Annotated in this window: 55 protein-coding genes and 1 pseudogene (2 of these 56 running past the window's edge); 31 read left to right on the top strand and 25 right to left on the bottom strand. The window is 64.4% G+C overall.

Annotated features, from left to right (window positions below; all coding sequences use genetic code 11):
• From dxr to C2I35_RS01610, 10 genes are all read left to right on the top strand, one after another.
• Positions 1–598, top strand: partial view of a 1-deoxy-D-xylulose-5-phosphate reductoisomerase gene (gene dxr / locus C2I35_RS01650; RefSeq protein ID WP_103761285.1) — the 3' portion only. Its footprint begins 575 nt before the window's first position; only the last 598 of its 1,173 coding nucleotides appear in the window; its start codon lies beyond the left edge, outside the window; its stop codon occupies positions 596–598.
• Between the two features lie 6 nt (positions 599–604).
• Positions 605–1,966, top strand: coding sequence for an RIP metalloprotease RseP (gene rseP / locus C2I35_RS01645; RefSeq protein ID WP_103761284.1), 1,362 nt, complete (start codon positions 605–607; stop codon positions 1,964–1,966).
• A gap of 166 nt (positions 1,967–2,132) precedes the next feature.
• Entirely contained in the window at positions 2,133–2,258 is a 126-nt protein-coding gene (locus C2I35_RS22565) for a hypothetical protein (protein ID WP_261391182.1), read from the top strand.
• 123 nt (positions 2,259–2,381) lie between these two features.
• Positions 2,382–4,700 carry an outer membrane protein assembly factor BamA gene (gene bamA / locus C2I35_RS01640; protein ID WP_103761283.1) on the top strand — a complete coding sequence of 773 codons (2,319 nt, stop codon included), beginning with the start codon at positions 2,382–2,384 and terminating at the stop codon, positions 4,698–4,700.
• A gap of 1 nt (position 4,701) precedes the next feature.
• Complete coding sequence (locus tag C2I35_RS01635; RefSeq protein ID WP_245890362.1) at positions 4,702–5,391, top strand: OmpH/Skp family outer membrane protein; 690 nt, start codon at positions 4,702–4,704, stop codon at positions 5,389–5,391.
• Between the two features lie 105 nt (positions 5,392–5,496).
• The gene (gene fabZ / locus C2I35_RS01630; RefSeq protein ID WP_103761282.1) at positions 5,497–5,961 is read left to right on the top strand and encodes a 3-hydroxyacyl-ACP dehydratase FabZ; all 465 of its coding nucleotides are present in this window, start codon (positions 5,497–5,499) and stop codon (positions 5,959–5,961) included.
• 5 nt (positions 5,962–5,966) lie between these two features.
• A complete protein-coding gene (lpxA, locus tag C2I35_RS01625) occupies positions 5,967–6,761 on the top strand; it encodes an acyl-ACP--UDP-N-acetylglucosamine O-acyltransferase (protein WP_103761281.1) in 795 nt (264 codons plus the stop codon).
• A gap of 7 nt (positions 6,762–6,768) precedes the next feature.
• Positions 6,769–7,689, top strand: coding sequence for an LpxI family protein (locus C2I35_RS01620; protein ID WP_103761280.1), 921 nt, complete (start codon positions 6,769–6,771; stop codon positions 7,687–7,689).
• Positions 7,686–8,837 carry a lipid-A-disaccharide synthase gene (gene lpxB / locus C2I35_RS01615; RefSeq protein ID WP_103761851.1) on the top strand — a complete coding sequence of 384 codons (1,152 nt, stop codon included), beginning with the start codon at positions 7,686–7,688 and terminating at the stop codon, positions 8,835–8,837. Before C2I35_RS01620 ends, lpxB begins: the two co-directional genes overlap by 4 nt.
• A 56-nt stretch (positions 8,838–8,893) precedes the next feature.
• Positions 8,894–9,406 carry an REP-associated tyrosine transposase gene (locus tag C2I35_RS01610; protein ID WP_103761279.1) on the top strand — a complete coding sequence of 171 codons (513 nt, stop codon included), beginning with the start codon at positions 8,894–8,896 and terminating at the stop codon, positions 9,404–9,406.
• A gap of 9 nt (positions 9,407–9,415) precedes the next feature.
• Here the strand turns inward: C2I35_RS01610 and mnmA are convergent, their stop codons facing one another.
• A complete protein-coding gene (gene mnmA / locus C2I35_RS01605; RefSeq protein ID WP_103761278.1) occupies positions 9,416–10,552 on the bottom strand; it encodes a tRNA 2-thiouridine(34) synthase MnmA in 1,137 nt (378 codons plus the stop codon).
• Positions 10,553–10,772: 220 nt separating this feature from the next.
• On the opposite strand from mnmA, the gene sciP reads away from it, so the two are divergent.
• From sciP to recG, 4 genes are all read left to right on the top strand, one after another.
• Positions 10,773–11,036: a CtrA inhibitor SciP gene (gene sciP, locus C2I35_RS01600; protein WP_103761277.1), complete on the top strand. Its 264-nt coding sequence runs from the start codon at positions 10,773–10,775 to the stop codon at positions 11,034–11,036.
• Positions 11,037–11,143: 107 nt separating this feature from the next.
• The gene (gene ctrA / locus C2I35_RS01595; protein ID WP_103761276.1) at positions 11,144–11,866 is read left to right on the top strand and encodes a response regulator transcription factor CtrA; all 723 of its coding nucleotides are present in this window, start codon (positions 11,144–11,146) and stop codon (positions 11,864–11,866) included.
• A 329-nt stretch (positions 11,867–12,195) separates the two neighbouring features.
• Entirely contained in the window at positions 12,196–14,316 is a 2,121-nt protein-coding gene (ligA, locus tag C2I35_RS01590; RefSeq protein WP_103761275.1) for an NAD-dependent DNA ligase LigA, read from the top strand.
• Entirely contained in the window at positions 14,313–16,403 is a 2,091-nt protein-coding gene (recG, locus tag C2I35_RS01585; RefSeq protein WP_103761274.1) for an ATP-dependent DNA helicase RecG, read from the top strand. The genes ligA and recG overlap by 4 nt, the downstream gene beginning before the upstream one ends.
• Positions 16,404–16,418: 15 nt before the next feature.
• On the opposite strand, the gene C2I35_RS01580 is transcribed toward recG, so the two are convergent.
• On the bottom strand, positions 16,419–16,739 hold the full coding sequence (locus C2I35_RS01580; RefSeq protein ID WP_103761273.1) for a hypothetical protein: 321 nt from the start codon (positions 16,737–16,739) through the stop codon (positions 16,419–16,421).
• 203 nt (positions 16,740–16,942) lie between these two features.
• Between C2I35_RS01580 and C2I35_RS22040 the strand changes: the two genes are divergently transcribed.
• Together C2I35_RS22040 and C2I35_RS01575 are read left to right on the top strand one after the other, a co-directional pair.
• Entirely contained in the window at positions 16,943–17,080 is a 138-nt protein-coding gene (locus C2I35_RS22040; RefSeq protein ID WP_170067078.1) for a hypothetical protein, read from the top strand.
• 273 nt (positions 17,081–17,353) lie between these two features.
• Entirely contained in the window at positions 17,354–18,226 is an 873-nt protein-coding gene (locus tag C2I35_RS01575) for a cation diffusion facilitator family transporter (protein ID WP_103761850.1), read from the top strand.
• Between the two features lie 23 nt (positions 18,227–18,249).
• Here C2I35_RS01575 and C2I35_RS01570 read toward each other — a convergent pair whose 3' ends face one another.
• Positions 18,250–18,696, bottom strand: coding sequence for an iron-sulfur cluster assembly scaffold protein (locus C2I35_RS01570; protein WP_103761272.1), 447 nt, complete (start codon positions 18,694–18,696; stop codon positions 18,250–18,252).
• A 67-nt stretch (positions 18,697–18,763) separates the two neighbouring features.
• On the opposite strand from C2I35_RS01570, the gene hisI reads away from it, so the two are divergent.
• A complete protein-coding gene (gene hisI / locus C2I35_RS01565; RefSeq protein WP_103761271.1) occupies positions 18,764–19,126 on the top strand; it encodes a phosphoribosyl-AMP cyclohydrolase in 363 nt (120 codons plus the stop codon).
• 31 nt (positions 19,127–19,157) lie between these two features.
• Here hisI and gluQRS read toward each other — a convergent pair whose 3' ends face one another.
• The 5 genes from gluQRS to C2I35_RS01540 form a co-directional block, all read right to left on the bottom strand.
• Positions 19,158–19,997, bottom strand: coding sequence for a tRNA glutamyl-Q(34) synthetase GluQRS (gluQRS, locus tag C2I35_RS01560; protein ID WP_103761270.1), 840 nt, complete (start codon positions 19,995–19,997; stop codon positions 19,158–19,160).
• Positions 19,994–20,608 (bottom strand): class I SAM-dependent DNA methyltransferase, encoded by a 615-nt coding sequence (locus C2I35_RS01555; RefSeq protein WP_103761269.1) that lies wholly within the window; start codon positions 20,606–20,608, stop codon positions 19,994–19,996. The genes gluQRS and C2I35_RS01555 overlap by 4 nt, the downstream gene beginning before the upstream one ends.
• 12 nt (positions 20,609–20,620) lie before the next feature.
• Entirely contained in the window at positions 20,621–21,985 is a 1,365-nt protein-coding gene (trmFO, locus tag C2I35_RS01550) for a methylenetetrahydrofolate--tRNA-(uracil(54)-C(5))-methyltransferase (FADH(2)-oxidizing) TrmFO (RefSeq protein WP_103761268.1), read from the bottom strand.
• Between the two features lie 39 nt (positions 21,986–22,024).
• On the bottom strand, positions 22,025–23,374 hold the full coding sequence (locus C2I35_RS01545; protein ID WP_103761267.1) for a cytochrome-c peroxidase: 1,350 nt from the start codon (positions 23,372–23,374) through the stop codon (positions 22,025–22,027).
• 459 nt (positions 23,375–23,833) lie between these two features.
• The gene (locus tag C2I35_RS01540) at positions 23,834–24,619 is read right to left on the bottom strand and encodes an enoyl-CoA hydratase (protein WP_103761266.1); all 786 of its coding nucleotides are present in this window, start codon (positions 24,617–24,619) and stop codon (positions 23,834–23,836) included.
• Between the two features lie 56 nt (positions 24,620–24,675).
• Here C2I35_RS01540 and C2I35_RS01535 point away from each other — a divergent pair, with 56 nt between their 5' ends.
• Positions 24,676–25,098, top strand: a complete 423-nt coding sequence (locus C2I35_RS01535) for a PaaI family thioesterase (RefSeq protein ID WP_103761849.1) — start codon at positions 24,676–24,678, stop codon at positions 25,096–25,098.
• A gap of 55 nt (positions 25,099–25,153) precedes the next feature.
• On the opposite strand, the gene C2I35_RS01530 is transcribed toward C2I35_RS01535, so the two are convergent.
• Positions 25,154–25,387: a DUF1127 domain-containing protein gene (locus C2I35_RS01530; protein ID WP_103761265.1), complete on the bottom strand. Its 234-nt coding sequence runs from the start codon at positions 25,385–25,387 to the stop codon at positions 25,154–25,156.
• A gap of 100 nt (positions 25,388–25,487) precedes the next feature.
• On the opposite strand from C2I35_RS01530, the gene C2I35_RS01525 reads away from it, so the two are divergent.
• Positions 25,488–26,897: an aminotransferase-like domain-containing protein gene (locus C2I35_RS01525; protein WP_103761264.1), complete on the top strand. Its 1,410-nt coding sequence runs from the start codon at positions 25,488–25,490 to the stop codon at positions 26,895–26,897.
• Positions 26,898–26,904: 7 nt separating this feature from the next.
• Here the strand turns inward: C2I35_RS01525 and C2I35_RS01520 are convergent, their stop codons facing one another.
• Positions 26,905–27,963: a hypothetical protein gene (locus C2I35_RS01520; RefSeq protein WP_103761263.1), complete on the bottom strand. Its 1,059-nt coding sequence runs from the start codon at positions 27,961–27,963 to the stop codon at positions 26,905–26,907.
• Positions 27,963–28,286: a hypothetical protein gene (locus tag C2I35_RS01515; RefSeq protein ID WP_103761262.1), complete on the bottom strand. Its 324-nt coding sequence runs from the start codon at positions 28,284–28,286 to the stop codon at positions 27,963–27,965. Before C2I35_RS01515 ends, C2I35_RS01520 begins: the two co-directional genes overlap by 1 nt.
• A 138-nt stretch (positions 28,287–28,424) precedes the next feature.
• On the opposite strand from C2I35_RS01515, the gene rplM reads away from it, so the two are divergent.
• From rplM to C2I35_RS01500, 3 genes are all read left to right on the top strand, one after another.
• Complete coding sequence (rplM, locus tag C2I35_RS01510; RefSeq protein WP_103761261.1) at positions 28,425–28,883, top strand: 50S ribosomal protein L13; 459 nt, start codon at positions 28,425–28,427, stop codon at positions 28,881–28,883.
• A gap of 5 nt (positions 28,884–28,888) precedes the next feature.
• Positions 28,889–29,386: a 30S ribosomal protein S9 gene (gene rpsI / locus C2I35_RS01505; protein WP_057789222.1), complete on the top strand. Its 498-nt coding sequence runs from the start codon at positions 28,889–28,891 to the stop codon at positions 29,384–29,386.
• A gap of 94 nt (positions 29,387–29,480) precedes the next feature.
• Positions 29,481–29,720, top strand: a complete 240-nt coding sequence (locus C2I35_RS01500) for a hypothetical protein (RefSeq protein WP_146049944.1) — start codon at positions 29,481–29,483, stop codon at positions 29,718–29,720.
• 141 nt (positions 29,721–29,861) lie between these two features.
• Here the strand turns inward: C2I35_RS01500 and C2I35_RS01495 are convergent.
• A pseudogene (locus C2I35_RS01495) lies at positions 29,862–29,999 on the bottom strand (TetR/AcrR family transcriptional regulator); the annotation flags it as partial.
• Positions 30,000–30,084: 85 nt separating this feature from the next.
• Between C2I35_RS01495 and C2I35_RS01490 the strand changes: the two are divergent.
• Positions 30,085–32,085, top strand: a complete 2,001-nt coding sequence (locus C2I35_RS01490) for an acyltransferase family protein (protein ID WP_170067090.1) — start codon at positions 30,085–30,087, stop codon at positions 32,083–32,085.
• 35 nt (positions 32,086–32,120) lie between these two features.
• On the opposite strand, the gene C2I35_RS01485 is transcribed toward C2I35_RS01490, so the two are convergent.
• From C2I35_RS01485 to guaA, 9 genes are all read right to left on the bottom strand, one after another.
• Positions 32,121–32,735 (bottom strand): TetR/AcrR family transcriptional regulator, encoded by a 615-nt coding sequence (locus C2I35_RS01485; RefSeq protein ID WP_103761258.1) that lies wholly within the window; start codon positions 32,733–32,735, stop codon positions 32,121–32,123.
• On the bottom strand, positions 32,728–33,597 hold the full coding sequence (gene ppk2 / locus C2I35_RS01480) for a polyphosphate kinase 2 (RefSeq protein WP_103761257.1): 870 nt from the start codon (positions 33,595–33,597) through the stop codon (positions 32,728–32,730). Before ppk2 ends, C2I35_RS01485 begins: the two co-directional genes overlap by 8 nt.
• 46 nt (positions 33,598–33,643) lie before the next feature.
• Entirely contained in the window at positions 33,644–34,618 is a 975-nt protein-coding gene (locus C2I35_RS01475; RefSeq protein WP_103761256.1) for an alpha/beta fold hydrolase, read from the bottom strand.
• A 34-nt stretch (positions 34,619–34,652) separates the two neighbouring features.
• Positions 34,653–35,588 (bottom strand): homoserine O-acetyltransferase MetA, encoded by a 936-nt coding sequence (metA, locus tag C2I35_RS01470; RefSeq protein ID WP_103761255.1) that lies wholly within the window; start codon positions 35,586–35,588, stop codon positions 34,653–34,655.
• Positions 35,589–35,626: 38 nt separating this feature from the next.
• The gene (locus C2I35_RS01465) at positions 35,627–36,487 is read right to left on the bottom strand and encodes an ATPase (protein ID WP_103761254.1); all 861 of its coding nucleotides are present in this window, start codon (positions 36,485–36,487) and stop codon (positions 35,627–35,629) included.
• 130 nt (positions 36,488–36,617) lie between these two features.
• Positions 36,618–37,712 (bottom strand): OmpP1/FadL family transporter, encoded by a 1,095-nt coding sequence (locus tag C2I35_RS01460; RefSeq protein ID WP_103761253.1) that lies wholly within the window; start codon positions 37,710–37,712, stop codon positions 36,618–36,620.
• A gap of 141 nt (positions 37,713–37,853) precedes the next feature.
• Positions 37,854–38,750 (bottom strand): DMT family transporter, encoded by an 897-nt coding sequence (locus C2I35_RS01455; RefSeq protein WP_245890361.1) that lies wholly within the window; start codon positions 38,748–38,750, stop codon positions 37,854–37,856.
• 137 nt (positions 38,751–38,887) lie between these two features.
• Positions 38,888–40,906: an acyltransferase family protein gene (locus tag C2I35_RS01450; protein ID WP_103761252.1), complete on the bottom strand. Its 2,019-nt coding sequence runs from the start codon at positions 40,904–40,906 to the stop codon at positions 38,888–38,890.
• A 48-nt stretch (positions 40,907–40,954) separates the two neighbouring features.
• The gene (gene guaA, locus C2I35_RS01445; protein WP_103761251.1) at positions 40,955–42,526 is read right to left on the bottom strand and encodes a glutamine-hydrolyzing GMP synthase; all 1,572 of its coding nucleotides are present in this window, start codon (positions 42,524–42,526) and stop codon (positions 40,955–40,957) included.
• Positions 42,527–42,791: 265 nt separating this feature from the next.
• On the opposite strand from guaA, the gene C2I35_RS01440 reads away from it, so the two are divergent.
• A complete protein-coding gene (locus C2I35_RS01440; RefSeq protein WP_103761250.1) occupies positions 42,792–44,336 on the top strand; it encodes a trimethylamine methyltransferase family protein in 1,545 nt (514 codons plus the stop codon).
• A 4-nt stretch (positions 44,337–44,340) separates the two neighbouring features.
• Here the strand turns inward: C2I35_RS01440 and C2I35_RS01435 are convergent, their stop codons facing one another.
• Positions 44,341–44,676: a DUF6477 family protein gene (locus tag C2I35_RS01435; protein ID WP_103761249.1), complete on the bottom strand. Its 336-nt coding sequence runs from the start codon at positions 44,674–44,676 to the stop codon at positions 44,341–44,343.
• Between the two features lie 249 nt (positions 44,677–44,925).
• On the opposite strand from C2I35_RS01435, the gene C2I35_RS01430 reads away from it, so the two are divergent.
• Entirely contained in the window at positions 44,926–46,047 is a 1,122-nt protein-coding gene (locus C2I35_RS01430) for a DUF6456 domain-containing protein (RefSeq protein WP_245890360.1), read from the top strand.
• 9 nt (positions 46,048–46,056) lie between these two features.
• Here C2I35_RS01430 and C2I35_RS01425 read toward each other — a convergent pair whose 3' ends face one another.
• On the bottom strand, positions 46,057–46,782 hold the full coding sequence (locus tag C2I35_RS01425) for a VIT1/CCC1 transporter family protein (RefSeq protein WP_103761846.1): 726 nt from the start codon (positions 46,780–46,782) through the stop codon (positions 46,057–46,059).
• 230 nt (positions 46,783–47,012) lie between these two features.
• On the opposite strand from C2I35_RS01425, the gene lipA reads away from it, so the two are divergent.
• The gene (lipA, locus tag C2I35_RS01420; RefSeq protein ID WP_103761845.1) at positions 47,013–47,960 is read left to right on the top strand and encodes a lipoyl synthase; all 948 of its coding nucleotides are present in this window, start codon (positions 47,013–47,015) and stop codon (positions 47,958–47,960) included.
• Between the two features lie 192 nt (positions 47,961–48,152).
• Here the strand turns inward: lipA and mepK are convergent, their stop codons facing one another.
• The gene (gene mepK / locus C2I35_RS01415; protein ID WP_103761248.1) at positions 48,153–48,722 is read right to left on the bottom strand and encodes a peptidoglycan L,D-endopeptidase MepK; all 570 of its coding nucleotides are present in this window, start codon (positions 48,720–48,722) and stop codon (positions 48,153–48,155) included.
• Between the two features lie 335 nt (positions 48,723–49,057).
• Here mepK and C2I35_RS01410 point away from each other — a divergent pair, with 335 nt between their 5' ends.
• Genes C2I35_RS01410 through C2I35_RS01395 form a run of 4 tightly spaced genes read left to right on the top strand, consistent with a single transcriptional unit; the run spans position 49,058 to position 53,306 of the window.
• Positions 49,058–50,689: a L,D-transpeptidase family protein gene (locus C2I35_RS01410; RefSeq protein WP_103761247.1), complete on the top strand. Its 1,632-nt coding sequence runs from the start codon at positions 49,058–49,060 to the stop codon at positions 50,687–50,689.
• Positions 50,690–50,716: 27 nt separating this feature from the next.
• Positions 50,717–51,808, top strand: a complete 1,092-nt coding sequence (lpxD, locus tag C2I35_RS01405; protein WP_103761246.1) for a UDP-3-O-(3-hydroxymyristoyl)glucosamine N-acyltransferase — start codon at positions 50,717–50,719, stop codon at positions 51,806–51,808.
• 29 nt (positions 51,809–51,837) lie between these two features.
• Positions 51,838–52,098: an acyl carrier protein gene (locus C2I35_RS01400; protein ID WP_103761245.1), complete on the top strand. Its 261-nt coding sequence runs from the start codon at positions 51,838–51,840 to the stop codon at positions 52,096–52,098.
• On the top strand, positions 52,095–53,306 hold the full coding sequence (locus tag C2I35_RS01395) for a beta-ketoacyl-[acyl-carrier-protein] synthase family protein (RefSeq protein ID WP_103761244.1): 1,212 nt from the start codon (positions 52,095–52,097) through the stop codon (positions 53,304–53,306). Before C2I35_RS01400 ends, C2I35_RS01395 begins: the two co-directional genes overlap by 4 nt.
• Positions 53,307–53,445: 139 nt before the next feature.
• On the opposite strand, the gene C2I35_RS01390 is transcribed toward C2I35_RS01395, so the two are convergent.
• Positions 53,446–54,150: an invasion associated locus B family protein gene (locus C2I35_RS01390; RefSeq protein WP_245890359.1), complete on the bottom strand. Its 705-nt coding sequence runs from the start codon at positions 54,148–54,150 to the stop codon at positions 53,446–53,448.
• A 528-nt stretch (positions 54,151–54,678) separates the two neighbouring features.
• Here C2I35_RS01390 and C2I35_RS01385 point away from each other — a divergent pair.
• Positions 54,679–55,959, top strand: partial view of a helicase HerA-like domain-containing protein gene (locus C2I35_RS01385; RefSeq protein ID WP_103761242.1) — the 5' portion only. 261 nt of this gene lie beyond the right edge of the window; the window shows 1,281 of its 1,542 coding nt (coding positions 1–1,281); the start codon lies at positions 54,679–54,681; its stop codon lies off the right edge, out of view.

Here is a 55,959-nt window from a genome sequence, read left to right as displayed (position 1 = left end):
GGCCGCGACCCATCCCAACTGGGACATGGGCCAGCGGATCACCATCGATAGCGCCTCGATGTTCAACAAAGCGATGGAGATGATCGAAACGCGCGAGTTCTTTGGCGTGCGGCCTGACCAGATCGAGGTGCTGATCCATCCCGAATCCCTGGTGCACGCGATGGTGCATTACGTGGACGGAGGGGTGATGGCCCATATGGGTCCGCACGACATGCGCCACGCCATAGGCTACGCGCTGAACTGGCCCCAGCGGCTCGACCTGCCGGTCGCCGCGCTGGACCTTGCCGGCACCGGCAGGCTGAGTTTCGAGACGCCGGACACCGAGCGGTTTCCGGCGCTGCGCCTGGCGCGCGAGGTGATGGAGGCGCGTGGCCTTATGGGGGCGGTCTTCAACGGTGCCAAGGAACGGGCGCTGGATCACTTCATCGCCGGAAAGATCGGCTTTATGCAGATGAACACGATCGTCGAAGAGGTGTTGGCGCGGCTTGCCGAGCATGACAAGATCGCCCAAAGGCCGATGACCCTTGATACAACAGCGCGCGCGGACCATCTGGCAAGGATGTATGTCGACAGCGTGGCGAAAGAGCAGGACGGATAAAAAACCTTGGACGGAATAAACTTTCTCCCGCAGTTCGGCGGCCTTGCGCTGACGCTTCTGGCCTTTTTCGCCGCCCTGTCGGTGATCGTGGCGATTCATGAATACGGCCATTACATCGTCGGGCGCTGGTGCGGGATCAAGGCGGATGTCTTCTCGTTGGGTTTCGGCCCGGTTCTGTTCAGCCGCGTGGACAAGCACGGCACACGCTGGCAGCTCGCGGCGCTGCCCTTTGGCGGCTACGTCAAGTTCATGGGCGACGCGAATGCCGCCAGCGGCACCAGTGACGGCAGCGTCGCCGAAATGCCGCCCGAGATGAAACGCAAGACCATGCTGGGCGCGCCGCTCTGGGCGCGGACGCTGACCGTGGCGGCGGGGCCGGTCTTCAACTTCATCCTGTCGATCCTTGTCTTCGGCGCCATCATGATGAGCCAGGGCAAGGTGACCGAACCTTACGTGATATCGGATTTGCGCCCGCTGCCGTTCGATGGTGTCACGCTTCAGCAGGGCGACGAATTGCTGGCGATCGAGGGGCGCGAGATCCCCACGATGATCAACATGGACCAAGCCGACGAGGACGCCTTCCGCGCCTTCATCGATGCTCTGCCGCAGGAACCTTTGCTGACCTACGAGGTGCGCCGCGATGGCGAGATCGTCGAGGCGATGGGCCCGCACCCGCAGCCGCCGTTGGTCACACAGCTGTCGCCGCGCTCGGCGGCCTTCGAGTCGGGGCTGAAGCAGGAAGACGTGATCGTCGGCCTCGACGGCGGGAATATCTATGCCTTCGATCAGCTCAAGGACGTGGTCGAGGGCTCGGACGGGGCGACGTTGGCTCTGGACGTGTGGCGCGACGGCGAGGTGATGGATTTCGACCTGACGCCGCGCCGGGTGGACGAGCCGCAGGAAGACGGCGGGTTCGAGACCAACTGGCGGATCGGCATCGTCGGCGGCTTGCCCTACGAGCTTCAGACCGGGCCGCGCGGATTCGGCGAATCCCTGTCGGGCGCCTTGGCTCAGACCTGGGCGGTCATCTCGGGCTCGATCTCGGGCCTGTATCACATGATCACGGGCGCGATCAGCAGCTGCAACATGTCCGGCCCCATCGGCATCGCGGAGGTGTCCGGCGCCATGGCCAGCCAGGGCGTGGACAGCTTCATCTGGTTCATCGCGGTCCTGTCGACGGCCGTTGGCCTGCTGAACCTGTTTCCCATCCCGGTACTGGATGGGGGGCACCTGGTGTTCTACGCCTACGAGGCCGTGGCGGGACGCCCGCCGAGCGACCGGGCGCTGCGGCTCATGATGACGGTGGGCCTGACGTTGGTTCTGGGGGTGATGCTGTTCGCCTTGTTCAACGACATTTTCTGTCCCTGAGCGGATTGTTTTGCGACGCCGCCCCGGGGGGGCGCGTCGCGGGGCAGGGCGCGGCGCGGGCCCGCCGCCATGGAATTACCACAATTCCTGCCCGACTATCGTCACAATGAAATCGAAAAGTTGCGGGTAGCGTCTGACCTAATACGAATCGAAAGCCCGGAATCAAATGCAACATGTTCTGAACGGATATCGCGGGATGACCCTGTTGGTGAACCTCAACTGGGACCGGATTCTCTATCTTGCCACCATCGCCGTCGCCCTTTGGGCTGGCGCCTTCGTCGGTTCGCTCTGAGGCGTGGCGCCCGGCCTGCGGCCAAGAGGACGCAATCTCTAAAAATCTCCCATACTCGTTTTGACAACCCCCAACGGAGACGGTAGTGCTTTTGCCCACTGGGATGGCTGATTGGGATCGCTTATGAAACTGTCGATCGGGTTGGGGACGAAGCGCTTTTCAGGGCTCTTTTCAACACACCGTTTTCTTTCGCTGCTTTTCGCGGTCGGCCTGCTGGCCGCCGCCTTGTCCGTCGCCACCGAGGCGCAGGCGCAAAGCTATCGCTTCACCAACGTGTCCATCGAGGGCAACCAGAGGATCGAGGGCGGTACGATACTCAGCCAGGCGGGCATCGCCCGTGGCGAGACGATCAGCGCCGGTCAGTTGAACGATGCCGCGCAGCGTATTCGCGCCAGCGGTCTTTTCGAGGACGTGCAGGTCATTCCGCAGGGCAACACGCTGGTGATCCGGGTTATCGAGTACCCGACGATCAACCGCATCGCCTTCGAGGGCAACCGGCGCATCAAGGACCCCGACCTGCAAAGCTTTATCGAAAGCGAACCGCGCCAGGTTTTCAGCCCCACCCGCGTTGAGCGCGACGTCGCGATCCTGACCGAAGCCTACGAAGAGAACGGGCGCGTATCGGCCCGCATTCAATCCAAGGTCATCCGGCGGAGCGACAACCGTATCGACCTTGTCTTCGAGATCTTCGAAGGCGGTGCGATCGAGGTGAACCGCGTCAGCTTTGTCGGCAACCGGGCCTATTCCGACCGCCGCCTGCGCCGCGTCGTGGACAGCAAGCAGGCGGGTATCCTGCGCGCCATCGTCGCGCGCGACACGTTCAATGCCGAGCGACTGGAATTCGACAAGCAGGTGCTGCGTGATTTCTACCTGTCCCGTGGCTATGTCGATTTCCGTGTCACCGGCACCAATGCCGAGCTTGCGCAGGAACGTGACGGCTATTTCGTGACCTTCAATGTGCAGGAAGGGCAGCAATTCCGCTTTGGGCAGATCACGACGACCAGCGAGATTCCCGAGGCCAATGCCGCCGATTACCAGAACGTGCTGCGGATCCGCTCGGGCGTGGTCTATTCGCCGACACTGGTCGAGAACTCGATCGCGCGGATGGAACGGCTGGCGATCCGCCGGGGCGTCGATTTCCTGCGGGTCGAGCCGGTCATCACCCGCAATGAACGGGACCTGACGCTGGATATCGAGTTCATGCTGGTGCGTGGTCCACGCGTCTTCGTCGAGCGGATCGACATCGAGGGCAATACGACCACGCTGGATCGGGTGATCCGCCGCCAGTTCACACCCGTCGAGGGCGACCCCTTCAACCCCCGCCAGATCCGCGAAGCCGCCGAGCGCATCCGCGCGCTGCGCTACTTCGAGGACGTGGAAGTCAACGCGCGCGAAGGGTCGGACCCCAGCCAGGTCGTGGTCGACGTGGATGTCGAGGAAACCACCACCGGCACGCTGTCCTTCGGTGGCAGCTATAGTTCGGACGGCGGTTTCGGCCTGACGCTGGGCTTTTCCGAGCGCAACTTCCTGGGCCGCGGCCAGCGGGTGACGGCGCAGATCTCGGCCTCGGCCGACACTGCCAACTACAACCTTGCCTTCGCTGAACCGGCCTTCCTGGGCCGGGACGTCGAATTCGCGATCCAGACCTCGCTGCTGGAAACCGATGGCAACAACGCGCTGTATGACACAGTCCAGGGCGTGCTTCAGCCCAGCCTGACCTTCCCGGTTGCCGAGAACAGCCGTCTGACACTCTACTACAAGGCCGGCTACCAGGAGATGGACGACTATGTCGGCGTCTCACCCACGCTGGCCGCGGAAGTCGCGCAAGGTGATTTTTTCACCAGCGGCGTCGGCGCGCGCGTCGTCTTCGACACGCGGCGCACGGGACTGAACCCCAATGCCGGCGTTCTGCTCGATGCGGGCGTAGAATATAACGGGGTTGGTGGCGACCTCGAGTTCATGAAGTACTCCATGCGCGTGGCCGCGCAAAGACTTGCCTTTAATGAAGAGATCACGCTGCGTGCCTCTCTCGAGGCGGGTGCGCTGGATTTCATGGGCGGTGATCGGTCCCGCGCCATCGACCGTTATACCGGTCAGGTCATGCGCGGCTTCGATTCCAACGGCATGGGCCCGATCCAGAATGGCGAACATCTGGGCGGCAACCTTTTTGCCGTGGCCAAGTTCGACGTGGAGTTTCCGCTGGGCACGCCCGAGGAATTCGGCCTGTCGGGCGGCGCGTTCTACGATGTCGGCGCGATCTGGAATGTCGATACGATCGGCGCGGCGCAATCCACCGGGTTCAATGCGCGCCACGTGGTTGGCCTGTCCCTGTTCTGGGAATCGCCGTTCGGTCCGCTGCGGCTGAACTTCTCCAAGGCGCTTCAGAAAGAGCCGGGCGACATCGAGCGCGAGTTCGATATCACGGTCCGCACGGAATTCTGACATGACACCGCTACGGGCCCTGCTGATGTCGGTGGCCCTGCTGGCGGCCCCGGGGTGGCTCGTCGGCGGCCCCGTGCCCGCGGCGGCGCAAAGCGTCGGCGTGGTGCAAAGCGATATCCTGGTGGTGGACCCCGAACGCCTGTTCGAGGAAACCCGCCTGGGTCAGGCGATCACCGCCCAGCTTCAGCAAGAGCGCGAAGACCTGATCGCCCTCAACCGCAAGCTGGAGGCCGAGCTCGAGGCCGAGGAGCTTGCCCTGACCGAGCAGCGCGACACCACCTCGCCCGAGGAATTCCGAGACCTTGCCGACGCCTTCGACGAACGGGTCCAGACGATTCGCGCCGACAGCCAGCGCCGTGTGCGCGAGCACGAGCGCAACCGCGAACGCGCGCCCCTTGATTTCATGCGCCGGGTCGAGCCGGTTCTGGTCGAACTGATGCGCGAGGCCGGGGCCGCGGTGGTGATGGATCGCCGCACTGTGCTGCTTCAGGCCGACGTGGTCGACATCACCAGCGCCGCGGTCCAGCGCATCGACGCCACGCTGGGCCCCGCCGCGCAGGACGCGGGCGACGCCGGCACGGACGAGGGTGCATCCGACGCCCCGGATGCCACTCCCGACAGGGAACCTGAGCCCGGCAACGACCCAGACAGTGAGCGCGACAGCGACCCTGAAAACGCCCCCGCGGAATAGCCGTCCGGACCGCCGCCGCGCTTGCCCCGCTGACTCCAAGTTGCTAAGCGGGGACACCGCGGGCAGGTTCTGTTCACGGCCAAAGGCAGAAGGAAGAGACCCCTCATGACCACGTCCCTCGACAGCGCCGATATCGGACGCATCCAACGCCTGATCCCGCATCGCTATCCGTTCCTGCTGGTGGACAAGGTCGTGGACATGGACGGCTATCAATCCGCCCGCGGCATCAAGAACGTCACGATGAACGAGCCGCATTTCCAAGGGCATTTTCCCGCCAAGCCGATCATGCCCGGTGTCACGATCGTCGAAGCGATGGCCCAGACCGCCGCCGTCATGGTGGGCGCCGCGCTGGAAATGGAGGACCGCGAGCTGCTGGTCTATTTCATGGCGATCGAGGCCTGCAAGTTCCGCCGCATGGTGGTCCCCGGAGACGTGCTGGAGTTGAAGGTGAACACCACGCGCGGCAAGCCGGGCGGTAAGGTCTGGCGTTTCCACGGCGAGGCGACGGTCGCGGGCGAACTGGCCTGCGAGGCGGATTTCACCGCCATGATGGACATGCCGAAGGAGTAAGCCGCATGCCCGAGACGCGCATTCATCCAAGTGCGGTCATTGACGAGGGCGCCCAGATCGGCGCCGGGGTCGAGATCGGCCCGTTCTGCCATGTCGGCCCCGACGTCCGCCTGAGCGATGGCGTGGTTCTGAAATCCCACGTGGTTGTCACCGGCGACACGCAGGTGGGGGACGAGACGGTGATCTTTTCCTTCGCCTGTATCGGAGAGATCCCGCAGGACCTGAAATTCGCGGGCGAGAAGACGAAACTGGTGATCGGGCAGCGCAACCGCATCCGCGAGCATGTCACGATGAATTCCGGCACCGAGGGCGGCGGCGGCATCACCCGCGTGGGCGATGACGGGCTTTTCATGGCCGGCTGTCACGTCGCCCATGACGTGCAGGTGGGCAACCGGGTGATCATCGTCAACAACGCCGCCCTTGCCGGGCATTGCGTGGTCGAGGATGACGTGATCATCGGCGGCCTCTCTGGCGTGCACCAATGGGTGCGCATCGGGCAGGGCGCGATCATCGGCGCGGTCACCATGGTGACCAACGACGTCATTCCCTACGGCCTGGTCCAGGCGCCGCGCGGACATCTGGACGGTCTGAACCTCGTCGGGCTCAAGCGGCGCGGCGTGGCCCGCAAGGACATCACCGCGCTGCGCGCCGCGTTCCAGATGCTGGCGCAAGGCGAAGGCGCATTCCAGGACCGCGCCCGCCGACTGGGCGAGGAAACCGAGAGCGCATATGTTCGCCAGATCGTGGATTTCGTGCTGGCCGAAAGCGACCGGTCCTTCCTGACCCCGGGCGCGGGTTGAGGCGCCGATGACGCTGGCGCTGATCGCCGGGCAGGGTGGCCTGCCACCGCAGCTGGTGCGGGTTCTGCTGGCCCGTGGCGAGGTGCCGGTCGTCTGCGAGATCGAGCAGTTCCCCTCGGATGTGAAAGGCGAGGTGCCGCGGCTTGGCTTTCGGCTCGAAACGCTGGGAACCTTCATCGCCACCGCCAAGGAGATTGGCGTCACCCGGATCTGCATGGCCGGGGCCATGCGCCGCCCGCCGATCGACCCGTCTCAGATCGACGCCGCGACAATGCCGCTGGTGCCCAAGGTGCAGGCGGCGCTGAGCAATTCCGGCGATGACAGCACGCTGCGTATTTTCACCGAGATTTTCGAAGAGGCCGGCATCGAGGTTATCGGTGCGGCCGATATCGACCCCTCGCTGCTGCCGCCCGAGGGTTTGACCGGGACGTTGCCGGACGGCGTGGAGCAAGATATTGCCGTGGCAGAGGCGGCGCTGGCCGAATTGGCCGCGGCCGATGCCGGGCAGGCCGTGGTGGTGCGCGGTGGCAAGGTGATCGCCCGCGAGGACGCCCGCGGAACCGATGCCATGCTGAGCGATCTTTGTCCCGAAACCCCGGACCACGGCGTCTCGCATGATCCGTTCGAGATGATGGGCGACATGCTCGACAGCGTTGCCGACTGGCTGAGCGGCCCGGTGGCCGAGGCGCGCGCGGCGGAGGACACCAGCGATGGCGGCCTCCTCTACAAGGCGCCGAAGCCGGGGCAGGAATTGCGCGTGGACATGCCGCTCATTGGCCTTGGCACCGTGATGCGTGCCGCCGAGGCCGGGCTGGCGGGCATCGTGATCGAGGCAGGCGGCGTGATGCTGCTCGACCCCGAGGGCGTGGCCGAAGTGCTGCGCGCGCAAGGCATGTTCCTGTGGGTGCGGCCACGGGGCGGGGCATGAAGGTCTTCGTCATCGCCGGCGAGGCATCGGGCGACCGGCTGGGGGCCGCGCTGATGGCGGGCCTGAAATCGCTGAGGCACGTGGAATTCGCAGGGGTGGGCGGCGACCAGATGCAGGCCGAGGGGTTCACGTCGCTCTTTCCCATGGAAGAGTTGAGCGTCATGGGGCTGGTCGAGATCCTGCCCAAGTATTTCCACCTCAAGCGCCGCATCCGTGAAACCGCCCAAGCCGCGATCGACTATGCGCCCGACGTGGTGATCAGCATCGACAGCCCGGATTTCTGCCTGCGCGTGGCGAAGATCATCAAGGACCGCAGCGACCTGCGCACCGTGCATTACGTCGCCCCCTCGGTCTGGGCGTGGCGGCCCAAGCGGGCCGACAAGATGGCAAAGGTCATCGACCAGGTCCTGGCGCTGCTGCCGTTCGAGCCGCCCTACCTGGAGGCCGCGGGCGTGGACTGCGATTTCGTCGGGCATCCGGTGGTAAATGATGAACCCGCGTCCGAAGCGGAAATCGCGGGGTTCCGCGCTGATCACGGCCTGGGCGACGCGCCGGTGCTGCTGGTGCTGCCCGGGTCGCGCGGCAGTGAAGTGGCGCGTCTCGGCCCGATTTTCGGAGAGGCGATCCGGCAGGTTTGCGCGGCGAAACCCGAGTTGCGACTGGTGATCCCGACCGTGGCGGCGCGCACCGAACAGGTCACGGAGCTTGTGGCCGACTGGCCCGGCGCCCCGGTTGTGGTCGTGCCGACAGGGCAAGTTCTGGCCGACAAGCGGCGCAAAGCCGCGGCCTTTGGCTGTGCTCAAGGTGCACTGGCGGCGTCGGGCACCGTGTCGTTGGAACTGGCCGCCGCCGACGCGCCGATGGTCATCGCCTATGACGCGGCGTGGCTGACTCGCGAGATCATCCGCCGGATGCTGATCATCGACACGCTCACGCTGGTCAACCTGGTGTCGGAAACCCGCGCCATCCCCGAGTTCAACGGCGAGCGGTGTCGCGCGGATCTCATCGCACCCGGCGTTCTGGACATGCTCGACAATCCGGGCCCGCAGCGCGACGCGATGCGCCTGACGATGGAACGGCTGGGCCGTGGCGGCGAGGATCCGGGCCTGCGTGCCGCCCGCGCGGTGCTGGACCGGATGCCCGGCTAACGGATCGCGCACCCGCGTCAATCGTCCATTAACGGGAATCGCGCAGGTTCGGGGGCATGGTACAGCTTCTTCCTCTCCGCCGCCGTGGCGAAACGAGTTTCGTGACCTTGACCCTGATCGAGCCCGATGCCACGACACTGGTCGATGAAATCGAGCACTTGCAGGGCGCGGTGCGGATTGTCCGCGACCTTTGGCCATTCGAAGTCGACGCCTGGGTCGTTCTGCCCGACCACTTGCACGCAGTCCTGACTTTGCCTTTCCGAGACGGCGATCTTTCCATCCGGCTTTCCACGATCAAGGCAAGATTCGCGGCGTGCGTTTCGAAAAGAGCGATGACCCCCAGCCAGATCGCGGCGGGCGGCGCGCATCTGTGGTCTCCGCATGACAAGATCGAGCCGATCCGCACCCGCGCCGAGATGGAAACATTCCGACGCCATTGCTGGACCGATCCGGTGCGCCACGGGTTTGTCAGCGATCCGCATGACTGGCCCTGTTCGTCCTATCACCGCAACAGCCGGACCGATCCGCGGAACACTGAACCGCTCGCGACCATACGCGCCTCGGCCTGAGCCGCGCGGTCAGCCTTTCCAGATCCAGCCACCGCCAAGAATGCGGCTGCCCTCGGTTTCGTAGAACACGCAGGCCTGCCCGGGTGAAACACCTTCCTCGGCCACCATCAGCTCGACCTCCGCCGTGTCCGGCCCGGTGGGGCGGATGATCGCCTCGCGCGGGGGGCGGGTGGAGCGGACCTTGACCGACACGTGCCACTCGGGACGGCTCTGGAAATCCTCGTCGCCCAGCCAGTTGATCTCGCGCACCGGCACGGTGCGGGTCGCCAGCATATCTTTGGGTCCGACGATCACGCGCTGCGTATCGACGTCGAGTTTCACCACGTAAAGCGGCTCTTCCAGGCCGCCGATGCCAAGGCCCCGGCGCTGACCGATCGTGTAGTGGATCACGCCGTCATGCCGCCCCAGCAAGCGGCCATCGGCATGGACGATCTCGCCCGGCTCGGCGGCACCCGGACGCAGCTTTTCGATCACCGACGCATAGTTGCCGTTTGGCACGAAGCAGATGTCCTGGCTGTCGGGCTTGTCCGCCACGGGCAGTCCATAGCGCGCCGCCAGTTGCCGTGTCGCGTCCTTGGACGGCAGGTGCCCCAGCGGAAAGCGCAGGAAGTCCAGCTGTTCCGGCGTGGTCGAGAACAGGAAATAGCTCTGATCGCGATTGGCGTCCGCCGCGCAATGCAGCTCCGGCCCACGGTCGCCCAGCTTGCGCTGGATATAATGCCCCGTCGCCATGCAATCGGCATCGAGATCCTTCGCCGTCTCCAGAAGGTCCTTGAACTTCACCCGCTCGTTGCAGCGGATGCAGGGCACGGGCGTCGCACCCGCAAGATAGCTGTCGGCGAACTCGTCGATCACCGCGTCCTTGAAGATGTTCTCGTAATCCAGCACGTAATGAGGGAAGCCCATTTCCTCGGACACGCGGCGGGCATCGTGGATGTCGACCCCGGCACAGCAGGCGCCCTTCTTGGCCAGTGCCGCGCCATGGTCGTAAAGCTGCAGAGTCACACCCACCACGTCATAGCCTTCCTCGGCCAGCTGCGCCGCCACGACGGAACTGTCGACGCCGCCGGACATGGCAACGACGACCCGTGTGTCGGCGGGGGCCTTGGGAAATCCAAGCGAGTTCAGTTCAGGATCGAGCGGCATGGCAGGGCTCCGGTTTCGCCGAATATAGGGGCGATCTGGCGCGTGTGAAGAGGGCGCGGTGTGGCCTGTCGCGACGCCAGTGTCAACCCGCCCGCGCTCCGAGGGCCCTTGCAGGACGCGCTTTTAGAAAAATCCGATGCATTCGGCCCGCGCCGTTTCACCCGGCGTTAAGGACAATTCCGGAATGTTGGCCCGGTGATATCGTAAGGGGTGAACCAGGATGTATCTCAAGAAAGTCGAAGGCCCCCGCGCCGTGACGCTGCCCGATGGCACGGTCATGACGCGCGCGGACCTTCCGCCACCGGACACGCAGCGATGGGTGGCGTCGCGTAAACTTCAGGTTGTCAGGGCCGTGGCCCACAGCCTGATCACACAGGCCGAGGCGCAGGACATGTACCAGATCAGCCCCGAGGAATTCAACGAGTGGCTGGACGCCGTTTCCCGGCACGGGGAACACGGATTGAAGGTCACTGTCGCAAAATGAGTCGACAACCTAAAGTAGTGCGCGCTAATTGTTCTTCTAGAGTAACCACCGGTTAACCAATTTCCCGGAATATCAGGACGGACAAGGATATAAGCGGAGATTAACGAATGCGCGTTCTTTTGATCGAAGATGATCCCAATACTTCGAAGAGCATCGAATTGATGCTGACCCATGCCAACCTGAACGTGTACACCACGGACCTCGGCGAGGAGGGGATCGATCTTGCCAAGCTTTACGATTACGATCTGATCCTGCTCGATCTGGGCCTGCCCGACATGAACGGACACGAGGTGCTGCGGCAACTCAGGCTTGCACGGATCGAAACGCCGATCCTTATCCTGTCCGGCGCGGACGATACCGAGAACAAGATCAAGGGCTTCGGATTCGGCGCCGACGACTACCTGACCAAACCTTTCCACCGCGAGGAACTGGTGGCGCGGATCCATGCGATCATACGCCGCTCCAAGGGACATTCGCAGTCGATGATCCGCACCGGCAAGGTCAACGTGAACCTCGACGCCAAGACGGTCGATGTGGCCGGCAAGACGGTGCACCTGACGGGCAAGGAATACCAGATGCTGGAACTTCTCAGCCTGCGCAAGGGCACGACCCTGACGAAAGAGATGTTCCTTAACCATCTTTACGGCGGCATGGATGAGCCGGAACTCAAGATCATCGACGTTTTCATCTGCAAGCTGCGCAAGAAGCTGGCCGAGGCGACGGGCGGCGACAATTATATCGAAACGGTCTGGGGCCGCGGCTATGTCCTGCGCGACCCGGAGCCGACAGAGGGAAAAGGTGACGGACCACGGCTCGCCGTGGGCGCCTGAGGCCCGAGGCGGCAGACCTGTCAGGCAATCCCGATCCTGCTGGATCGCGCCCTTACGCGGTGGCGATACTGTGTCCGGCCTGACACGGAATGCAGTTACGACACGGCCCTCCAGCTGTCCGGGTCCGGCATCCATGCCGGGCCCGGTTTCGCGTGTGGCGACCGGCAGACCATCAGGACGGGCCTGTCGGGTACGCGCGGCAAGATGCGTTTTCCGCTTCTGACGGGCGCGGTCGGGGCCTTGAATGAAAATCTGCAATTCAGCTTTGGCAAGAAAGGCATTAACACTTCGGGAAAGAAGCCGACCGGCAGCAAGACAGAGAACAGGGCATGACCGCCGAAACACCCGTAGACTCCCTGACCGAAACGCAGGCCCGCGAAGAGCTGGCCCGCCTGGCCGACGTGCTGGCGAAGGCCAATGATGCCTATCATCGGGACGACGCGCCGCAGATCAGCGACGCGGAATACGACGCGCTCAAGGCCCGCAACGCCGCCATCGAGGCGCGATTCCCCGGCCTGAAACGTGACGACAGCCCCAGCGACCAGGTCGGGGCGGCCCCGGCCGACGGCTTTTCCAAGGTCACGCATGCGGTGCGGATGCTCAGCCTGTCAAACGTCTTTGACGACGCCGAGGTCGTGGAATTCGACGACCGCATCCGCCGCTATCTCGGCCTCGCTGCCGATGCACCGCTCAAGTACACCGCCGAACCCAAGATCGATGGGCTGAGCCTGAGCCTGCGCTACGAGGGGGGCAAACTGGTCCAGGCCGCCACGCGCGGCGACGGTGCGGTGGGCGAGAACGTCACCGCCAATGCCCGCACCATCGACGATATTCCGGTGACGCTGAAAGACGCGCCCGACGTGCTGGAGGTGCGCGGCGAGGTCTATATGAGCCACGCCGATTTCGAGGCGCTGAACACGCGGCAGTCCGAGGCGGGGACCAAGACCTTCGCCAACCCGCGCAACGCCGCGGCGGGATCGCTGCGCCAACTCGACAGCAGCATCACCAAGTCCCGCCCGTTGCGTTTCTTTGCCTATGCCTGGGGCGAGGTCAGCGAAGCGCTGGCAGGCACGCAAATGGCCGCGATAGACCAGCTGGCCGAGTTGGGGTTTTCGACCAACCCGCTGACCGCGCTGTGCGACGGCCCGGCAGAGATGCAGGCGCATTACGACCAGATCGAGCAACAGCGCGCCAGCTTGGGCTATGACATTGACGGCGTGGTCTACAAGGTCAACGACCTCGACCTGCAGCGCCGACTGGGCTTTCGCAGCACGACGCCACGCTGGGCCACGGCGCATAAATTTCCCGCCGAGCTGGCCTGGACCACTTTGGAAAACATCGAGATCCAGGTGGGCCGCACCGGTGCGCTGTCCCCCGTGGCCCGGCTGACCCCCGTGACCGTGGGCGGCGTGGTGGTCAGCAATGCAACCCTGCACAACGAGGATTACATCGCCGGGCGCGACAGCAAGGGGCAGGAGATCCGCGGCGGCAAGGACATCCGGATCGGTGACTGGGTACAGGTCTACCGTGCCGGGGACGTGATCCCGAAAGTGGCCGATGTGGACCTGTCGAAGCGGCCTGAAGGCGCGGAACCTTACGTGTTTCCGACCGAGTGCCCTGAATGCGGCTCCGAGGCGATCCGCGAAGAGGGCGACGCCGTCCGCCGCTGCACCGGCGGGCTGATCTGCCCGGCGCAGGCCGTCGAGAAATTGAAGCATTTCGTCTCGCGGGCGGCCTTTGACATCGAAGGTCTGGGCGCGAAACAGGTCGAGCAGTTCTATCGCGACGGCTGGATCAGGGAGCCTGCCGATATCTTCACGTTGAAGGACCGCTACGGCAGCGGCGTGAAGCAGCTGAAGAACCGCGAGGGTTGGGGCGAGAAAAGCGCCGAGAACCTGTTTCAGGCCATCGAGGACACGCGGGCGATCCCCTTTGGCCGGGTCCTGTTCGCGCTTGGCATCCGTCACGTGGGCGAGCAGGCCAGCAACCTGATCGCGCGCAGCTACGGCCGGTGGGATACCTTCACCGAAGCGATGGACGCCGCGAAAGATTGTGAAGGCCCGGAATGGGACAACCTTCTGGCCATCGACGGGGTGGGCGAGGTCATGGCACGCAGCTTGGTGACCGCGTTCGCGCAGGATCATGAGCGGGACAGCATCGACAGGCTGACGGCACATCTGACCATTGAAGAGGCCGCGGCCCCCGCGACGGATGGCAGCCCCGTCGCGGGCAAGACGGTCGTCTTTACCGGCACGCTGGAAAAGATGACCCGCGCCGAAGCCAAGGCCCGGGCCGAGGCGTTGGGCGCCAAGGTCTCGGGCTCGGTGTCGGCCAAGACCGACCTGCTGGTGGCCGGGCCGGGGGCGGGCAGCAAGGCCAAGAAAGCCTCGGAGTTGGGCATCGAGACACTCGACGAAGACGGCTGGCTGGAGCTGATCGGCGACGCATGACGACCCGGCCGGAAATCCTCTTTCCGCTTTTCGCGGACCTCGAGACGCTGGAAGGTGTTGGGCCCAAGACCGCCAAGACATTGGAGGCGCTGCATATTTCGCGCCCCCGCGATCTTCTGTTCACGCTGCCGCATTCCGGCATCGACCGGCGCAAGCGTGACACGGTGCAGGGCGCGGACCTCCCGGGTACCGTGACGGTCGAGGTCTTGGTCGGCCGGCATGACCCGCCCCGATCGCGCGGGCGGCCCTATCGTATACAGGTCGAGGATACCCAGGTCGCCTTTCAACTGGTGTTCTTCAACGGCCGCGACGATTACCTCAATCGCGTTTTGCCGACAGGCGCGCGGCGGGTGGTTTCGGGCAAGGTGGAACTCTTCGACGGGAGGGCGCAGATGGTGCATCCCGATCACATCCTGCCCGTGGAAGAGGCGGGCGAGATCCCCGATTTCGAGCCTGTCTACCCGCTGACCGCCGGCGTGACGCAAAAGACCATGGCCAAGGCCGTGCGATCTGCGCTGGCCCGCGCGCCGGATCTGGCCGAGTGGATCGACCCGTCGCAAAAGGCCCAAAATGACTGGCCCGACTGGCATGCGGCGCTGGACCACGCCCACAGCCCCACGAACATGGGCGACCTCGCCGCGACGGATCCGGCGCGCACGCGGCTGGCCTATGACGAGTTCATGGCGCATCAGCTGACCCTTGCGCTGGCGCGCGCCAAGATGCGGCGCGGCAAGGGACGGGTGAGCGAGGCGACCGGCACGTTGCAATCCAGGGTCCGTGCGGCGCTGCCCTATACCGCCACCGGTGCCCAGACCCGGGCGATTGCCGAGATCAGTGCCGACATGGCCGCGCCCTTGCGCATGAACCGTTTGCTGCAAGGCGACGTGGGCGCGGGCAAGACGTTGGTGGCACTCATGGCGCTTTTGGTCGCGGTCGAGGCGGGCGGGCAGGGGGTGATGATGGCCCCCACCGAGATCCTCGCCCGGCAGCACCTGCAAGGGTTGCGGCCGCTGGCCGAGTCCGCCGGCGTGGTGCTGGAACTGCTGACGGGCCGCGACAAGGGCGCGGAGCGGCGGGCCAAGCTGGAGGCGCTGAAGCGCGGCGATATCCAGATCCTGGTGGGCACCCATGCCGTCTTTCAGCAGGATGTGGAGTTCAACGACCTGCGCCTTGCCGTGGTGGACGAACAGCACCGTTTCGGCGTGCGGCAACGGCTGGAGCTGGGGCGCAAGGGCACTGCGGTGGACGTTCTGGTGATGACCGCCACGCCGATCCCGCGCAGCCTGGCCTTGGCGCAATACGGCGACATGGATGTCAGTATCCTCGACGAGAAACCGCCCGGGCGGAAGCCGATCAAGACCGCGCTGACCAACATGGCGCGGATGCAGGAAGTGGTCGAGCACCTGAAGAGCGCCATCACCGAGGGACGGCAGGCCTACTGGGTCTGCCCGCTGGTCGAGGACTCCGAGGTGATGGATCTGACCAGCGCCGAGGAGCGGTTCAAGCATCTGCGCGCGGCCTTGGGCGAGGGGCGCGTCGGGCTGGTGCACGGCCAGATGCCGCCCGCCGAGAAGGACGCCGCGATGGCCGCTTTTCAACGGGGCGAGACGAGCGTCCTGGTCTCGACCACGGTCATCGAGGTGGGGGTGGACGTGCCCAACGCCTCGATCATGGTGATCGAACGGGCCGAGCATTTCGGTCTGGCACAGCTGCACCAGCTGCGCGGCCGGGTGGGCCGGGGCGAGGCCCAATCGACCTGCCTGTTGATGTACCAGGCGCCCTTGTCCGAAGGCGGCCAGCGCCGGATGGTTACGATGCGCGAGACCGAGGACGGGTTTCGCATCGCCGAGGTGGACCTCGAGATGCGCGGCGTCGGCGACCTGATCGGCACGGCGCAATCCGGCCTGCCGCGCTTTCGCGTGGCGGACATGGAAGCGCAGGCAGGGCTGATGGCCACGGCGCAGTCCGACGCGCGCAAGCTGCTTGGGGATGACCCGGAATTGCAGTCAGAGCGCGGGCAGGCCGCCCGCGTTCTGCTGTGGTTGATGGGCCAGGACGAAGCGATCCGGCTCTTGTCCGTCGGATAGATCGGGCCGCGACACTTAAATGAAATCGAAGTGATCGGTCATGCCGAAATTCGGGACCGGCTCGGGCTCGGGGAGCACGTCCCGATCGTCGCTGCCCGATCCGCCGGTCTGGATGCTGGTCACCGGCACGTCCGCGACATCGAAAGCCGCTTCGTCGCCGCTGTCCGAGGTTTTGAAGTCGAATGCGTCGGTGGCCGGGTCCTTGGGCGCAATCTGCACGGCTGGCAAGAGCAGAAAGCTCTCGGGTGGGTCGAACACGTCGCTGCCATCTTCTCGCTGCGCCGACGTGCCCATGGAAAGGATGTCGATCCACTTCTTGTGATCCTTGTCCGACATGGTTTCACTCCCCTTTGAATTAAGATTGGTAACCGGTAGTCGGAGCGGATCGGTCGGCAGTTCAAAGAAAATTTGAATCTGAAATTTGCTTCTGCATCAGGGGCTTGAGGTGGAATGTCTCCAAAAGTTCGCAAATGTTCTCATAAAGTTCTTTACAAAGGGTTTCCGAAATGAGAACAAAGGGGCAACAGAAGTTAACGGCAATGAGGACCCTTCCGATGCTGACCCAGATCAAGACCGCCGCAAGACGCTCCGCTGACACTCTGCTCGGTGATTTCATCGGTGGTGCGGCACTGGTCGTCACGCTGGTTGGCGGGCTCTACCTGCCGGGACTGATGTAACCGTTTCTGCCTGCGTATATCCCGCGCGCGTCGCGCTTGCGTCTCCTGTCCCCTTGACGCGGCCCGATACTGTCCCCTTGTCCCGGGGTTGTTGCCTCTTCCCCGGACACGACGCGCCAAAGCGGATCACGCATTCCTTCCGCCGCCGCTGTTCCAGCGCGCGGCGGTTTTTTTGCGCACGTCCCCCCAAGAGTCTTCGTACGAAGACTCTTGGACGCGCTCGATTGCAGCCGTGCGCGCCCCGTGACAGGCTGAGTGCGCAAGGACAGGACCATGCACGACCATTCCCACGCCCACGGGCACAGCCACGTTCCGAAGAAGGAACGCACCATCGCCATCGCCGCCGCCCTGACGGGCGGCTTCATGCTGGCCGAACTTGTCGGCGGGATCCTCTCGGGATCGCTGGCTCTGCTGGCCGATGCGGGGCATATGCTGACCGATTTCGCATCGCTGATGCTGGCCTGGTTCGCGTTCCGCATCGCGCGGCGGCCGGCCGACTGGAAGCGGACATATGGCTACGACCGGTTCTCGGTCCTTGCGGCCTTCGTCAATGGGCTGACGCTCTTTGCCATCGCGCTCTGGATCGTGATCGAGGCGATACGGCGGCTGGCGCAACCGGTCGAGGTCTTGGGCGGGCTGATGCTCTGGGTGGCGCTGGCCGGGCTGGTGGTGAACATCGCGTCCTTCTGGGTGCTGACACGCGAGGACAGTGACAACCTGAACATCCGTGCGGCCGCGCTCCATGTGGCGGGGGACCTGCTGGGCTCGGTTGCAGCCATTGTCGCCTCGCTGGTGATCCTCTGGACCGGCTGGATGCCGATCGATCCGATCCTGTCAATGCTGGTGGCGGTGATCATCCTGCGCTCGGCGCTGAAAGTGGTGCGCGAGAGCGGACATATCCTGTTGGAAGGAGCGCCCGGAGGCTTTGACCGGCGTGAGGTGGCCGAGGCTCTGACCCGGGATGTGCCGGGCGTGGCCGAGGTCAGCCACGTTCATGCCTGGCAGGTCACGCAGGAACGCCCAATGGCGACGCTGGATCTGTCGGTCGCCGATGGGCATGATGCCGAGACGGTCAAGCAGGCTGTGCGTGACAGGCTGCGCGAAGACTACGGCGTGGATCACGCGACGATCGAAGTGGTGCGCTGACAAGAGTCTTCGCACGAAGACTCTCAGGCGGTGGCGCGGGCCTCTTCCATCGCCTCGGTGGCAGCCTCGAGCGTCAGCATGATGGACGCGTGGCGGTTCTTGTAATCCTGCGCGGGGCGCAACACTTCCAAGCCGTCAAAAGGCGCAGGAGGCGTGGGCCCGTCGGATTTCAGCATGGCTTTCAGCGCATCGCGCGCCGCCACCACCTGATCGTAGCTACAGCCGATGATGCCACCGCCCACGACGCTCGCCGCCGCTTGGCCCAGGGCACAGGCCTTCACCTCGGCGGCGTAGTCGGTGATGCGGTCGCCGTCGGTTTTCAGGTCCACCGTCACGGTTGATCCGCAAAGCGGTGCACGGCGCTTGACCGTCACATCCGGCGCATCGAGCCGCCCGTGATGTGGGATGTCGGCGGCAAGTTCCAGAATCCGCGCGGAGTAAAGCTTGATCAGGTCGGTCTCGCCGCTCATGGCTTTCCCTTTCTTGGTTGAACCCATAGATAAGGGCTGACACCGCCAAGGCAAAAGGTTTTCTGACATGGAATTCGATGTTTCCAGCTTGCGCTTCAACGACCAGGGTCTGGTCCCGGCCATCGCGCAGGATGCGGCCAGCGGCGAGGTGCTGATGATGGCATGGATGAATGCCGAGGCCGTGGCCCGAACGCTCGAGACGGGCCGCGTCACCTATTGGAGCCGCTCGCGTCAGGCGTTCTGGATCAAGGGCGAAAGCTCGGGTCACGTGCAGAAGCTGGTGGAGTTCCGGGTGGATTGCGACCGTGACTGCCTGCTGGTGTTGGTCGACCAGACCGGGCCGGCCTGCCACACCAACCGGCGCAGCTGTTTTTACACCGGCGTGCAAGAGGGGCTCGAGGTCGAGCTAATGGCGCCTGTCGCGCCGTGAGTATTTTTGGAACAGTGAAGAGACGGGCGCATCACAACCCAACCATGGCGCGGATATCCGCCGGGCTCTTTCCCGCCTCGCGGTAGGTCGCGATGCTGCGGGCGTCGTCGCGCTTGGCCAGGCGCTTGCCATCCTCGTCGCGGATCAGGCGATGGTGGTGGTAGCGCGGGATCGCGTGGCCCAGCAGGCTGAGCAGGATGACTTGGATCGGCACGAAGCCGAACAGGTCTTCGCCCCGCACCACGTCGGTGATGTCCTGCCGGATGTCATCGAGCGCGGAGGCGAGGAAATAGGCGACGATGTCTTCGCCCTTCCGGCTGAGGACCACGTCGCCGATCTCGGCCTGCGCCTGGTCCGGGTCGATCCGATGCGTGCCGGCGTGTAACGGGCCGGTATCCTCGAAGTCGGGATAGAGGCCACCGAAATGCTCCAATGCCCTGTCCAGATGCAGGCGCAGGGCGTCGCCGGGCTGGCGGCTTGCCATGCTCCGGTGCTTGCAGGTGCCGGGATAGACCTCGTGGGTGACGCCCTCCTGAGGGGCGGCGAGCGCGGCCTGGATCTGGCTGCGGCTGCACGAACAGGGGTAGAGCAGGCCCATCGCCTCGAGCTGGTGCAGCGCGGGATCATAGCTGTCGAGGTGTTCGGACTGCCGCAAGACAGGTTCGTCCCATGACACCCCCAGCCAGGTCAGGTCGTCGAGGATCTGCGCATCCCATTCCGGTTTACTGCGTTGCAGGTCGGTGTCTTCCATCCGCAAAAGGAACGCACCGCCGCGCGCCCGCGCCATGTCATGCCCCAAGAGCGCCGAGAAGGCGTGACCCAGATGCAGCGGACCCGTCGGAGACGGGGCAAATCGAGTTCTGAAAGTCACTCTTTTTCAATGACGTATACGGTGGAATTGATGTTCTGACCGGGCAGGTGGGGGCCGTGCTCGCGAAAGAGGACATTGGCCGCGCCGCGATCCAGCCAGCCATTCAGCGCGCCTTCGTATTGCGGGTCGGCCAGCGCGTGGTCGTTCAGGCTGAAGCCCAGCAAGCCGCCCTTGGGCAGCGCGTGCATCACCAGGTCGAGGGTCGAGGCCGGGGCCGCGCCCGTGCCGATCACGCCGATGCAGGTGATCGCCTCGTAAGCGCCTTCCGGGATCGGATCGGAGGCCGACAGGTCGATCGGCGTCAGGGTCCGGTAGACGGCCTTGCGCCTTGCGCCGTCCAGCATCTCGTGACTGGGGTCCATGCCGTCGATCGTGGTGAAACCGGCGAGTTTCAGCGCCAGACCGGACAGGCCCGTGCCGCAGCCGTAATCCAGCAGCGGCGCCTCGGGCGACTTGGCGAAGCGGAACATCGCATCGGCCACGCGGCCCGGCGTGGCATAGCCATTCGCGGCGATCTCGGCGTCATAGCTGGCCGCCCAGGCGTCATAAAGCGCACGGGTCTCGTCGGGATCGGCCATGGCATAGGCCTTGTCGAAAAAGCTGTCCTGCATGAGAGCAGAAAATCACACGGTTTCGGCGGCGTCCACTGCTGTTTCGCCCAGCCAGCCGGTCCAGGCCGTCTTGGCCCGGTCGGTATAGGCCTTGTAACGGTCACGCCGGCCCCGGCGTCCGCCCTTGAGGCCGTCGACAGGGCGGAACAGGCCGAAATTGACGTTCATCGGCTGGAATGTCTTGGCCTCGGCCCCGCCGGTGATGTGATGGATAAGTGCACCCATTGCCGTGTCCTGCGGCGGTGCGGGCAGGGGGCGGTCCAGGATCTCGCCCGCCGCTAATCGCCCGGCCAAGAGGCCCATCGCGGCGGATTCGACATAGCCCTCGACGCCGGTGATCTGCCCGGCGAAGCGGATATGCGGCTTGGCCCGCAGGCGCATCTGTTCATCCAGCAACGTCGGCGAGTTCAGGAACGTGTTGCGGTGGATGCCTCCAAGACGCGCGAAACTGGCATTCTCCAGTCCGGGAATCATTTTGAAAACATCTGTTTGCGCGCCGTACTTCATCTTGGTCTGGAAGCCGACGATGTTGTAGAGCGTCCCGAGCGCGTTGTCCCGGCGCAGTTGCACCACCGCCCAGGGCTTCACGTCGGGCTGATGCGGATTGGTCAGGCCCACGGGCTTCATCGGGCCATGCCGCAGCGTCTCGCGGCCGCGTTCGGCCATCACCTCGATGGGCAGGCAGCCGTCGAAGTAGGTCGCTGTCTCGCCTTCGTGGAACTCGGTCTTGTCGGCGGCCAGCAGCGCGTCGATGAAGGCCTCGTACTGGTCCTTCGACATCGGGCAGTTGAGATAGGCGGTGCGCTCTTCCTCGGTTTCGCCCTTGTCATAGCGCGACTGCATCCACGCTTGGCTCATGTCGATCGTGTCATGGTAAACAATCGGCGCGATGGCGTCGAAAAAGGCCAGCCGGTCGGTGCCGGTCTCGGCGGCGATGGCCGCGCCCAGCCCTTGCGAGGTCAGCGGGCCGGTGGCGAAGATCCAGCGCCCGCTCTCGGGCAGGGTGGATACCTCGCCTTCCTCGAGCGTCACGTTGGGATGGGCCCGCAGCCGGGCGGTGACACCCTGGCTGAACGCCTCGCGGTCCACGGCCAGTGCGCCGCCGGCGGGCAGGCGGTGGGTCTCGGCCATTTCCATGATCAGCCCTCCCGCCTGGCGCATTTCCCAGTGCAGGAGGCCCACGGCGTTCTGCTCGTCATCGTCCGAGCGGAAGGAGTTGGAGCAGACCATCTCGGCCAGGTCGCCGGTCTGGTGCGCGAAGGTGCCGACCTTGGGGCGCATCTCGTGGATGACCACGCGCACGCCCATGTTCGCGGCCTGCCACGCGGCCTCGGACCCGGCCATGCCGCCGCCGACGATATGAAGTGTCTCTGTCATGGCCCCGCATTTAAGGGGTCGAGGGCGGTTTGGAAAGGGTCAGCTGTCACCCGGCAGCCCGGCCACCGGCAGGCCCGAGGGCACGGCATCCGGCACGCCGAGGCGACCCGTGCGCGAGACCGGATCGGTCAGCGCGTCGAGGAAATCGACAAGCGCGGTGATCTCCATGTCAGTCAGCGGCGTGCGGGGCAGGGTCGCGGCGGCATAGATGCTCAGCACCTCGGCCTCGTCGCGCATCGCCGCCTCCAACCCGGTCTCGTCCGCGCCGATGTCTGGCAGATAGGCCGCCGTCAGGCCGGGATACTGCGCCAGCCCCGCGCCGGGGTCGGCATGATGCCGGATCATCGCGCCAAGATCGCGATAGGCGCCGTTATGGCCATAGGGCGCGGTCAGTGCCACGTTGCGCAAGGACGGCGTGCGGAACTTGTAGGCATCGCTAGGATCGCCGGTGATCGCCCCGAGGCCGATATCGGAATTGCCGTTCGCCCCGTGCCCCTTTCCCGGCCCGATCTGGGGCAGGCCGATTGCGTGAAAGTCGTGGTCGGTCTGGAAGGTGCCCGAATGGCAGCCCGCACAGCCTGCCTTGCCGTAAAACAGCGCCATGCCGCGCAGCTGGTCGTTGCTCAATGCCTCGTCCTGGCCCGACAGGAAGGCGTCGAACGGGCTGTCGGTGGCGCGGAACTCGTAGGCCACGAAATCAGCCAGTGCGGCGGTGATATGGGTAATATGCAATGGCTCGCCAGGGCCGATCAGCCACTCGAACCGGCGGCGATACTCGGGGATGTCCCAGACCCGCTCGGTGATCTTCTGCCAGGCACCGTCATAGCCCGCGATCCGGCCCTGTGCCACGGCATCCGCGATGATGTTCTCGCCCGGGTGGCCCGCCATTCCATCCACCGTCACCAGCGGCAGCAACGCCTGCGCGGCCAGCAGGCTGACCGGGCGTTCCAGTAAAATATCCTCCGGTAGAGAGATACCGTAGCGTTCGGTCTGGCTGGCGGTGACGCGACCGTCATGGGTCAAGGCAGTAAACTCCGCCGCGCCCAGGTTGAACAGCGGCGGCGCGTTGCGGGGCAGGCGTTCGGGCGGGTTGTCCGTGGCCCGGGTCCGTGCCGGTCCAAGCCCGCGGCCACCTTCGCCCAGGCTGAGCGACACGCCGTCGCCGCTGCCCATGTCGGGATGGTGGCAGGTGGCGCAGGCGATGTTGCGATTGCCCGACAGGATCGGGTCGAAGAACAGATCACGGCCCAGCAGAACCGACGTGGCCCCCGGTGTGGGGAACTCCGCGCGGTTTGCCGGGTCGGGCAGGTCAGTGGCCTCCGATGGAATGGCCAGAGAGAGGCTGGCCAGGAGGGACCAGATGCCGAAGACTGCCACCCGATATGTCATAGCGCCGTGATCATAGCGTCGTGCAAACCCCACACGATGCCCCCGATTACGGGTGTACCGGAGCGAATGTGGCGACAAAACGGCAAATGTGGAAATAGTGTGGCACGGTTTCGGAAACACTGCTGGACATCGTTGCACCCGTGCGCGGGGACTTATGTTTCGTGAGGTTGGTGCGACGAGTATGAAAAACCGAGATGCTAAAAAACGGATCGCGTGATCCTGCTTTGTGTCGCACCAACCTCTGTCCAATCATGAGCAAATTGGGGCCGCGATAAACCGGCCTTTGAGGAACAAACCAGACGCGATTCGTTAACAATCCGCTAATATATTGATTTGCGGGGAGAGATCGCTCCAAAGCGCGCGCGCGCCGCGTTCAACGGCAACGCTCTTGGGCGGAAAACTCTCCTATAGGTGGGCGCGAAATCAACGGAGATCAACTTGGGCGTGTCTATTGCCGCGTCACTGATCCCACTCCGGCGGTCGCTTCTCGATAAAAGCGCTGATGCCTTCCTCGGTGTCGCGCCACATCATGTTCTCGACCATGACCTCGCCGGTGAAGGCATAGGCGTCGTCCAGCCCCATTTCCAGCTGCTTGTAGAAGGCCTGCTTGCCGATCTTCACCGCCGCGCCCAGCTTGGCCGCGATGGTATGGGCCAGATCGTCTCCGGCGGCTTGCAGCGCATCATACGGCACAGCGCGGTTGATCAGGCCCAGCTCGATCGCGAGGTCGGTATCGATGAACTCGCCCGTGGTCAGCATCTCGAACGCCTGCTTGCGCGGAATGTTGCGGCTGAGCGCGACCATGGGTGTGGAACAAAAGAGCCCGATATTCACCCCGTTGACGCCAAACCGCGTGCCCGTCGCCGCCACGGCCAGGTCGCAGGTCGCCACCAATTGACAGCCCGCCGCGGTGGCGATGCCATGGGGCAGGGCGATGACCGGCTGGGGCAGGTCGCGGATCGTGCGCATCAGCTTGCTGCAGCGCGAGAAGAGATCGGCGAAGTACGCCTTGCCGCCATCCTCGGCCTGCCGCCCCTGGGTCATTTCCTTAAGGTCATGCCCCGCGCAGAACGCCTTGCCTTCGCCGGCCAGCGTTACCACGCGAATCGAATTGTCCGCCGCGATCTCGCCCAGCGTGGTCTGAAGCGCCTCCAGCATGCCGTCGCTCAACGCGTTCAGTTTCTCGGGCTGGTTCATCGTCAGACGGGCGATGGCCCCGTCGTCTTGGCGTTCCAGGATTGTCATCTTGATCCTCCTTGGGGCTTGTGCCTTCTTACGCCGGCACGCGCACGGAGGAAAGCATGCCCCTGAAACTGAATGCAACCGATCTGATGGCCTATATCGACGAGGTCTTCCCGCAGGTGAAGGGCGACTTCACCATCGACAGCCTGGAGGAAATGGCGCTGCGCGTGCGCCTGAACGTCGAGGAACGCCACCTGCGCCCCGGCGGCACGGTATCGGGCCCGTCGATCTTTGCGTTGGCGGACGTGGCGGTCTACATGGCGGTCCTCAGCATGACCGGCCGCGAGGCGCTGGCGGTCACCACGAGTTGTTCCATCGACTTCATGCGCAAGCCTGCCGCCAACACGGACCTTATCGCCGACTGCCGCCTGCTGAAACTGGGCCGTGTTCTGGCCGTGGGCGACGTGCTGATCTTCTCTGACGGATTCGATCAGCCGGTGGCGCGGGCCAGCCTGACCTACTCGATTCCCCCCAAGGCATGAAAAAAGGGCCGGGAATGAACCCGGCCCAGTTTGAAGAGATCCGTATCGGGGACGATTACGGTCTCCAAAAGGGTTTGCGCGCTTCCATGTCGGCCTCGCGCGGGGTCAGGCCGATATCGCGCAGCATGTGGTCGTCCAGCCGCGACAGGTGAACCCGTGTCTTTCGGCGCTGCGTCCACAGGACATAGGCCCATGCCAGCTGTACCGCGATCAGCGACAGGGCGGGCAGGGTGGTGCGGGCGGAAAGCCCCTCGAGTGCCGTGCGGTCGGTGCGGGTGAAACTGGTCATGGCGTATCCTTTCCTGATAAATTGTATTGACACAATATTGTGCGATTGCCACAATTGAGGGATACATTGTCCAATTGTCCGAATCCACGGAAATATTGTCATGGGTACAAATTGGCAGCCCAAGCTGACCGACACCGCCGCGCCCAAGTACAAGGCGCTGATGCAGGCGATCCGCAGTGGTATCGACAACCACAGCCTTGCCCCGGGCGACAAGCTGCCGCCCGTGCGCGATCTTGCCTGGCGGCTGGGCATCACGCCGGGCACCGTCGCGCGGGCCTATTCCGGGCTGACGGACGATGGCACGCTGGTGGCCGAGGTCGGGCGTGGCACCTTCGTGGCCGAGCCCAAGCCGATCCCCCCGGATTACTTCCCGATCGAGGCCGACAGTGTCGAACACAACGCCGGCGGCGACAGCTATGCCGTCAACATGATCTCGCCGCACCTGCCCAGCGTGGGGCAGGCCGGGCTTGTCCGGCAGCTTCTGGCGCAGATTGCCGAGGACCCGCCCTCTGGCGTGATGCATTACCCCAGCCGCCAGAACATGCAGCCCGCCCGTGCCGCGGCGGCGCGGTTCCTGTCCCAGGCGCCTCTGGGGCGGTTCACGGAAGAGGACGTGGTGCTGGCCCATGGCGGGCAGAACGCCATCATCCTGATCATGCAGACCGTCCTTTGCGGGCGGCGCCCCACGGTGCTGGTCGAGGAGCTGTGCTATCCGGGGTTCCGGCGGGCCGCCGACCTGTTGCGGGCCGAGGTGATCCCGGTGGCGATGGACGCCCACGGATTGCGCCCCGACGCGCTGGAGGCGGCGGCGCAAAAGCACCAGGCCCAGATGCTGTTCACCTCCGCCGAGGTGCATAACCCCACATGCCTTTTTACCCCCGCCGAGCGCCGCGCCGAGATCGTCGAGGCCGCTCGCCGGTGCGACCTGCAGATTCTCGAAGATGATTGCTACCGCATAGGCCCGTCACAGGCCCCGGCCTACCGGATGCTGGCCCCCGAGCGCGGCTGGTACGTGGCCTCGCTGTCGAAATCGGTGACGCCCGCCTTGCGCGTGGGCTTTGCGCTGGCGCCCGGGGATCAGTCCATGGCGCTGCGCCGCGCGGCGGAATCCTCGTTCTTCGGGCTTGCCACGCCGATCTCGGACCTCGTGGCGGCGCTGTTGTCACATCCCGGTCTGGACGAGCTGATGGACAAGGTGCGCATCCAGTCGGGCGACTACATCCAGGCCGCGCTGAACGTGCTGGGCGGGTACGACGTGAAATGGCGCCGCGACGTGCCGTTCCTGTGGCTGACCCTGCCGCCGGGATGGCGCACATCCGCCTTTTGCCAGGCGGCGGCGGAGCAGGGCGTGCAGGTCCGCTCGGCCGAGGATTTTGCCAGCCGCGACGCGGCCTCGCCTCATGCCGTGCGACTAGCCGTGAACGCGGGCGTCAGCCTTGCCAGTTACGAGGCCGCGATGCAGCGTCTGCGCCGGCTGTTGGACAACCCGCCCGAAGGCATCGGCGTCTGAGCGCGGGCTACAACAACCCACCCGCGCCCCACGCGAGGCCGAAGCCGATCACCAGCGCGCTAAGGGCGGCGGCATAGCCCATCAGCTTCAATTTACATAAGGGCCGTTCGCCGAAGGTGCGCCCGTCGATCCCCGAGACGACGACCTTCTGCGCCTTGCCCTCATAGACGTAATGCAGGATCCAGACCGGCAGCAGGATGCGCCGGTAATGGATGCCCGTCGTGTCGGTCCGATAGCGGATATCATGCACGCCGCGCTTGTTGATATGCCGCTTGATCCGGTTGCGGATCAGCAGCCGCTTGTCGCTGGCGTTGGCGTCCAACCCCTGCGCCACGGTCTGATGATGGCGCTCGGCCGCGAACCCGGCCAGGTAGCCCGCGCGATAGGGGCGCAGGCGGTCGGGATAGAATTCGTGCAGGATGCCGTCGCGGATCAGCGGTGTCACATGGGTCGAGGCCGGCACCAGCAGGTCATCGAAGTCGACGTTCATCGCTCCACCCGTGGAATGCGTGCGCCGGTTCTTGCCGGACCCGGTGGTGTACTTGGCCCAGTATTGAACGGCCTCCTTGCTGTCGAAGGTCCAGAAGGGCGCGTAAAGCCCGCTGAAATGGCCGTCTTCGACCTGCGTCCACAGGTCCGACGGCGCCGCGATCCGCGCACGCACCCAGTCCCGCGCATTGGCCTTGGCCGTCTCCAGCGTGACGCGAAAGGGGATCAGCGCCATCGTGTCGAACCCCATGTCGGGGTCGGCCAGAACCACCGGCCCGTCGCAATAGGGACACCGCTCGGACAGGGCCGGGCCGGTGAAGATCACGTGCCCGCCGCATGTCTGGCAGCCATGCTCCATCAGGTCGGGGCGGCTTTTCGGCTCTTCGGCGGGCACGTCCGGGTCATAGCCGAACTCGGTCTGGGCCAGGTGGTCGTCGGGCGTATCGAGCGATCGCACATTACCGCAACTGTCGCAGCGCAGCCCCGTGGCCTCGGCACTATAGCGGCACTGTCCGGCGCAGTCGGGACATTGCAGCGCGGCCTGTATCGCCTGTGCGCCGGGAACCGGGCCTGCCATCAGTCCGAATCCGCGATCGCCGCCGCGATCTCCAGCAGGATGCGCAGCCGCAGCCAGGCGCGGTCCGTCGCGCCGGCCAGGTCCTCGGTCGCCCACCAGTCGCCGATCACCGTGGCCACGAACCAGACCGCCATGGCCCAGAAAGCCACCAGCGACCAGCCCGCGATACCGCGGATGAAACCGGCCGAGCCGTGCTTCAGTTCATGCTTGGCCTCGTAGACCTTGATGATCTTGGCCACCTGCGCCATGCCAAGCGCCGTGGACAGCGCCAGCAGCAGCAGCGCGGCAAGTGGCGGGCCGGGGTTGTGAATCAGGCTTTCCATATGGGGTAAAATGATACCTAAATAACAAGTCTTTGTTTATGAACAAAAATAACGCACATTTCCCGCTTGAACTGTTCTTCTGAGCCTATATAACCCCGCAATCCGAATTATGACCCTCTGACCCTTGGGGACAAGACCATGAAAACCTTTTCTGCAAAACCGGCAGATATCGACAAGAAGTGGATCGTGATCGATGCCGACGGCATCGTTCTGGGCCGCCTTGCCTCGATCGTCGCCACGCGCCTGCGTGGCAAGCACAAGCCCAGCTTTACACCGAGCCAGGACATGGGTGACAACGTCATCGTCATCAATGCCGACAAGGTGCAGCTGACCGGCAAGAAGCGCGAGAAACCCAACTACTGGCACACCGGCCACCCGGGCGGGATCAAGTCGCGCACCACGGCGGAAATTCTGGAGGGCGCCCACCCCGAGCGCGTCGTCATGCAGGCCGTCAAGCGCATGCTGCCTTCGAACCGCCTTGCACGCCGCCAGATGACCAATCTGCGCGTCTACGCCGGCACCGAACATCCGCACGAGGCGCAAAGCCCCGAAGCGCTGGATGTGAAATCCATGAACAAGAAAAACACGCGGGTGTAAGAGACATGGCTGACGAAATCAAAACACTCGACGGTCTCGAAGCAGCCGTCACCGATGATATCGGCGGTGTCCAGGGCACGCCCGAGGAAGCGCCGCGCGAGCCTGTCCGCGACGACCTGGGCCGTTCCTACGCCACCGGCAAGCGCAAGGACGCGGTCGCCCGCGTCTGGATCAAGCCCGGCTCGGGCAAGGTCTCGGTCAACGGCAAGGAAATGAACAAGTACTTCGCCCGCCCGGTGCTGCAGATGATCCTGCGCCAACCGTTCACGGTGGCCGGTGTCGAAGACCAGTTCGACGTTCAGGCCACCGTCAAGGGCGGCGGCCTTTCGGGGCAGGCCGGTGCGGTCAAGCACGGCATCTCGAAAGCTCTGCAGCTTTATGATCCGTCGCTGCGCGGCGCGCTGAAGGCGGCAGGCTTCCTGACCCGCGACAGCCGCGTGGTGGAGCGCAAGAAATACGGTCGCGCCAAGGCCCGCAAGAGCTTCCAGTTCTCCAAGCGTTAAGCTTTGGGTTCAGAGTTTCGGAGAGGGCCGTCCGGTTGGGCGGCCCTTTTCTTTGGAGGCCTATGCCAGTACGCTGAGGAAAAGCGATGCGACCATGTTTGTCACCAGCCTGTTGATCTTCTACCTTTTCGCTTGGATCGGCTCGGCCACCTACGTCACGCGTCAGGCCGAGAAACGAGGTGTTGTCCTCAACCCGCGTTTCATTCTCTATACGAAACTAACTGCCGATCACCATAAGCTGACCAAACAGGTGATCAGGATTCTTAACTGGGGAACTTATGGTGCCTTGTCAGGCGCCCTGCTTGTTTTCATCGTCGTTAGACAATTTCTTTGAATGGACGCAACCAGCGATCCGATTGGGGGCCAGCCCCAAACTCAGCGTCGATTGGGGACCAGCCCCCAAATACAGGTTGAATTGGGGGCCAGCCCCCAAACCCCCGGGATATTTAGAGCCAGAGGAAGAGCGGGGCGGTGCCTACTGGTCCGGCGGCAACAGGCCCAGGCCGCGCAGGTAGATGCCTATCCCTGATTCCAGCAGATCCTCGGGCGGGAAGGGGCTTTGGGGCCCGGGCGAGTTGCGGGCGAACAGCTCCACCACGCCATGCGACAGCGCCGACCCCGCGGGTGCCGCGCTTTTTTCTTGCAACGCAGCCCTGTATCGGGTTCACGGATACCGCGAACTTACAGGGCAGTCCGGTTTGAAATACAGGCGTGAAATCGACGGTCTCAGGGCGGTTGCCGTGCTGCCGGTCATCCTTTTTCACGCGGGCTTTACCGCATTCGGCGGCGGCTATATCGGCGTCGACATCTTCTTCGTCATTTCCGGCTACCTGATCACCACGATCCTGATTTCCGACCGCGAGGCCGGCACCTACAGTCTGTGGCGGTTCTACGAGCGTCGCGCGCGGCGCATCCTGCCAGCGCTTTTCCTTGTCCTGGCCTGTTGCGTGCCCTTCGCGTGGATGTGGATTCCACCCGATCCGCTGGAGGATTTCGCGCGCAGCCTGGGCTTTACCGTTCTCTTCATTTCGAACGTCCATTTCCTCGAACATTCGGGCTATTTCGACGTCTCGGCCGACCTGCGTCCGCTGCTGCACACCTGGAGCCTCGCGGTCGAGGAACAGTTCTATATCCTGTTTCCGGCGCTGCTGTGGGCCCTGGGCCGCTTCCGGCGCGGTCGGCATGTCGCGGTCTTCGCCCTTTGCGCCGCTGCGTCCATCGCGATGGCCATATGGGGCGCGTGGAACATGCCGGGCGAAAACTTCTTCTTCACCCCGTCGCGCCTGTGGGAGTTGCTGGCCGGATCGATCTGTGCCGCGGTCCTGCTGAACCGCCCGCAAATGCGGAGCGAGGCGCTGGCCGCACTCGGCCTTGCGCTGATCGTGGGCAGCGTTTTCTGGCTTGGCCCCGAAGATCCATCGCCCTCGGGCTACACGCTGGTGCCGATCGTCGGTGCGATGCTGGTCATCCTCTTCGCAGCGCGCGAGACTCTGACGGCGCGGGCCCTGTCGTGGCGCCCGATGGTCGGTATCGGTCTGATCAGCTATTCGCTCTACCTCTGGCATCAACCGATCTTTGCCTTCGCCCGCATCCGCGGCTGGAGCATGGCGGTGCCTGGTCTGATCTGGGCTCTGATCGCTTTGTCCTTCGCTCTGGCGGTGCTGTCCTGGGCGTTTGTCGAGCGGCCGTTTCGCCGCTCGGGTTGGCTGCCGTCGCGCAGCGCCGTGTTCGGCGCCAGCCTCGGGGGGATCGTCGCCTTCGGCGCCATGGGCTTTACGGTTCTGGCATTAAACGGCGTGCCGCAACGCTTGGACGGCAAGGGACCTGAGGCGTATCTCGATCTTTTCACGAAGGACGAGACCGAGAACCTTGGTGGTTCATGTCCCGGTGGCGCGCCCGAAAGCCCCGGCGATCTGTGCCTGATGCGCGACAGCGAGGAGGCCAGCACGACAATCGCGGTAATGGGCGACAGTCATGCGGGCGCGATCCTGCCGGCCTTCGACGAAATCGCGGCCATGCGGCACATCGGCGTTTTGCACGGCATCCACCCGGCCTGCCCGCCCTTGTTGGGCGTTTACCTCGTCAACGGCGGCCAGTCGGCGCAGGAGTGCCATGACCGCGTCCGGGCCCATGCGGAAGAAGCCGTCGCACGCGGGGTCGACATGGTATTCCTCGCCGCAAGGTGGAGCCTTTACGTCAAGGGCGATGTCCCGAGCAAGCCGCGGCGGTTCATGATCTCGACCGATCCCGACAACCGCAGGCAAAGCGACGCGGAGTGGTTCGCCAGCTTCGAGACCGGCCTGCGCGAGACGATTTCCCACTACAGGGATGCCGGCATTCGTGTCGTGGTCCTGGACCAGGTGCCGCAGCAGGTGGTCTTGCCGATCAACGTGCTCGGGCAGGCGATCCTGCGCGACCTGCCGGAAGCCGAGTTCGAGGCCGATATCGCCCGCAGTTTCATCGACACCCGGGTGCATGACGAGCTGATGCGCGGCGCCCGCACGATCCTGGTGGACGTCGCAGACGACCTCGGCGCTGAACTGATCTCGGTCAACGCGTTCTTCGAGCGAGATGGACGGTATGCCTGGTTGCTCAACCGCGTGTTGCTCTACAAGGACGCGGATCACATCTCGGCCCCGGCTGCTCACGCCGTGGCGCCCTTGCTGGACAAGGCGCTGTTCGGCGACGGGCGCAGGTGACGCGGGCGCGAGGGCCGTACTCGCAACAAGTGCCGTCAGCTGTCCGGCGGCAACAATCCCAATCCTCGCAGGTAGATCCCGATACCGGATTCCAGCAAGTCCTCGGGCGGGAAGGGGCTTTGGGTGCCGGGCGAGTTGCGGGCGAAAAGCTCGACCACGCCGTGGCTGAGCGCCCAGACATGCGCCGACACCATCGCCGTCGGCGGGCGCTTGTCCGGGGGGATATGGGCTGACAAGCCCTCTGCGGCGCGTTCCAGCACGGCGCGTGCGCGGCCCGACACGGCGGCGAGGTCCGCATTGCGGTTGACCGAGATGCCGCTTTCGAACATCGCGATGTAGTGGCCCGGGTATTTCCGCGCGAACGCCAGGTAGGCACGGCCCGTCGCCGCGAAGGCGCTCAGCGCCGTCTGCCCGGTGCCATAGGCGTATTCGATCACGTCGGCGAAGATCTCGTAGCCTTGCCGCGCCGCCTCGGCGATCAGGTCCTCGCGTCCGCCGAAATGGCGATAGACCGCCGCCGGGGTCACGCCGGCCTGCTTGGCGGCCTCCGACAGGGTGAAACCGGTCGGGCCTTTCTCCTCGATCAAGGTCAGCGCCGCGTCGACCAGAGCCTGGCGCAGGTTGCCGTGGTGATAGCCGCGCTTAGGCATCCCAGATCTCGGGCCCGCCGCAGACCGAAGCATCGGGGACGCCCAGCGATTTCGGCAGCTTGTGGTCGTAGTCGATATTGAGCAGCACATGCCGGATCGTCTCGACCCGCGCCCGCCGCTTGTCGTCCGAGCGTACGACGGTCCAGGGCGCGTGGGTGCCGTGCGACCGCGCCAGCGTCTCGGAAATGGCCTCGGAATAGGCGTCCCATTTCTTAAGCCCCTCGACGTCGATCCAGCTGAGCTTCCATTGCTTCAGCGGATCGGTCTCTCGCTTCATGAAACGGCGCAACTGTTCGGCGCGCCCCACGTTCAGCCAGAACTTGAACAGGTGAATGCCCTCGTCGGCCAGCATCCTCTCGAAATCGCCGACCTGGTGAAAGAAATGCTCGCGCTGCGCGTCAGTGCAAAAGCCGAAAACCTTTTCGACGACGCCGCGATTGTACCATGAGCGGTCGAAGAAAACGATCTCGCCGCCCGCAGGCAGGTGGTCGATATAGCGCTGGAAATACCATTGGGTGGCTTCCGTCTCGGACGGTTTCGGCAAGGCCACGACGCGCGCACCACGCGGGTTCAGGTTCTCGCGGAAGCGTTTGATCGTGCCGCCCTTGCCGGCCGCGTCGCGCCCCTCGAAGACGCAAATGACCCGCGCGCCGCTTTCCTTGACCCAGGCTTGCAGCTTGACCAGTTCGATCTGCAGGCGGTGCAGATCCCGCTCATAGGCTTTGCGCGGCATCCGGTCGGAATGGGGGTAGTCGGACGACAGGATATCGCCCTTGTCTGCCCGCCGGATGGCGTTGCGAACCTCCTCGGGGGCCTCGCTTTTGAAATAGGTGCCGATCGCGCCGTCAAATGGCAGGTCCATGCAGCCACTCCCTTGATTTTGGGGCGATTATGGGATGTTAAGCGGCTTAACGCAATCCGGCGCGAGAGGCCGCGCGGTCGATTGCCGCGACGGTCGCCTCGGGGCGCACATGGTGGGGCATGTGGCCCACGCCATCCAGCACCGTCAGGTTGCCGCGCCGCAGCTGTTTCGACAGCGGGATCGAATGCACGTCCAGCGGCACGGTGCTATCGGTATCGCCATGCACGATCTCGACCGGCATCCGCAGCGTATCGCGATACTGCTTCGACATTTCCACGATATGCGGGCGCAGGCCCAGCACCTGCTGACCGTTTGCCCGCAACGTCTCGCGCCGCAGGGTCAGCCCGGGGCCGAGATACTCGGAATAGCCATCGGGCGCGCTTTGCGGCGCGAAAGTGCCCTCGATGCTGCGCTCGATCCGCTCCTCCGAGGCCAGCGCGGTGATCACAGGCACTGCCGTGGCCCCGCCGAGGGCGGTGCCGGTGACGTTGTAGAAGGTGCCCAGATCGCCGGGCCAGGGGTTCGACACGCCCGCCAGCAGGACCAGCGCCGACGTATCCCGTGGCGCGTTCAGCCCCCAGGCCAGCGCCACCGCGCCGCCGAAACTGTGGCCGACCACCACGGGCCGCCGCACGCCGACCTGTGCCGCGGCCTTTTGCAATAACGCGGCCTGTTCGCGCGGGCTTTCGCCCTCGGTGCTGCCGACGCCGCCATAGCCCGGCAGGCGCTCGGTATAGCCCAGTCCCGGCCGGTCGAACGCAATGACCCGGTAGCGGGACGTCAGCCGTTTTGCCAGGTCAAAGGTGAAGTCGCGCAGGTTGCCGCCGGCGCCGTGGATCAGCACCAGGTCCGGCCCCGACCCCTCGACCCAGACATGCACGCGGGTGCCGTCCACCTCGACAAACCGGCCCAGCGGCGGGTGGGTTTGCTCGGCGGTGCGTTCCTTGACCCCGGCCAACCCCGCACAGCTCGACAACAGCGCGACGGCGCCAAGCGCCGCCCAGACCAAGTTGCGTTTCATATGTCCACCTTTCACCGGGATCCGCCCAAAATCGTTACCAGCCGGAACCTAGCCCGATCGTGTCCATATCAAAGGCCGTTGTCTGGTAGATTTCGTTGATCCAGTTGCCGTAAAGCAGATGCGCATGGCTGCGCCACCGGTTCTGCGGCAGGCAGGAGGGGTCATCGTCGGGGTAGTAGTTGCAGGGCACGTTGATCGGCGTGCCTTGCGCAACGTCGCGGTCATATTCCTGTTTAAGCGTGTCGCTGTCGTATTCCAGGTGGTTGAAGATATACAGCGCCCGCGCCGCGTTGTCCTGCACCAGGCAGGGGCCAACCTCGTCGCTGTCCAGCAGGACCTCCAGCCCGTCGACCGTCTCGATCTCGGCACGGCGCACCTCGGTCCAGCGGCTGACCGGGATCACGCAATCGTCGGAAAACCCGCGCAGGAAGGGTGAGGCGGGCGCCATGTTGCGGTGCCGGAAACATCCGAACGCCTTGGCGTCGAGCAGGTGCTTCTTGACCCCGTGGAAATGGTTGATCATCGCCATCCCGCCCCAGCAGACGCCGAAGGTCGAATGCACGTGGGTGGTTGTCCACTCGAAGACGCGCACAAGTTCGTCCCAATAGGTGACGTCGGAAAACTCCAGATGCTCGATCGGCGCGCCGGTGATGATCAGCCCGTCGAATTTCTCTCCCGTCGCCTCGACCTCGCTGAAGGGCCGGTAAAAGCTTTCCATGTGGTCGGCGGCGGTGTTCTTGGTGCGATGCTCTGACATGCGGATCAGGCTCAGGTCGATCTGCAACGGCGTCGCGCCGATCAGCCGGGCGAACTGGTTCTCGGTTTGGATCTTCTTGGGCATCAGGTTCAGCAACCCGATCCGCAAGGGCCGGATATCCTGCCGCGACGCCTGGTCCTCGTCCATCACCATCACCCCCTCGCGGGTGAGGACGTCAAAGGCGGGCAGGCTGGCGGGGATCTTGATGGGCATGTCGGAACCTGTGTCGGGGATCAGGCCTAGATAAAGGTTTATTCCGTACGCTCAAGGGCTCCGGCCACCAGCGCCTCGAAACTCTCGGTGGTTGTGACCTGCGCCACCTCGTCGGCGGTCAGCGTGATGCCCCACTTCTCCATCGCCGCATAGCGTGGCGCGCGGTGTGCCAGCGCGCGGGCATAGGTCCAGCGAATGAAGTGATCGGGTTCAACGTCGCCTTCTTCAACATTGTTTTCGTGCAGGTATTCCGCCCAGGCAGCCGCCAGGAACTCGGGCTGATAGCACATCGGCTTGGGCGCGCGGTCGAAGCGGCGGATCAGTTCCTGCCGGTGCGCCTCGTCGCCTTTCAGCCCGATCAAAAGACAGTGAGACGACAGTTCCGTCAGGATCGGATCGTCCGGATCGTCGCCATCGACCCATTCACAGATCGACCCGCCGGTATCGCAGACAAAATTCGGATAGCAATAGAGCCGCCCCGCGCGTTCGATGAAATGACCGGTATCCATCAGCGCGTTGATCTCCGCGTTCCGGAACTGATCCTGCCTCGTGCGATATTCGTCGATCGGCAGCCCGCCCTTGTCTGGGTCGCCCGGTTTGCCCAGGTAGGTGGACACCGGGGACAGGTTGTCGAAGGTGATGTTCGAGCCGATATAGATCGAGTCCGTCTTCAGCAGGTCTCGCAGAAACGGCACCTTCATCGCGTGCGCCTTGGCGTTGTCGGCGATCAACTCGCCCATGTAGCGGGTGCCGATCCGGTAATCTATGGAATAGTGAAACCAGTCGCCCGCCTCGCGCAGTATGTTCGACAGGTGGGTCTTGCCCAGTCCCGACATGCCGTAAAGCAGCACCCGTTTGTGCGGCGCATCCCGCCAATCCTGCGCGGTCTGGTAGATCATTGTCCAAGCTCCCTTTGCGCCGCTTTGGTAGACAGCGACGCGGAGGGCGTCAAACCTCAATCCGTTGCAGCCAAAGAAAAACCCCGCCGGAGTGGACGGCGGGGTTTTCCGATCTTGAGTGCAGCAGGGGTCAGAAGTGGTAGCCCAGCTTCATGCCCACGCTGATCGCGTCATTGTTGCGGAAGTTGCCGCGCGGGGTGCCCCCGGTCTGCGGCACGCCGTTGCCCAGCATCGTGTAGCGCACGCCACCCGACACATCGAGGCTGTCGCTGACCTTGTACTCGCCACCGACGGTGATGCCCGTCTGGCCGTTGGTCGGCCCGAGGGGCGAAACCAGATCGTCACCGCTGGTGTCTTCGTAGCTGATCGCGATGCTGCCCGAGAATTTCTCGGTAAAGCGCTTGCCGACACCGATCTCGTAGGTGGTGATGTCGTCAAAGCTGGCCAGGTTGTTACCGAAGATCGTCGGCGTCAGGGTGAAGTCCGACCACTTGGCGTGACGGATCGAACCGAAAATCAGTGTGCTTTGGTTGATACCCGATTGAACCGACAGTTCGATCGTCTCGGGCGTCTCCGAGTTCGTGAAGGTCGTGAACGTGCCCGCGCCGGGAATGGTTTCGGTGGTGCGGAAGCGCAGGTCGACCGGCGAGTGATAGGTCAGCGACGCACGCAGCGCGATTTCCGGCACTTCATAGGCTGCGCCCACGACGTATCCCGCGCCGGTCGTGTTTGCGAAGCGGAAGTTGGCGCCGTTGGCCGGACCATAGGCCAGGCCCGCAATCGTGATGTCGCCCTCGGCATTCAGGAAGCGCGGACCGATATAGGCCGAAATCCGGTCGGTGAATTTCCAGCGCACCAGCGCGGTCAGCGCGTGGGTTTCGGCATCGGCGCTCGTGCCGCCCAGCAGGGTGGTCGCCGGGTTGCCGCCGTAGGCCGTATCGGCGCCATAGGGCTGGTCATAGATCATCGCCAGCGACAGCTTTTCATTGAAATCGACCTTGAACGCGAAGCCGACGGTGGAGTAATCCCCGGCCACGTTGCTGATCGAGTTGCCAGCCAAGTCAGAGCCGGTCACATCCGGCATGGTGAAACCGAACGACAGCTCGGCATAGTTGCCTTGCTCGAACAAGGGATCGATCGGGGTATAGCTACGGTCCAGTCCGCCCGCGTGGGCGGTGCCTGCCGCAAGGCCGAGAGTGGTGGCGGCCAATGCCAGTTTTTTCATGAGTTACTCTCCTCCAGAACACTAAGTCACACTACTGTTGCGTGTGAAAATCGGTCAATTTTTACGCGACGTCATGAAGCAAGGAGCAGGGGACGTGCGTGCAAGAATGTCACAGCCCGAGGCCATTCCGAACCGTTCGGTTCACCTCTTGCGGGTCTCGGACCAGAGGTTGAGGTAATTCGCGCCGAAAATCAGGGCCGCGCCGACGAAGACAAAGACGCTCACCGCCTCGTCATAGACCAGCAGACCCACGATCGCGATCACCGGCAGCCGCATGAAATCGATCGGACTGACCAGCGTGGCCGGCGCCAGCGCCAAGGCCGACGTGATGCAGAAATGCGCCGTCAGACCGCAGATGCCGATGGCCACCAGCCACGGCAGGCTGACGAGCGAGGGCAGGGCGATATCCCCGTCAAAGCCCGCACAGACCAGGCCGAACACGGCCTGCATCACGGTCATCCAGAACAGAATGCAGGTCAGAGATTCCGTCCGCGTCAGACGCTTGGCAAAGATATATGTCCCGGCAAAGCCGATGGCACAGGCCGCCGCCGCCGCGGTACCGATATTCAGCGTGTCGGGCGTGGGCCGCGCCACGATCAGGATGCCGATAAACCCCAGCACGGCGGCAATCACCCGCATCCGCGTCATCCGCTCGCCCAGCATCAGGGGCGACAGGATCAGCACCCACAAGGGCGTGGTGAATTCCAATGCGAAGACCTGCGCCAGCGGGATCATGGTGATCGCGAAGAACCACAGGTTCTGACCGGTGAAGTGAAAGACGTTGCGCAACAGATGCGTGCCGGTCTTTTGCGTCGGCAGCTCGTGCAGACGCCCCTGCGCCAGTACGAACCCCATCACCACGACGAGGCCCACGATGCTGCGAAACATCATGATTTCAAAGGTATCCAGCTCGAAGCTCACTTGCCGCCCGGCCACGGCCATCAGGGTGAAGGACGCCACCGCGCCCATCATGAACACCCCCGCGCGCAGAACGGGCACCGCGGTGTCCCGCGCCGGGTCTTGCAGGTTGTCGGTCATCTAGTCCTCGGGTCAGCCAATGGGCCATAGCGCAGAGCGGGCCACCCACGCTCTGTAAGTCACATGATCTCTAAAGAGCCGCAACGGGCTTTCCAAGACCTGAGTGCGCGATGGTCCAAGCTTCGGCCACGCGCGGTTCAGAAGGTTCTTTCGACCCGGATGACGACGATCAGATCCGGTTTGTCGTCGGCGGCCTCCAGATCCTGCGCCAGACGCGGCAGCCGTTCACGCCAGTGCCCCTTGTGGTGAACTTCGCGAAACGACGCTTCAATGAACGGCTTCACCGCAAGGGCGAAGGAATCGCCGACAACCCACACCGTCATGTCCGACGGCGGTTTCGAGTTGGTCACCACCTCGCGCGCGCCGAACGAATCAGACACGGTCGCATCGGGAATGCCGCGCCGCTGCAGCTCGAACTCCCGCCTGAACTCGAACAGCCAGTTGTCCCCGGAATGCAGCGGATAGCTTTCCATTCCGGCGAGTCCCTTGATGATGTCGCCCTCGTATTCGGGCCCAGGTGAAAACGCCACCTCGGGCACCGGCAATCCGAGCGCCTGCATCAGCCCTGCCCAGGCAAGAAACGCGCCCTTGCTGTTCCAATGGGTGTCCGTGCGGTAATAGAGTATGCCCTCGGCCCCCTTGCCCCGCAGAAATCCGGCTGTGGGGTCGTGGAATGTCAGGTTCGGGATCGGGTCCAGGGCTTGCGCGAAAGCGTCGAAATACCGGCTGTCGGCAGGCGTCAGCTCGGCCGGAAGGAACTCGGGATAGACCGACGACTTGTTGGGACCGACAAGCAGGGCAACACGCGTGCCGGATTTTGCCGCCGTCTCGGCGATGTTTGCGAACAGCGCACGCATGTCTTCCACCTCGTCGGGCGGGGGCGGGCTGTCGGATCGGAGCTTGGCCACCGTCCGGTCATAGTTGTTGCCGAGGAACAACCAGCCATCACGCCCTTCGAACCACCGGCTGGAGGGGCCGATCCTGTGTTCCAGACCGTCCCGCAGGTAAACTGTCCGGGCGGTGTGGCTGTCGCTGAAATCGGTCCGGCTGATCACGAACCCCGCCAGTCCGACCGCCATCATGACCGCCGCCAGCCACAGCGCGCGCGCCGGTTCCGCAAACTTGCCGAAACGGATCGGCCGCTCGATGAAGCGGTAGGTCAGCCACGCCAGCAAGATCGCAAGCGCCACGCCGGCGACCCGTGCATCCCGGTGGGGCACGTCATCCTCTGCGATATGCAGGAACGACAGGACCGGCCAGTGCCAAAGGTAAAGCGGATAACTGATCAGGCCGAACCAGACCGCGACGCGATTGGTGAAGAGGGGGACCACACCCCAGGCCGTGGCCCCGCCGAAAATGACCAGGACCGACCCCAGAACGGGCAGAATCGCCCACCAGGACGGAAAGGCGACCGTCCGGTCGATCACCGCCACCGACAGGACCAGCAGCACCAGGCCCAGCGCGCCCGCCAGCTTTTGCACGATCGCGCCGGCCTGGAGCCCGTCGCGGTGCACCGTAAACCACGCCAGAATGCTCCCGCTCAGCAACTCCCAGAAGCGCCCGAACGGCCAGAAGAACGTCTCGACCGGATGCGTGGTGGCATAGACGACATTCACGACAAAGGAGGCCGCGAAAACGATCAGGGTCAGGATCAGCAGGCCGCCCCGCAGCTTCCACGCCACCCAAAGCGCCAGCGGCCACAGGATATAGAACTGTTCCTCGACCGCGAGGCTCCACAGGTGCAGCATCGGCTTTACCTCGGCCGCGGCGTCGAAATAGCCGGCCTCGGCGGCAAAGACGAAGTTGCTGATGAACGCCGCCCCGCTGGCGACGTGCAGGCTAAGCTGGTTGAACTCGTCCGACAAAAGGACCAGCCAGCCAAACAGCAGGCTGAGCGACATCACCACCAGCAGCGCGGGAAAGATCCGCCGGATACGCCGTTGAAAGAAGTCGGCAAAGCTGAACGCGCCTTGGTCCAGCTTCTCGAAGATATGGCTGGTGATCAGAAAGCCGCTGATGACGAAGAATACGTCGACCCCGACGAACCCGCCCGGCACCGCGTCCGGGAAGGCATGAAACGCGACGACGGACAGGACCGCGAAGGCCCGAAGACCGTCGATCTCTCTCCGATAGCCGGTATGATGCGGGGGCGTCATGAATTTCAACGTGGCGTTATTGGGGGCGGGGGGCCCGAGGGCACGCGCCTACTCCCACTCGATGGTGCCCGGCGGCTTGCTGGTGATGTCATAGGTCACGCGGTTGATACCCTCGACCTCGTTGATGATCCGCGTCGCGGTCTCGCCCAGGAAATCATGGCTGAACGGGTAGTAATCGGCGGTCATCCCGTCGACACTCGTCACCGCGCGCAGCGCGCAGGCATAATCATAGGTCCGCCCGTCGCCCATCACGCCCACGGTGCGCACCGGCAGGATCGCAACGAAAGCCTGCCAGATCTCATCGTAAAGGCCGTGCTTGCGGATCTGGTCGATATAGACGGCATCCGCCTTTCGCAGGATCTCCAGCTTGTCGCGGGTGATCTCGCCGGGGCAGCGGATGGCAAGGCCGGGGCCGGGGAAGGGGTGGCGCCCGATAAAGCTGTCGGGCAGGCCCAATTCGCGGCCAAGTGCGCGCACCTCGTCCTTGAACAATTCGCGCAGCGGCTCGACCAGCTTCAGCCCCATCTTCTCGGGCAGGCCGCCGACATTGTGGTGGCTCTTGATCGTCACGCTGGGTCCGCCGGAAAAGCTGACGGATTCAATGACATCCGGGTAAAGCGTGCCTTGCGCGAGGAAGGCCGCGCCCTCGATCTCGTCGGCGTATTTCTGGAACACGTCGATGAACAGCTTGCCGATGATCTTGCGCTTGGTCTCGGGGTCCGAGACGCCGTCCAGCTCGCCAAGGAACAGATCCTGCTCCTGCGCGTGGATGACCCGCAGATTCATGTGGTCGCGGAACATGCCCACGACTTCCTCGCCCTCGTTCAGGCGCAACAGGCCATGATCGACAAAGACGCAGGTGAGGTTCTCGCCAATCGCCTCGTGGATCAGGGCCGCCGCCACGGAACTGTCCACCCCGCCCGACAGCGCGCAGATGACTTTCGAGTCGCCCACCTGCTCGCGGATCGCCTCGACCATCTCCTCGCGGTAGGCGGCCATGGTCCAGTCGCCCTTGAACCCGGCGCGCTTGACGAAATTCTCGTAAAGCGTGCGGCCATTGGGCGTGTGATGCACTTCCGGATGGAACTGCACCGCGTAGAAATCCCGCTCCAGATCGGCGGTGATGGCAAAGGGCGCGTGCGGCGAGGTGCCGTAGACCGCGAACCCGGGCGCCAGTTCGGCCACATGGTCGCCATGGCTCATCCACACCTGCTCGCGCTCGCCAAGGAACCAGCCCGCCAGAAGTTCGATGCGCTCTTCCGTGGGCGACACCCAGGCGCGGCCGAATTCCGCCGTGCCGCCGCCGCCCGAGATCTTGCCGCCTTCGACGCGCCCACCCAGGTCCTGCACCATGACCTGCTGGCCGTAGCAGATGCCAAGGATCGGCACCCCGAGGTCATAAACCGATTGCGGCGGCCGGGGCGCGCCGTCGCGCGTTACCGTGTCGGGGCCGCCCGAAAAGATCACGGCCTTCGGCGCAAAGTCCTTCAGGAATTCGTCCGTGACGTTCTGGAACGGGTGAATTTCGCAATAAACGCTCAGCTCGCGCAGGCGGCGCGCGATCAGCTGCGTCACCTGGCTGCCAAAGTCGATGATAAGAAGGCGGTCATGCTGGGTCATGCAAAGCCCATATGAAAAGCCCGTGCGCGATGCAACAGGTTTGAGCGTGCCTGACCAAGCAGCGCAAGGTCATGACGTGCTACCACATCTCGTAGGGTGGGCGAGAGCCCACGCGCATTTGCCTGCCGCATCCTCATCATCCCCCCGAATGTCGTTATAGACCGTGAAACGGCGCAAATCTCCCCCGACTCGCCCGCATTAGCGGATAATTAAGGGGACAGTCGCACTCTCATCAGGGTGCAAGTCCACGTTGGGGAACCAGAATATGGCCGAAGCAGCAGCCCGCAGACGGGCCCGGGGCGGAGGCGGCGCAGCCCGCCGCGCAGAACGTACCGCCGTCAGCGTCGAAACCGCCAAATATATCGAGCGTAACATCCCGAATTTCGAGATCCTCAACGAAGAGGCGCTCGAGATGATCGAGCACAACGCCGAAACCGTTCTGGAAGAGATCGGCGTCAACTTCGTCGAGAACCCCAAGGCGCTCCAGATGTGGAAAGACGCCGGCGCCGACGTGCAGGGCGAGCGGGTGCACATCCCCCGCGGCCTCGCGCGTGAGCTGATCAAGACCGCGCCGTCGCAATACACCCAGCACGCCCGAAACCCCGAGCGCAGCGTCGTCGTGGGCGGCAACAACCTGGTCTTTGCCCCGGTCTATGGCCCGCCCTTCGTGCGCGACAACGCGGGCGGACGGCGTTACGCGACGATGGCCGACTTCGAGAAATTCGTGAAACTCGGCTACATGTCCAAGTGGCTGCACCACTCGGGCGGCACGGTGTGCGAACCCACCGACATCCCCGTGAACAAGCGTCACCTCGACATGCTGCGCGCGCACATGGTGCTGTCGGACAAGCCCTTCATGGGCTCCGTGACCGAGCCCAGCCGCGCGCAGGACAGCGTCGACATGTGCGGCATCCTCTTCGGTGAGGAGTTCGTGCAGCAGAACACCGTGATGACCTCGCTGATCAACATCAACTCGCCGCTGACCTTCGACGAGGTGATGATGGGCGCGATGGAGGTCTACGCCAAGAACAACCAGGCCTGCATCGTGTCGCCCTTCATCGTCGGCGGCGCCATGGCCCCGGTGACCGTGGCCGGCACCCTTACGCAGGTCATGGCCGAGGCTCTGGCAGGCGTCGCCTTCAACCAGCTCTGCAATCCCGGCGCGCCCGTCATCATGGGGGCTTTCGTGACCTCGATCGACATGAACTCCGGCGCGCCCACCTTTGGCACGCCCGAGGCCGCGCACATCACCTATGGCGCGGGACAGCTGGCCCGCCGCCTGGGGCTGCCCTACCGTTCCGCCGGGTCGTTCAACGGCTCCAAGCTGCCCGATGCGCAGGCCGCCTATGAGACCGCCAACAGCCTCAACATGGGGCTTCTTGCGGGCGTCAACTTCATGCTGCACTCCTGCGGCTGGCTCGAAGGCGGGCTGGTGTCCTCGTTCGAGAAGTTCGTGATGGATGCCGACCAGTTGGGCGTCTACCACCACCTCGCCAAGGGCATCTACACCGACGAGAACGGCCAGGCGATGGACGCCATCCGCGAGGTCGGCCCGGGCGGGCACTACCTTGGTTGCGCCCACACCCAGGCCAATTTCAAGACCGCCTTCTGGCGGTCCGAAATGCTCGACTACAAACCGTTCGAGCAATGGGCCGACGAGGGCGAGCAGGACACGATGGCGTTGGCCGCCACCCGGGTCGAAAAGCAGCTGGCCAATTACCAGCAGCCCGCGCTCGACCCCGGCGTGCTCGAAGCGCTCAACGCCTATGTTGCCGAGAAGAAGGCTTCGATGCCAGACGCCTTCGCCTGATCCTTCACGTCACCGGCGCGGGCTGCAAGCCTTGCGCCGGTGCCTCCGGTTTGGGCACCAACGCGGCCCGGATCAGCCGCGCCTCTCCCATGATCGCAATCATCACGTCCACGTGCCGGGCCACCGCGTACTCCGCGCGCCGTCCGCGCCGGGCCGCGTCAAGCTCCGCCTCGAGCGCGAGCAACTCCGCCAGTGCCGCGCCGCTGTCGGGCAGGGCGCTCGTGTCCAGGTGCCGCGGCAAATGCAACTCGCGGCGGTACTGCCCGGCGCCCAGCCGGGCCGCGCGGATCAGAAGCCGCGGGCGTTTGAGCGTGTCGAGAACGCAAAGCAGATCGGTCATGTCAGGTCTCCTTCATTCGGGAGCCCGATGAGTGCCACACCCGGCCGGGGCGTTGCGTGAGTCGCTGTTCAACCGAACGGAACCGTTTCCAATTGTTCACACAATCGAAACCATTGTTTCCAGACTGGCTGTAAATTAACGAACTGGTAACCAAGTCGCCCCTAGGTTGCATCCCGCTTGTGGATAAATCTGTGGGCAAATTGGGGCAACTGATCCTCTTGCAAGAGATCAGGCCAAGGAGGGAAACGGATGAGCAAAGCTGGCTTGGCGGGGGCACCCGCCACGAAAGATCTGTCCTGGGTGCCGATGGCAGCCATCACCTATCTGGCCCATACCGAGGGCGGCACGTCGATCCGGGCGCTGGCCCGGCGACTCGGCTGTCACGCCTCCACCGTTTCTCGACAGGTCCGTGCGCTCGAAGCCTTGCGCGACGACCACCTTGTCGACGAAGCCCTGCGCCGCCTTGGCCCGCGGGTGATGTCCCATCCGGACGCTGGTTCGTGCATCAAGGAGAAACGCATGACCGCGCTGCCCGAAGACCAGAACGTCCAACCGTCACTGACCGAAACCCGCCTCAACCGCGAAGCCCTGCGCGTGCTGCGCCGCCTGTGTGAAAAAGGGGCCGTGCTGGCCGTGGCCGCCGAGATGGACAAGGCCGTGGTGGTGCGCGAAACCGAGGCCGGGCAGAACCGCACCGCGGTCGTCGATCGCGACATCGCCGAGGCGATGGCGCTGAAATGCTGGATCAGTTGCGACGCGCCGGGCCGGGTGTCGCGCTATGCGATCACGTCGGCGGGGCGGACCGCGCTCGGACAACTGATGGCCCAGGCTGAAAACAGGGCCCGGGGATTCGTCGAGTCGCAAGCCGCCTTCCTGGGCCAGGATGCCGCGCTGGAGCAAGAAGACGGCGAAGAGCGACAGGCCCGATACCGCATCCGCTATGGCATCGCCGAGTCGCCCCTGATCCTGCTCTCGCGCCGCCGCGACCGCGACGGCAGCCGCTTTCTCGGTCCCGATCTCGTCCGCGCCGGGGAGCGCCTGCGTGAGGATTTCGAGATGGCGCGTCTGGGCGACACGCCGCGCGACGACTGGACCGACATCCTGACCGGCGCGGCCCGGCCTACGCCCGCCGACTGGCAGAACGTCACCGCCCGGGCCGCCCAGGCCCGCGTGCTCGGGGCCCTGCGCGACCTGGGACCGGGGCTTGCGGACGTGGCGCTGCGCTGCTGCTGCTTCCTCGAGGGGTTGGAAAGCACCGAGAAAAAGCTCGGATGGTCAGCGCGCTCGGGCAAGATCGTGCTGCGCATCGCGCTGCAACGGCTCAAGCGGCACTACGCCGAATTGGGCGACAGCGCCGGGCTGATGGGGTAGGGGCGCGCGTCAGCCGCCCACCAGCCAGCCCACGCCGAACGCCGCCACGGCGCAGATCGTGCCCACCAGCAGCGTCTCGCCGACGCAGCGGCCCATCCGTTCGCCTGTCGCGTTCCAGCGCAACAGGCCGAGCGCGATAAGCGCCACCGCCGTCGCCGCGACCGAGAGCACGAAGGTCGTTTGCGTGGCGTCGAGTATGAAATAGGGAAAGAGAGGTATCGCCCCGAAAACGATGAAGGACACGAAGGTGAACAGCCCGCTCAGCACGGGGCTGTCCTCGTCGGGGTCCTGCATGCCAAACTCGTAGGTCATCATCAGGTCGGCCATGATCTCGGGATGGCGCGACATGATCGTCGCGGCCGTGTCGGCCTCGCCCGCGGGCAGGCCGCGCTGGCGCAGGATCTCGAACAGCTCCATCCGCTCGTGTTCGGGGTCGGCTGCAATCTCGCGCAGCTCGCTTGTCCGCCGCGCGCGATACAGGTCGTGCTGTGATCGCAGCGACAGGAATTCGCCCAGCCCCATGCTGATCGCGTCGGCGAAAAGGTTTGCCAACCCGAAGACCAGAACAGCAACCCCGCCGATCTGCGCCACGCCCTCGGCCTGGGCGCCGGCGAACCCCGCCACGATGGCAAAGGTGGTCACGATCCCGTCATTGCCGCCATAGACGATCTGTTTCAGGTGTTCCTGCGTCTGGCTCAGTCGATGCGCCTCGCGCCGTTGCCGTCGCCAATCCATAGCGCCCTCGGTTTCTGCCCCGGGCGCCAGCATAGAGCCGCCCACGCCTGGCGCAACAGCCCGCGCTCGCACTGCACGGGCGCATACCAAGCACGGCCCTGCAAAAAGAGGTGGGGCACTCGTTACCGGGCGTATCCGTCACATGCATGACGGGATTGCATCACTGGAACTTCCCACCGCAGTGACTTATAAATAGGATGTCTTACCAAAGGATTTGCGGGGAAAAATTCGTGCGCGATCTCAAGATCCCGGACCAGCGCCACCCTGAAAAGGCGCACCGGCCCAACAATGCCCAACCGAAAAAGCCGGACTGGATCCGCGTCAAGGCGCCCGTCGGCAAGGGCTATCTGGAAACCCGCCGGATCATGCGCGAGCACAAGCTGGTCACGGTCTGCGAGGAAGCGGGCTGTCCGAACGCGGGCGAGTGCTGGAACCAGGGCCACGCCACCATGATGATCATGGGCGAGGTCTGCACCCGCGCCTGCTCCTTCTGCAACATCGCCACCGGCAAGCCGCCCGAGGAGCTCGACCCGTTCGAGCCCGGGCGCGTGGCGGACGCGGTGCAGAAACTGGGGCTGAACCACGTGGTCATCACCTCGGTGGATCGCGACGACGTCACCGATGGCGGGGCCGAGCATTTCGCCCAGACGATCCGCGCGATCCGCCACCGTTCGCCCGGCACCACGATCGAGATCCTGACGCCGGATTTCCTGCATTGCGACCCTGCGGTGCTCGAGGTCGTGGTCGCGGCGCAGCCGGACGTCTTCAACCACAATCTCGAAACCGTGCCGGGGATTTACCCCGAGGTGCGCCCCGGTGCGCGCTATTTCCATTCCCTGCGCCTGCTTCAACGGGTCAAGGAATTGGATCCGGGCATCTTCACCAAGTCGGGCATCATGGTGGGCCTGGGCGAAGACCGGCAAGCCGTGCACCAGGTGATGGACGACATGCGCGCCGCCGATATCGATTTCCTGACCATCGGCCAGTACCTGCAACCCACGCCCAAGCACCACGCCGTGGATCGCTTTGTGCATCCGGACGAATTCGCGGCTTATGAAAAGGCCGCCTATGGCAAGGGTTTCCTGATGGTCTCGGCCACGCCGCTGACGCGCTCGTCCTATCATGCGGGTGACGATTTTGCCCGGCTTCGCGATGCGCGGATGGCCAGGCTGGGATAGGGGCGCGTCCCGTCGAGAACAGCAAGCGATCCCGGGTCAAGCCCGGGATGACGTCTGCGTCAGGATCGTACCGGACACAAGCCGCGTCCGACCATCCCGGACGTGATCCGGAATCTCATCTCGGCAAACAAAAACACCGACCTCGCGGGGCCGGTGCTCAACAGTGATATTCGCGTCAGGTCGCGCGGGGCCTTAGCGCCCCCAGCTGCGGACCGGGCCGCAATCCATGTGCACGAAGTTGGAGCCGGAGTAGCGGCCCACGCCGCCGCCGCGACAGGCCGAAGCCGCGCGGTAGATCTGGTTCACCGAGCGCGAGTTCAGCCGCAGGTCGGCTGCCTGGCCGCGCAGGTGGCGCGAATTCTTCGCCACGCCGCTGGAGCGCGAGCGCAGCATCGCGTTGGTTTTCGGGCTGCGGTAGCCGGACAGCAGCAGGTAGGGCTCGTTCACATCCATCAGGTTGTGGGCCGCTGCCATGATGTCCATCGTGCGCATGTCGATGTTGTGGACGTCGTTGGTACGCCAGTCGCGCATGAAGAGGTTGATCTCGCGGACCGCGTCCTTGATGTATTCGCCTTCGATCCAGTAGATCGTGTCGATCTTTTCACCGGTGCGGGGCGAGGCCATGGTCAGCCGACGAATGTCGCCTGCGCCTCGAAGGAACCCTGCTGCGTTGGAAAACGTTGGTGCTGCGACCACTGTCGTAGCTGCAAATGCACCCAGTAACGCACGCCGCGTTACGCTCGTCGAGCTTTGATCGGTCATGTTGTTAGCGCCTGTCCCGTCGCTTGCCTGTTGCCGCGTTAAGTAGCGGCTCTGTTCATCTCATCCCCAGATGTGTGATTGTTATGGCATATCAGGAATCGGTTACCAAGGGGTGAAAGCCGGAAGGTTCCATAGCACAAGAGATTTCGGCAAGAATTTGCGCAAATTCCGTGCAGCCGTGTTTCCAGACCACAGCTGGCTTTGCGTCCTGGCGGCCACATGTGCCGGTTTTTACCTTTAAAACCAATTGTGATTGGACAGCTCATTCGCGATAGGAACAAATGATTGCGTGCGCTTGTTGCGCAGGCAGGGAATTCGTTGATTTGGAGAACGGCATGAGCAGCGCGTTGCGCACCTTTGGACACACCAGCATTTTCACCACCATTGTCAGTGGCCTGATGGCCGTTGTTTTCTGGATGTCCGCGTCACAACCCGCCGCCGCGCAGGTCACCGCCTTCAAACAGGCCGTCGCCGAGGCCGCCTCGGACGACCGCGATCTCGCCGCCTTCTATCGCAGCACCGGTTTCACCGGCATCTGGACCGACCAGGACGCGCACAAGGCCCGCCGACAGGCACTGTTCCTCGCACTGCAAACGGTGTCGGCCCACGGCCTGCCCCAATCGCGCTACGACATCGACGCGCTGGAACAGACGCTGCGCGCCGCGCGCACGCCCCGCGATATCGGCTTTGCCGAGGTCGCGCTCAGCAAGGCGTTTCTGAACCTGGCCGATGACATGCGCACCGGCGTGCTCGACCCGCGCCGCGTGGTGCCCGCGATCAAGCGCGAGCTGCGCGATTATGACCGCACCCGCACGCTGACCGCCTTTGCCGCCAGCGACGAGCCGCGCCAGTTCATCCGCCAGCTGGCGCCCTCGACCAACGAGTACAAACGCCTGATGAAGGAAAAGATGCGGCTCGAAACTCTCGTCGCCGAGGGCGGCTGGGGGCCGACCGTTCCGGGCGGCAAGCTCGAACCGGGCGCGTCCGGTGCGGCCGTGACGGCGCTGCGCAACCGGCTTATGGCCAAGGGCTATCTCGGGCGCACCGCCACGCAAAGCTATGACGCCACCATCCAGAAAGCCGTGCGGGAGTTCCAGCGCGACCACGGGCTGGAACCCGACGGCGTTGCCGGCGAAAGCACCCTGCGCGAGGTTAACGCCACCGCCGAGGACCGCCTTCAGTCGGTGATCGTGGCGATGGAGCGCGAGCGCTGGCTGAACCTGCCTGAGGGCCGGGGCAAGCGCCACATCCTCGTGAACCTCACCGACTTTTCCGCCCGCATCATCGATGACGATATCGAGACCTTCCGCACGCGGGCCGTGATCGGCGCCAAGGCCGCCGACCGTCAAAGCCCCGAGTTCTCGGACGAGATGGAACACATGATCATCAATCCGACCTGGCACGTGCCACGCTCGATCGCGGTCAAGGAATACCTGCCCAAGATGAAGCGCAACCGCAACGCCGCCGGTCACCTGCGCCTCGTGGACAGCCGCGGCCGCACGGTCAGCCGCTCCCGCATCAATTTCGGCGCCTACAACGCCCGCAATTTCCCGTTTGCCATCAAGCAGCCGCCCTCCAGCCGCAATGCGCTTGGCTTGGTGAAGTTCATGTTCCCCAACAAGTACAACATCTACCTGCACGACACCCCGCAGAAGCACTTGTTCGACCATGAAACCCGTGCCTACAGCCACGGCTGCATCCGCCTGCACCAGCCGTTCGATTTCGCCTACGCCCTGCTGGCCGTGCAGGAGGCCGACCCGAAGGGCAAGTTCCACGGCATCCTGAACACGGGGCGTGAAACCAAGGTCGATCTGGAAAATCACGTGCCGGTGCACATCATCTACCGCACCGCCGTGACCTCTCCCAAGGGGCATGTGAACTACCGCCCCGATGTCTATGGCCGCGATGCGCGGATTTGGTCCGCGCTGGAACGCGCAGGGGTTTCACTGCCCGGCGTTCGCGGATAAACCGGCCCCGAACGAAGGGGTTGCCACATGTCCTATACCATAGACCAGATCGCGCGCGCGCTCGGGGCCAACGCCATGGGCGCGACCGACATCGCCATTGATGGCGTGTCCGAACCCGCCGACGCCGGGCCGACCCACCTCGCGCTGGCCATGAAGCCGGAATATGCCGAAACCCTCTCGCAGGGGCGTGCGCGCGCCGCGCTTGTCTGGGAGGGGGCCGACTGGCAGGCGCTGGGGCTGGAGGCGGCGATCGTCGCGCCGCGCCCGCGCTACGTCATGTCCGGGCTGAGCACGCTTTTCGATCCCGGGCAAGGCTGGGACGACGGGATTCATCCCTCGGCCGTCATTCACGACAGCGCCACGTTGGGGGACAATGTCACGGTCGGTCCGCTGGCCGTGATCTGTGCCGGCGCCCGGATCGGCGCGAACAGCGTGATCGGCCCGCAAAGCTTTGTCGGCACCGACGCGGTTCTGGGCGAACAGACCTTCCTGCGCGAAGGTGCCCGCATCGGCGCGCGCGTGGTGATCGGCGACCGTTTCATCGCACAGCCCAACGCGGTCGTGGGCTCGGACGGGTTTTCCTATGTCACCCCCGACGTCTCGGGTGTCGAACGCGCCCGCCAGACACTGGGCGACCAGGGCGACATTGCCGCGCAATCCTATGTCCGCATCCACAGCCTCGGCGCGGTCCGCATCGGCGACGATGTCGAGGTCGGCGCCCATGCCTCGCTTGACCGGGGCACCATCCGCGACACGGTGATCGGCGACCGCACCAAGATCGACAATCTCGTGCAGATCGGCCACAATTGCGTCATCGGCACCGACTGCCTGCTTTGCGGACAGGTCGGGCTGGCCGGCTCGGTCAAGGTCGGCAACAGCGTCGTTCTGGCGGGGCAGGTGGGGGTCGGTGACAATATCTTCATCGGCGACAACGTCATCGCGGGGGGCGGCACCAAGATCCTCGCCAACGTGCCCGCGGGCCGCGTCATGCTGGGCTACCCGGCGATGAAGATGGACACCCAGATGGAGGTCTATAAGTACCTGCGCCGGATCAAGCGGCTCTTTGCCGACGTGGCTGACCTCAAGAAAGCTGTTTCAAAACCGGATCAGAGTGACTAAAGCGGTTCGCGGAAAGAACGGGGTGCACCATGGATACCAAGGACAAGGTCATCGAAATCATCGCCGAACAGGCCGTGCTTGAACCATCCGACGTCACGATGGACAGCACGCTGGAGGAACTGGGCATCGACAGCCTCGGCCTCGTGGAAAGCATTTTCGCCATCGAGGAAGCCTTCGACATCTCCGTGCCCTTCAACGCCAACGCCCCCCAGGAAAGCGATTTCGACATTTCGTCCGTCGCCTCCATCGTGGCGGGAATCGAGAAGCTGGTGGCGGAACAGAAAGCGTGAAGCGGGTCGTCATAACAGGCGCGGGCACGATCAACGCGCTCGGGGCCAGCGTGCCCGAAACGCTCGAGGCGATGCGCGAGGGCCGCTCAGGCATCTCCGAACTGGATATCCGCGACGTCGATCGGCTGGCCATCAAGATCGGCGGTCAGGTCAAGGGCTACGAGCCCGAGGAACGCTTCAACCGTCAGCAACTGGCGCTCTACGACAGGTTCACGCAATTCACCCTCGTCGCCGCCCGCGAAGCCATCGCGCAGGCCGGACTTAAGTTCGAGGGCGAACTGGCCGCGCGGGCCGGCGTGGTGCTGGGCAATTCGGGCGGCGGCATGACCACGCTGGATGAAAATTACCGCTCGGTCTACGAAGAGGGCAAGAACCGCGTTCACCCCTTCGTGGTGCCCAAGCTGATGAACAACGCCGCGGCCAGCCACGTGTCGATGGAATTCAACCTCAAAGGTCCGTCCTTCACCGTCTCGACCGCCTGCGCGTCCTCGAACCACGCCATGGCGCAGGCGTTCCAGATGGTGCACGGGGGTCTCACCCCGGTGATGATCGCCGGCGGTTCGGAATCCATGCTCTGCTTCGGCGGCGTGAAGGCGTGGGAAGGGCTGCGCGTCATGTCCAAGGACGGCTGCCGTCCGTTCTCGGCCAACCGCAATGGCATGGTGCAGGGCGAGGGCGCGGGCATCTTCGTCTTCGAGGAACTGGAACACGCCAAGTCGCGCGGCGCCGAGATCCACGCCGAGGTCGCCGGCTTCGCCATGTCCTCGGACGCCGCCGACATTGTCATGCCGTCCAAGAATGGCGCCTCGCGCGCCATTTCCGGCGCCATGCTGGACGCCAAGATCAACCCCACCGACGTGGGCTATATCAACGCCCACGGCACCGGCACCGCCGCCAATGACAAGACCGAAAGCGCGGCGGTGGCAGATGTCTTCGGCGCCCATGCCGACCGGCTGATGATCTCGTCCACCAAGTCGATGCACGGCCACCTCATCGGCGGCACCGGCGCGGTCGAACTGCTGGCCTGCATCATGGCCCTGCGCGACGGCATTGTCGCGCCCACCATCAACTATGACGAGCCCGATCCCGAATGCGCGCTCGACGTGGTCCCGAACGAGGCGCGCGAGGCAAAGGTCGACGTGGCGCTTTCGAACGCCTTCGCCTTCGGCGGCCTCAACGCGGTGCTGGCGCTCAAGCGCTTCGCCTGACGATTGGCCTGCGGCCTTACGTCCGCGCGATGGATGATTGCCAGCCTCTTCAAAGGTTCAAGCCGGACAGTCCGCCCCACAGAAACGAAAAACGCCGCCCCGAAGGACGGCGTTCCAAGTCGCAAGCTGGTGATGCGGCTTACTGGTCCAGCACCGACACCTCGTTATAGGCCGCGGTAAAGCCCGCCAGCGAGGCTTCGATTTCGACCACCTGGTCGGGGGCCTGCGCCGGCACCAGCGTCAGGCGCGCAGCGGCACCTGCCTGAAACGCGTCGATGTCGGCCTGGGTGAACCCGATACGGGCAAAACAACCTCCCATCGAGCAGAACGAGTAGTTGTAGTTCTTGGCCTTGCCGCCATCGACCGAGATCTTCAACCCCTGCGGCAACAGCGTGCCCAGCGGCACCGCGATCGTGGCACCCGCCACGGCCTGGCCGTCACTGGGCAGCTTGAACAGGCTGAACTCGGCCACGGGGTTCCCGCCTTCCTCGCGCAACAGCTGGTACATCTGGCAGGGGTCTTCGCCTGCCTCACTGCGGAAGCACTGAAGCTGCCAGTCGTCGAAGGTCTCCTTGATATAGGATGGATCTTCCTGCTCCTCGCGGCCCAGGTCCAGCCCGCTGGCCGGGTCGGTCTGTCCGGCGGTATCCGCAGCGTCGTCCGTTTCCGCCTGCGCTTCGGTCTCGGTCTCCGTTTCGGTTTCAGTCTCCGATCCAGTGGCGTCCGTCTCGGTCGCCGTGGCACCATCTGCAGTGCCTTCGGTCTCTTCCGTTTCCTGTGCGCTCAACGCCGAGCCGACGCCCAGCAGAACGAGAAAGGGAAGGGTGTGCAAAAGTCTGGTCATGTGGACCCCGTTATCTAGTCTGAAATCAAGCTGCGTGCGCTCTAACATGGGTGATCGCAAGTGTCAGGATAAAACCGTAACGCCCGTGCCAGTGCAAGGCGGATTTTCGCTGCCTCTGAACCGGGGCCGGGCAGCGCTATCCTCTTGAAATAACAGCAGAACATTCCCCATGAAAAAGGAAAAGAGACCCAAAAGGTCTCTTTCCCAATTCTCCCTGCCGGACTGGCCGACTTATCTATTGAGCCGACGCTAGGACAGTTCCGACGAGCCGTCAACAGGCAATCATCAAAAAAACTTATCGAGCCATTTCAAGAGCATGCCCGCTAAGGTTGTGCCCGCGCCAACCGCCGGGAATTTGCCGCAACAAGTCCAGAAAAAGGGCCGCACCCGAAGGCGCGGCCAGTCTGACAGGGAGGAAGTCGCCCCGGACCAAGAGGACACGAGGCCCGGGACGAGATAAACACTGGCAGACAATCCTTAATTTTGTATGTTCGCATCGTGAAAAAACTTGGACGAGGGGGCAGGGGCTTGGAAAACAAGGTTTTCTTGGGCGGTGGCGGCGTCGATTACGCCGAGAAACAGGGGCTCAGCCTCAAATACGCGAACCGCCACGGTCTTATCGCCGGGGCTACGGGCACCGGCAAGACCGTCACGCTGCAGATCCTGGCCGAGGGCTTCTCCGCCGCCGGTGTCCCGGTCTTCCTGTCGGACGTCAAGGGCGACCTTTCCGGCCTCGCCGCCGCCGGATCGGCGGATTTCAAGCTGCATGAAGCCTTCATGAGCCGCGCCGAGACCATCGGCTTTACCGACTATGCCTATGACAGCTTTCCGGTGACCTTCTGGGACCTCTTCGGTGAACAGGGTCACCCCGTCCGCGCCACCGTGGCCGAAATGGGCCCGCTGCTGCTCTCCCGCCTGATGCAACTGACCGAGGCACAGGAAGGGGTTATGAACATTGCCTTTCGCGTCGCCGACGAACAGGGCCTGCCCCTGCTGGATCTCAAGGATCTACAGGCCCTTCTGGTCTGGGTCGGCGAGAACAGCAGCGAGCTTTCCCTGCGCTACGGCAACGTCTCGCGCCAATCCGTCGGGGCGATCCAGCGCTCGCTTCTCGTGCTGGAAAATCAGGGCGGCGCCCAGTTCTTTGCCGAACCCGCGCTGGAGTTGTCCGACCTGATGACCACCGCCCCCGATGGCCGGGGCCAAGTCAACATCCTCGCGGCCGACAGGCTGATGGGCGCGCCGCGCCTCTACGCCACGTTCCTTCTGTGGCTTCTCAGCGAGTTGTTCGAGACGCTCCCGGAGGTCGGCGATCCCGACAAGCCCAAGCTGGTCTTCTTCTTCGACGAGGCGCACCTGCTGTTCGAGGACGCCCCCAAGGCGCTCATCGACAAGGTCGAGCAGGTCGCCCGCCTGATCCGCTCCAAGGGGGTCGGCGTCTATTTCATCACCCAGAACCCCGATGACGTGCCCGAGGATATCCTGGGCCAGCTTGGCAACCGCGTGCAGCACGCGCTGCGTGCCTTTACCGCCCGCGACCGCAAGGCGCTGGAACGTGCCGCCGAGACCTATCGCCCCAATGACCGCTTCGATACCGCCGACGCCATCCGCGATGTGGGCACCGGCGAGGCGGTGACCTCCATGCTGCAAGACAAGGGCGTGCCCGGCATCGTCGAACGCACGCTCATCCGCCCGCCATCCTCGCGCCTGGGTCCCATCGACACGGCCGCCCGCCAAGGCGTGATTGCCGCGTCTCCCGTGGCGGGCAAGTACGAGACCGTCCTGGACCGCGACTCCGCCTACGAGATC

Source organism: Roseovarius confluentis, assembly GCF_002917925.1.
Classification (GTDB): domain Bacteria; phylum Pseudomonadota; class Alphaproteobacteria; order Rhodobacterales; family Rhodobacteraceae; genus Roseovarius; species Roseovarius confluentis.
The sequence above is the reverse complement of the archived record's forward strand: the minus strand, read 5'-3'. Positions and strand labels throughout refer to the sequence as shown.

Bases quoted from the DNA above. Each gene is read 5' to 3' on its own strand.
- C2I35_RS01450 (WP_103761252.1), bottom strand. From the start codon at position 40,906: ATGACGCCCCCGCATCATACCGGCTATCGGAGAGAGATCGACGGTCTT.
- C2I35_RS01520 (WP_103761263.1), bottom strand. From the start codon at position 27,963: ATGGCAGGCCCGGTTCCCGGCGCACAGGCGATACAGGCCGCGCTGCAA.
- mepK (WP_103761248.1), bottom strand. From the start codon at position 48,722: ATGACCGATCAAAGCTCGACGAGCGTAACGCGGCGTGCGTTACTGGGT.
- C2I35_RS01455 (WP_245890361.1), bottom strand. From the start codon at position 38,750: ATGACCGACAACCTGCAAGACCCGGCGCGGGACACCGCGGTGCCCGTT.
- C2I35_RS01620 (WP_103761280.1), top strand. From the start codon at position 6,769: ATGACGCTGGCGCTGATCGCCGGGCAGGGTGGCCTGCCACCGCAGCTG.
- C2I35_RS01610 (WP_103761279.1), top strand. From the start codon at position 8,894: ATGGTACAGCTTCTTCCTCTCCGCCGCCGTGGCGAAACGAGTTTCGTG.
- guaA (WP_103761251.1), bottom strand. From the start codon at position 42,526: ATGACCCAGCATGACCGCCTTCTTATCATCGACTTTGGCAGCCAGGTG.
- C2I35_RS01500 (WP_146049944.1), top strand. From the start codon at position 29,481: ATGTTTGTCACCAGCCTGTTGATCTTCTACCTTTTCGCTTGGATCGGC.
- lpxA (WP_103761281.1), top strand. From the start codon at position 5,967: ATGCCCGAGACGCGCATTCATCCAAGTGCGGTCATTGACGAGGGCGCC.
- C2I35_RS01525 (WP_103761264.1), top strand. From the start codon at position 25,488: ATGGGTACAAATTGGCAGCCCAAGCTGACCGACACCGCCGCGCCCAAG.
- ligA (WP_103761275.1), top strand. From the start codon at position 12,196: ATGACCGCCGAAACACCCGTAGACTCCCTGACCGAAACGCAGGCCCGC.
- C2I35_RS01545 (WP_103761267.1), bottom strand. From the start codon at position 23,374: ATGACATATCGGGTGGCAGTCTTCGGCATCTGGTCCCTCCTGGCCAGC.
- C2I35_RS01465 (WP_103761254.1), bottom strand. From the start codon at position 36,487: ATGATCTACCAGACCGCGCAGGATTGGCGGGATGCGCCGCACAAACGG.
- trmFO (WP_103761268.1), bottom strand. From the start codon at position 21,985: ATGACAGAGACACTTCATATCGTCGGCGGCGGCATGGCCGGGTCCGAG.
- rplM (WP_103761261.1), top strand. From the start codon at position 28,425: ATGAAAACCTTTTCTGCAAAACCGGCAGATATCGACAAGAAGTGGATC.
- C2I35_RS01540 (WP_103761266.1), bottom strand. From the start codon at position 24,619: ATGACAATCCTGGAACGCCAAGACGACGGGGCCATCGCCCGTCTGACG.
- C2I35_RS01390 (WP_245890359.1), bottom strand. From the start codon at position 54,150: ATGACCAGACTTTTGCACACCCTTCCCTTTCTCGTTCTGCTGGGCGTC.
- C2I35_RS01440 (WP_103761250.1), top strand. From the start codon at position 42,792: ATGGCCGAAGCAGCAGCCCGCAGACGGGCCCGGGGCGGAGGCGGCGCA.
- C2I35_RS22565 (WP_261391182.1), top strand. From the start codon at position 2,133: ATGCAACATGTTCTGAACGGATATCGCGGGATGACCCTGTTGGTGAAC.
- bamA (WP_103761283.1), top strand. From the start codon at position 2,382: ATGAAACTGTCGATCGGGTTGGGGACGAAGCGCTTTTCAGGGCTCTTT.
- C2I35_RS01530 (WP_103761265.1), bottom strand. From the start codon at position 25,387: ATGACCAGTTTCACCCGCACCGACCGCACGGCACTCGAGGGGCTTTCC.
- C2I35_RS01635 (WP_245890362.1), top strand. From the start codon at position 4,702: ATGACACCGCTACGGGCCCTGCTGATGTCGGTGGCCCTGCTGGCGGCC.
- lpxB (WP_103761851.1), top strand. From the start codon at position 7,686: ATGAAGGTCTTCGTCATCGCCGGCGAGGCATCGGGCGACCGGCTGGGG.
- sciP (WP_103761277.1), top strand. From the start codon at position 10,773: ATGTATCTCAAGAAAGTCGAAGGCCCCCGCGCCGTGACGCTGCCCGAT.
- C2I35_RS01475 (WP_103761256.1), bottom strand. From the start codon at position 34,618: ATGAAACGCAACTTGGTCTGGGCGGCGCTTGGCGCCGTCGCGCTGTTG.
- metA (WP_103761255.1), bottom strand. From the start codon at position 35,588: ATGCCCATCAAGATCCCCGCCAGCCTGCCCGCCTTTGACGTCCTCACC.
- C2I35_RS01535 (WP_103761849.1), top strand. From the start codon at position 24,676: ATGCCCCTGAAACTGAATGCAACCGATCTGATGGCCTATATCGACGAG.
- hisI (WP_103761271.1), top strand. From the start codon at position 18,764: ATGGAATTCGATGTTTCCAGCTTGCGCTTCAACGACCAGGGTCTGGTC.
- recG (WP_103761274.1), top strand. From the start codon at position 14,313: ATGACGACCCGGCCGGAAATCCTCTTTCCGCTTTTCGCGGACCTCGAG.
- C2I35_RS01400 (WP_103761245.1), top strand. From the start codon at position 51,838: ATGGATACCAAGGACAAGGTCATCGAAATCATCGCCGAACAGGCCGTG.
- C2I35_RS01410 (WP_103761247.1), top strand. From the start codon at position 49,058: ATGAGCAGCGCGTTGCGCACCTTTGGACACACCAGCATTTTCACCACC.
- mnmA (WP_103761278.1), bottom strand. From the start codon at position 10,552: ATGCCGCTCGATCCTGAACTGAACTCGCTTGGATTTCCCAAGGCCCCC.
- ppk2 (WP_103761257.1), bottom strand. From the start codon at position 33,597: ATGGACCTGCCATTTGACGGCGCGATCGGCACCTATTTCAAAAGCGAG.
- C2I35_RS01460 (WP_103761253.1), bottom strand. From the start codon at position 37,712: ATGAAAAAACTGGCATTGGCCGCCACCACTCTCGGCCTTGCGGCAGGC.
- C2I35_RS01570 (WP_103761272.1), bottom strand. From the start codon at position 18,696: ATGAGCGGCGAGACCGACCTGATCAAGCTTTACTCCGCGCGGATTCTG.
- C2I35_RS01425 (WP_103761846.1), bottom strand. From the start codon at position 46,782: ATGGATTGGCGACGGCAACGGCGCGAGGCGCATCGACTGAGCCAGACG.
- C2I35_RS01435 (WP_103761249.1), bottom strand. From the start codon at position 44,676: ATGACCGATCTGCTTTGCGTTCTCGACACGCTCAAACGCCCGCGGCTT.
- C2I35_RS01430 (WP_245890360.1), top strand. From the start codon at position 44,926: ATGAGCAAAGCTGGCTTGGCGGGGGCACCCGCCACGAAAGATCTGTCC.
- fabZ (WP_103761282.1), top strand. From the start codon at position 5,497: ATGACCACGTCCCTCGACAGCGCCGATATCGGACGCATCCAACGCCTG.
- C2I35_RS01575 (WP_103761850.1), top strand. From the start codon at position 17,354: ATGCACGACCATTCCCACGCCCACGGGCACAGCCACGTTCCGAAGAAG.
- C2I35_RS22040 (WP_170067078.1), top strand. From the start codon at position 16,943: ATGAGGACCCTTCCGATGCTGACCCAGATCAAGACCGCCGCAAGACGC.
- C2I35_RS01485 (WP_103761258.1), bottom strand. From the start codon at position 32,735: ATGCCTAAGCGCGGCTATCACCACGGCAACCTGCGCCAGGCTCTGGTC.
- C2I35_RS01580 (WP_103761273.1), bottom strand. From the start codon at position 16,739: ATGTCGGACAAGGATCACAAGAAGTGGATCGACATCCTTTCCATGGGC.
- rpsI (WP_057789222.1), top strand. From the start codon at position 28,889: ATGGCTGACGAAATCAAAACACTCGACGGTCTCGAAGCAGCCGTCACC.
- C2I35_RS01515 (WP_103761262.1), bottom strand. From the start codon at position 28,286: ATGGAAAGCCTGATTCACAACCCCGGCCCGCCACTTGCCGCGCTGCTG.
- lpxD (WP_103761246.1), top strand. From the start codon at position 50,717: ATGTCCTATACCATAGACCAGATCGCGCGCGCGCTCGGGGCCAACGCC.
- ctrA (WP_103761276.1), top strand. From the start codon at position 11,144: ATGCGCGTTCTTTTGATCGAAGATGATCCCAATACTTCGAAGAGCATC.
- C2I35_RS01555 (WP_103761269.1), bottom strand. From the start codon at position 20,608: ATGCAGGACAGCTTTTTCGACAAGGCCTATGCCATGGCCGATCCCGAC.